This is a genomic window from Sandaracinomonas limnophila, from assembly GCF_004005965.1.
Classification (GTDB): Bacteria; Bacteroidota; Bacteroidia; order Cytophagales; family Spirosomataceae; genus Sandaracinomonas; species Sandaracinomonas limnophila.
The window spans coordinates 57,672-115,342 of record NZ_SACY01000003.1; the positions used below are offsets into that span (position 1 = coordinate 57,672).

47 protein-coding genes (2 of these 47 cut by a window edge) are annotated in these 57,671 nt (G+C 36.5%); 25 read left to right on the forward strand and 22 right to left on the reverse strand.

All coding sequences use genetic code 11. The annotated features are described in order from the left end of the window. The 3 genes in view from pdxA to EOJ36_RS06440 are tightly spaced (at most 1 nt apart) and all read left to right on the forward strand, a layout consistent with a single transcriptional unit that may run on beyond the window. Window positions 1-420, forward strand: partial view of a 4-hydroxythreonine-4-phosphate dehydrogenase PdxA gene (pdxA, locus tag EOJ36_RS06430; RefSeq protein WP_127803555.1) — the end only. It extends 582 nt beyond the left edge of the window; the window shows 420 of its 1,002 coding nt (coding positions 583-1,002); the start codon falls outside the window, past its left edge; it ends in the stop codon at window positions 418-420. 1 nt (window position 421) lies between these two features. Next, window positions 422-1,357 (forward strand): NAD(P)-dependent oxidoreductase, encoded by a 936-nt coding sequence (locus EOJ36_RS06435; RefSeq protein WP_127803557.1) that lies wholly within the window; start codon window positions 422-424, stop codon window positions 1,355-1,357. Beyond that, complete coding sequence (locus tag EOJ36_RS06440) at window positions 1,341-3,836, forward strand: endonuclease MutS2 (RefSeq protein WP_127803559.1); 2,496 nt, start codon at window positions 1,341-1,343, stop codon at window positions 3,834-3,836. The genes EOJ36_RS06435 and EOJ36_RS06440 overlap by 17 nt, the downstream gene beginning before the upstream one ends. Here EOJ36_RS06440 and leuS read toward each other — a convergent pair. Next, window positions 3,833-6,655, reverse strand: coding sequence for a leucine--tRNA ligase (gene leuS, locus EOJ36_RS06445; protein ID WP_127803561.1), 2,823 nt, complete (start codon window positions 6,653-6,655; stop codon window positions 3,833-3,835). The two genes, EOJ36_RS06440 and leuS, sit on opposite strands and share 4 nt — an antisense overlap. Window positions 6,656-6,828: 173 nt before the next feature. On the opposite strand from leuS, the gene EOJ36_RS06450 reads away from it, so the two are divergent. Continuing rightward, window positions 6,829-7,722, forward strand: a complete 894-nt coding sequence (locus tag EOJ36_RS06450; protein WP_238944445.1) for a sulfite exporter TauE/SafE family protein — start codon at window positions 6,829-6,831, stop codon at window positions 7,720-7,722. On the opposite strand, the gene EOJ36_RS06455 is transcribed toward EOJ36_RS06450, so the two are convergent. Then, a complete protein-coding gene (locus EOJ36_RS06455) occupies window positions 7,719-8,075 on the reverse strand; it encodes a helix-turn-helix domain-containing protein (RefSeq protein ID WP_127803563.1) in 357 nt (118 codons plus the stop codon). The two genes, EOJ36_RS06450 and EOJ36_RS06455, sit on opposite strands and share 4 nt — an antisense overlap. A 5-nt stretch (window positions 8,076-8,080) precedes the next feature. Continuing rightward, window positions 8,081-8,374 (reverse strand): type II toxin-antitoxin system HigB family toxin, encoded by a 294-nt coding sequence (locus EOJ36_RS06460; protein WP_127803565.1) that lies wholly within the window; start codon window positions 8,372-8,374, stop codon window positions 8,081-8,083. A gap of 168 nt (window positions 8,375-8,542) precedes the next feature. Between EOJ36_RS06460 and EOJ36_RS06465 the strand changes: the two genes are divergently transcribed. The 8 genes from EOJ36_RS06465 to EOJ36_RS06500 all read left to right on the forward strand — a co-directional run bounded on the left by EOJ36_RS06465 (window position 8,543) and on the right by EOJ36_RS06500 (window position 18,901). Then, window positions 8,543-9,829 carry a UDP-N-acetylmuramoyl-tripeptide--D-alanyl-D-alanine ligase gene (locus EOJ36_RS06465; protein WP_127803567.1) on the forward strand — a complete coding sequence of 429 codons (1,287 nt, stop codon included), beginning with the start codon at window positions 8,543-8,545 and terminating at the stop codon, window positions 9,827-9,829. A gap of 125 nt (window positions 9,830-9,954) precedes the next feature. Then, the gene (gene ahcY / locus EOJ36_RS06470; RefSeq protein WP_127803569.1) at window positions 9,955-11,271 is read left to right on the forward strand and encodes an adenosylhomocysteinase; all 1,317 of its coding nucleotides are present in this window, start codon (window positions 9,955-9,957) and stop codon (window positions 11,269-11,271) included. A 373-nt stretch (window positions 11,272-11,644) separates the two neighbouring features. After that, a complete protein-coding gene (locus tag EOJ36_RS06475; protein ID WP_127803571.1) occupies window positions 11,645-13,315 on the forward strand; it encodes a M1 family metallopeptidase in 1,671 nt (556 codons plus the stop codon). A gap of 56 nt (window positions 13,316-13,371) precedes the next feature. Further along, complete coding sequence (gene purQ, locus EOJ36_RS06480; RefSeq protein ID WP_127803573.1) at window positions 13,372-14,052, forward strand: phosphoribosylformylglycinamidine synthase I; 681 nt, start codon at window positions 13,372-13,374, stop codon at window positions 14,050-14,052. A 59-nt stretch (window positions 14,053-14,111) separates the two neighbouring features. Continuing rightward, on the forward strand, window positions 14,112-14,540 hold the full coding sequence (locus EOJ36_RS06485; protein WP_127803575.1) for an FKBP-type peptidyl-prolyl cis-trans isomerase: 429 nt from the start codon (window positions 14,112-14,114) through the stop codon (window positions 14,538-14,540). A gap of 13 nt (window positions 14,541-14,553) precedes the next feature. Further along, entirely contained in the window at window positions 14,554-16,977 is a 2,424-nt protein-coding gene (locus EOJ36_RS06490; protein ID WP_127803577.1) for a glycosyltransferase family protein, read from the forward strand. Further along, entirely contained in the window at window positions 16,974-17,870 is an 897-nt protein-coding gene (locus EOJ36_RS06495; RefSeq protein WP_127803579.1) for a YicC/YloC family endoribonuclease, read from the forward strand. Before EOJ36_RS06490 ends, EOJ36_RS06495 begins: the two co-directional genes overlap by 4 nt. Before the next feature lie 110 nt (window positions 17,871-17,980). Further along, window positions 17,981-18,901 (forward strand): SPFH domain-containing protein, encoded by a 921-nt coding sequence (locus EOJ36_RS06500; RefSeq protein ID WP_127803581.1) that lies wholly within the window; start codon window positions 17,981-17,983, stop codon window positions 18,899-18,901. A gap of 86 nt (window positions 18,902-18,987) precedes the next feature. On the opposite strand, the gene EOJ36_RS06505 is transcribed toward EOJ36_RS06500, so the two are convergent. Further along, window positions 18,988-19,851, reverse strand: a complete 864-nt coding sequence (locus EOJ36_RS06505) for an EamA family transporter (RefSeq protein WP_127803583.1) — start codon at window positions 19,849-19,851, stop codon at window positions 18,988-18,990. Window positions 19,852-20,027: 176 nt separating this feature from the next. Here EOJ36_RS06505 and EOJ36_RS06510 point away from each other — a divergent pair, with 176 nt between their 5' ends. Next, a complete protein-coding gene (locus EOJ36_RS06510; RefSeq protein ID WP_127803585.1) occupies window positions 20,028-20,774 on the forward strand; it encodes an acyl-CoA desaturase in 747 nt (248 codons plus the stop codon). Between the two features lie 42 nt (window positions 20,775-20,816). On the opposite strand, the gene hemH is transcribed toward EOJ36_RS06510, so the two are convergent. The 5 genes from hemH to EOJ36_RS06535 all read right to left on the reverse strand — a co-directional run bounded on the left by hemH (window position 20,817) and on the right by EOJ36_RS06535 (window position 27,734). Beyond that, the gene (gene hemH, locus EOJ36_RS06515) at window positions 20,817-21,824 is read right to left on the reverse strand and encodes a ferrochelatase (protein ID WP_127803587.1); all 1,008 of its coding nucleotides are present in this window, start codon (window positions 21,822-21,824) and stop codon (window positions 20,817-20,819) included. A 36-nt stretch (window positions 21,825-21,860) separates the two neighbouring features. After that, complete coding sequence (locus EOJ36_RS06520) at window positions 21,861-23,009, reverse strand: DUF4249 domain-containing protein (protein WP_127803588.1); 1,149 nt, start codon at window positions 23,007-23,009, stop codon at window positions 21,861-21,863. A gap of 1 nt (window position 23,010) precedes the next feature. Then, window positions 23,011-25,419, reverse strand: coding sequence for a TonB-dependent receptor (locus tag EOJ36_RS06525; RefSeq protein WP_127803590.1), 2,409 nt, complete (start codon window positions 25,417-25,419; stop codon window positions 23,011-23,013). Between the two features lie 64 nt (window positions 25,420-25,483). Next, window positions 25,484-26,569, reverse strand: a complete 1,086-nt coding sequence (locus EOJ36_RS06530) for a complex I subunit 1/NuoH family protein (RefSeq protein WP_127803592.1) — start codon at window positions 26,567-26,569, stop codon at window positions 25,484-25,486. Window position 26,570: 1 nt separating this feature from the next. Continuing rightward, on the reverse strand, window positions 26,571-27,734 hold the full coding sequence (locus tag EOJ36_RS06535) for a trans-sulfuration enzyme family protein (protein WP_127803594.1): 1,164 nt from the start codon (window positions 27,732-27,734) through the stop codon (window positions 26,571-26,573). Window positions 27,735-27,845: 111 nt separating this feature from the next. Between EOJ36_RS06535 and EOJ36_RS06540 the strand changes: the two genes are divergently transcribed. The 4 genes from EOJ36_RS06540 to EOJ36_RS06555 all read left to right on the forward strand — a co-directional run bounded on the left by EOJ36_RS06540 (window position 27,846) and on the right by EOJ36_RS06555 (window position 32,313). Then, a complete protein-coding gene (locus tag EOJ36_RS06540; protein WP_127803596.1) occupies window positions 27,846-29,207 on the forward strand; it encodes a 3-keto-disaccharide hydrolase in 1,362 nt (453 codons plus the stop codon). Window positions 29,208-29,227: 20 nt separating this feature from the next. Then, entirely contained in the window at window positions 29,228-30,565 is a 1,338-nt protein-coding gene (locus EOJ36_RS06545) for a Gfo/Idh/MocA family protein (protein WP_127803598.1), read from the forward strand. 552 nt (window positions 30,566-31,117) lie between these two features. Beyond that, window positions 31,118-31,885 carry a PASTA domain-containing protein gene (locus tag EOJ36_RS06550; protein WP_127803600.1) on the forward strand — a complete coding sequence of 256 codons (768 nt, stop codon included), beginning with the start codon at window positions 31,118-31,120 and terminating at the stop codon, window positions 31,883-31,885. 131 nt (window positions 31,886-32,016) lie between these two features. After that, complete coding sequence (locus tag EOJ36_RS06555) at window positions 32,017-32,313, forward strand: rhodanese-like domain-containing protein (RefSeq protein WP_127803602.1); 297 nt, start codon at window positions 32,017-32,019, stop codon at window positions 32,311-32,313. 33 nt (window positions 32,314-32,346) lie between these two features. Here the strand turns inward: EOJ36_RS06555 and EOJ36_RS06560 are convergent, their stop codons facing one another. Genes EOJ36_RS06560 through EOJ36_RS06570 form a run of 3 tightly spaced genes read right to left on the reverse strand, consistent with a single transcriptional unit; the run spans window position 32,347 to window position 34,806 of the window. After that, the gene (locus EOJ36_RS06560) at window positions 32,347-32,616 is read right to left on the reverse strand and encodes a rhodanese-like domain-containing protein (protein WP_164847860.1); all 270 of its coding nucleotides are present in this window, start codon (window positions 32,614-32,616) and stop codon (window positions 32,347-32,349) included. A 49-nt stretch (window positions 32,617-32,665) separates the two neighbouring features. Further along, window positions 32,666-33,535 carry a tRNA (adenosine(37)-N6)-dimethylallyltransferase MiaA gene (miaA, locus tag EOJ36_RS06565; RefSeq protein ID WP_127803606.1) on the reverse strand — a complete coding sequence of 290 codons (870 nt, stop codon included), beginning with the start codon at window positions 33,533-33,535 and terminating at the stop codon, window positions 32,666-32,668. After that, window positions 33,508-34,806 carry a DEAD/DEAH box helicase gene (locus EOJ36_RS06570; protein ID WP_127803608.1) on the reverse strand — a complete coding sequence of 433 codons (1,299 nt, stop codon included), beginning with the start codon at window positions 34,804-34,806 and terminating at the stop codon, window positions 33,508-33,510. Before EOJ36_RS06570 ends, miaA begins: the two co-directional genes overlap by 28 nt. Before the next feature lie 141 nt (window positions 34,807-34,947). Between EOJ36_RS06570 and EOJ36_RS06575 the strand changes: the two genes are divergently transcribed. The 3 genes from EOJ36_RS06575 to acs are packed head-to-tail and all read left to right on the forward strand — an operon-like array spanning window position 34,948 to window position 38,661. Continuing rightward, the gene (locus EOJ36_RS06575) at window positions 34,948-36,507 is read left to right on the forward strand and encodes an MFS transporter (protein ID WP_127803610.1); all 1,560 of its coding nucleotides are present in this window, start codon (window positions 34,948-34,950) and stop codon (window positions 36,505-36,507) included. A 20-nt stretch (window positions 36,508-36,527) separates the two neighbouring features. Then, window positions 36,528-36,752, forward strand: a complete 225-nt coding sequence (locus EOJ36_RS06580; protein WP_127803612.1) for a DUF6814 family protein — start codon at window positions 36,528-36,530, stop codon at window positions 36,750-36,752. A 16-nt stretch (window positions 36,753-36,768) separates the two neighbouring features. After that, window positions 36,769-38,661: an acetate--CoA ligase gene (acs, locus tag EOJ36_RS06585; protein WP_127803614.1), complete on the forward strand. Its 1,893-nt coding sequence runs from the start codon at window positions 36,769-36,771 to the stop codon at window positions 38,659-38,661. Window positions 38,662-38,736: 75 nt separating this feature from the next. On the opposite strand, the gene EOJ36_RS06590 is transcribed toward acs, so the two are convergent. Together EOJ36_RS06590 and EOJ36_RS06595 are read right to left on the reverse strand one after the other, a co-directional pair. Next, on the reverse strand, window positions 38,737-40,410 hold the full coding sequence (locus EOJ36_RS06590; RefSeq protein WP_127803616.1) for a sodium/sugar symporter: 1,674 nt from the start codon (window positions 40,408-40,410) through the stop codon (window positions 38,737-38,739). A gap of 68 nt (window positions 40,411-40,478) precedes the next feature. Beyond that, complete coding sequence (locus EOJ36_RS06595) at window positions 40,479-42,032, reverse strand: NFACT RNA binding domain-containing protein (protein WP_127803618.1); 1,554 nt, start codon at window positions 42,030-42,032, stop codon at window positions 40,479-40,481. Between the two features lie 17 nt (window positions 42,033-42,049). Between EOJ36_RS06595 and EOJ36_RS06600 the strand changes: the two genes are divergently transcribed. The 3 genes from EOJ36_RS06600 to EOJ36_RS06610 are packed head-to-tail and all read left to right on the forward strand — an operon-like array spanning window position 42,050 to window position 45,001. Next, entirely contained in the window at window positions 42,050-42,661 is a 612-nt protein-coding gene (locus EOJ36_RS06600; protein WP_127803620.1) for an IMPACT family protein, read from the forward strand. 25 nt (window positions 42,662-42,686) lie between these two features. Beyond that, the gene (locus EOJ36_RS06605; RefSeq protein ID WP_127803622.1) at window positions 42,687-43,532 is read left to right on the forward strand and encodes a fumarylacetoacetate hydrolase family protein; all 846 of its coding nucleotides are present in this window, start codon (window positions 42,687-42,689) and stop codon (window positions 43,530-43,532) included. Next, the gene (locus tag EOJ36_RS06610; protein WP_127803623.1) at window positions 43,529-45,001 is read left to right on the forward strand and encodes an aldehyde dehydrogenase (NADP(+)); all 1,473 of its coding nucleotides are present in this window, start codon (window positions 43,529-43,531) and stop codon (window positions 44,999-45,001) included. The genes EOJ36_RS06605 and EOJ36_RS06610 overlap by 4 nt, the downstream gene beginning before the upstream one ends. Here EOJ36_RS06610 and EOJ36_RS06615 read toward each other — a convergent pair. The 8 genes from EOJ36_RS06615 to EOJ36_RS06650 all read right to left on the reverse strand — a co-directional run bounded on the left by EOJ36_RS06615 (window position 44,998) and on the right by EOJ36_RS06650 (window position 56,026). Then, a complete protein-coding gene (locus tag EOJ36_RS06615) occupies window positions 44,998-45,321 on the reverse strand; it encodes a type II toxin-antitoxin system PemK/MazF family toxin (RefSeq protein ID WP_127804407.1) in 324 nt (107 codons plus the stop codon). The two genes, EOJ36_RS06610 and EOJ36_RS06615, sit on opposite strands and share 4 nt — an antisense overlap. 1 nt (window position 45,322) lies before the next feature. Next, window positions 45,323-45,559, reverse strand: coding sequence for an AbrB/MazE/SpoVT family DNA-binding domain-containing protein (locus tag EOJ36_RS06620; protein ID WP_127803625.1), 237 nt, complete (start codon window positions 45,557-45,559; stop codon window positions 45,323-45,325). A gap of 156 nt (window positions 45,560-45,715) precedes the next feature. Next, window positions 45,716-48,316 (reverse strand): ATP-dependent chaperone ClpB, encoded by a 2,601-nt coding sequence (gene clpB, locus EOJ36_RS06625; protein ID WP_127803627.1) that lies wholly within the window; start codon window positions 48,314-48,316, stop codon window positions 45,716-45,718. 117 nt (window positions 48,317-48,433) lie between these two features. Continuing rightward, complete coding sequence (locus EOJ36_RS06630; protein ID WP_127803629.1) at window positions 48,434-51,697, reverse strand: PAS domain S-box protein; 3,264 nt, start codon at window positions 51,695-51,697, stop codon at window positions 48,434-48,436. A 100-nt stretch (window positions 51,698-51,797) separates the two neighbouring features. After that, window positions 51,798-52,568 (reverse strand): 16S rRNA (adenine(1518)-N(6)/adenine(1519)-N(6))-dimethyltransferase RsmA, encoded by a 771-nt coding sequence (rsmA, locus tag EOJ36_RS06635; protein WP_127803631.1) that lies wholly within the window; start codon window positions 52,566-52,568, stop codon window positions 51,798-51,800. 132 nt (window positions 52,569-52,700) lie between these two features. Next, window positions 52,701-53,357: a thiamine diphosphokinase gene (locus EOJ36_RS06640; protein WP_127803633.1), complete on the reverse strand. Its 657-nt coding sequence runs from the start codon at window positions 53,355-53,357 to the stop codon at window positions 52,701-52,703. Next, the gene (moaC, locus tag EOJ36_RS06645; protein WP_127803635.1) at window positions 53,357-53,830 is read right to left on the reverse strand and encodes a cyclic pyranopterin monophosphate synthase MoaC; all 474 of its coding nucleotides are present in this window, start codon (window positions 53,828-53,830) and stop codon (window positions 53,357-53,359) included. Before moaC ends, EOJ36_RS06640 begins: the two co-directional genes overlap by 1 nt. After that, window positions 53,831-56,026: an efflux RND transporter permease subunit gene (locus EOJ36_RS06650; RefSeq protein ID WP_164847861.1), complete on the reverse strand. Its 2,196-nt coding sequence runs from the start codon at window positions 56,024-56,026 to the stop codon at window positions 53,831-53,833. On the opposite strand from EOJ36_RS06650, the gene EOJ36_RS06655 reads away from it, so the two are divergent. Both EOJ36_RS06655 and EOJ36_RS06660 read left to right on the forward strand, forming a co-directional pair. Then, a complete protein-coding gene (locus EOJ36_RS06655; protein ID WP_127803639.1) occupies window positions 56,025-57,290 on the forward strand; it encodes a molybdopterin molybdotransferase MoeA in 1,266 nt (421 codons plus the stop codon). The two genes, EOJ36_RS06650 and EOJ36_RS06655, sit on opposite strands and share 2 nt — an antisense overlap. 6 nt (window positions 57,291-57,296) lie before the next feature. Then, on the forward strand, window positions 57,297-57,671 hold the start of the coding sequence (locus EOJ36_RS06660; RefSeq protein ID WP_127803641.1) for a dipeptide epimerase. 639 nt of this gene lie beyond the right edge of the window; only the first 375 of its 1,014 coding nucleotides appear in the window; its start codon is at window positions 57,297-57,299; its stop codon lies off the right edge, out of view.

Consider the following 57,671-nt stretch of genomic DNA (forward strand, 5'->3'; position numbering starts at 1 on the left):
AAAGAAGATTTCAAAATCATCAAACCAAAGTTGGCTGTATTAGGACTAAATCCACATGCTGGAGAATCAGGTTTATTAGGAAAAGAAGAACTAGAAATCATACAACCTGTATTAGATGAATACCGTCAGAAAGGACAATTGGTTTTTGGCCCCTACCCGGCAGATGGTTTTTTTGGGAAAGCTCAATTCAAGGAATTTGATGGGGTTTTAGGAATGTACCACGACCAAGGATTAATTCCTTTCAAATATATCGCATTTGATTCTGGCGTCAATTACACAGCTGGTTTACCCATAATTCGCACCTCTCCCGACCATGGAACGGCTTATGATATTGCTGGTAAAAATGAGGCAGATCCAGGTTCATTTTTACATGCCTTTTATTTGGCACTCGACTTGGTAAAAAACCGAATGAACGACTAAAATGAAAACAGTTTTAGTGGTTGATGATGTTCATGAGGCAATTTTTGAACCTTTTCAAAAATTGAATTGGAAGGTTTTATATCAACCAGATGCTACTTTATCCTCTATTCAATCCTTGATTCCAAATATTTCAGGACTTATCATTAGAAGTAAATTCAAAATAGATGCTTCATTTTTAGAAGAAGCGAAAAATCTACAATTTATTGCCCGTGCAGGGGCTGGATTAGATTTAATTGATGTTCAAAAAGCAAAAGAATTAAACATTAAAGTGTTCGCGGCAAACGAAGGCAACTCTGCCGCAGTTGCAGAACATGTTATTGGACAATTATTAATACTCTCGGCTCAATTAAAAAAATCAGACCAGGAAGTAAGAAACCACATTTGGGACCGAGAAGGCAATAGAGGCTGGGAATTAGAAGGAAAAACCATTGGAATCATTGGCTATGGAAATATGGGTCAAGCTCTGGCCAAACGACTAAAACCTTTTGGATTAAACATTTTGGCATTTGACAAATACCATCCATCAACTGAATATCCAGCAACTATGGAAGATATTTTCATGCATGCAGATATTCTTAGTTTACATGTTCCATTAACTTCTGAAACCAAGAACATGATAGATGCTAAATTTTTGAACCAATTCAAAAAGCCAATTGTTTTAGTAAATAGTGCTAGAGGTGAAATTATGAGCTTGGAAAGTATGCACTATGGAATTCAAAAGGGAATTATACAAGGTTTAGCAATCGATGTGTTTCCAAATGAAAAATTAGCCACTTGGACGGAACGAGATTTCAATCTTTTTGAACACATCAAATCTTTTCCAAATACTGTTTTCAGTCCACATGTTGCTGGATGGACAGCAGAAAGTTATCAAAAAATAAGTCAGGTTTTAGCTGACAAAATTTACGCATTAATCCAGCATGAATTACCCAAATAATTTAGCAGATAAATTAGGTTTTGAAGCCGTTCAAGAACAAATAAAGGAGCATTGCATCTCTGTTCTTGGTCAGGAATATGCCGAAAAAATGAAATTTTCAAATAAATTTCATTTAGTTAAACAATGGGTAGAACAGGTAGCCGAGATGAAAGATTTGCTGGCTGCACGAGCTGGAGAATGGCCACAAACAGATTATATTGATTTACGACCTTGGTTGGGACCGCTTTCTTTGGAAGGTAATTATTTGAGTCCAGAAGCTTGGCGCGATTGGCAAAGAGCCTTAGATGTTTTGTATAAATGTATCCGATTTTTTGAAAATTTATCGGAGGAAACAAGCCCTAATTTAAGAAAACTAACCCAGCATTATTTAACAAAAAATCTTGAGATAAATCTAGATTACCGCGCCTTTTTACCTGTCATTCAGGCATTGGGCGACATCTTTGACCCCAGCGGACAAATCAAAGAATCTGCCTCCCCTGTTTTAGGTGAAATTAGAAGAAAGAAAATCACTGAAGAACTGGGATTACGAAAGAAATTAGATCAATTACTTTCAACAGCCCAAAAAGAAGGCTGGGTGAGTAAGGACTTTTCTTTGACGCTCAGAAATGGCCGAATGGTTATTCCCATAGCCGCAGAACATAAAAGAAAAATCAAAGGATTTGTTCAGGATGAATCTGACACAGGAAAAACGGTTTTCCTAGAACCTGCCGATGCATTAACGGCCAACAATGAAATCAAATCGCTAGAGTCGGCTGAAAGAAGAGAAATTCAAGCCATTTTGGCCAAATTATCAGAAAGAGTCAGACCATTAGTTCCTATGATTGAGCAATGGATGAATTGGTTGGGACTTATTGATTTTATCCGAGCAAAGGCTTTATGGGCAGTTGACCATAAGGCTATTATGCCAGAGATGGAGGAAAAACAAGAATTTTTATGGAAAGAGGCTCGACACCCATTATTAGAAATTTCCTTGCAAAAAATGGGTAAATCGATCAAGCCCTTAAATATTCAATTGAGTACTGAGCAAAGAATCATGGTGGTTTCAGGTCCCAATGCAGGGGGTAAATCAGTAACACTTTCAACCATTGGACTTTTACAATATATATTTCAAACGGGTTGCTTAGTGCCAGTAAAAGAGCAATCTAAAATGGGATTTTTTCACCAAATATTTTTGGATATGGGAGATGACCAAAACCTGGAAAATGAATTGAGTACCTATAGTTCGCATTTGTCGAACATGCGCTATTTTCTGGAAAATGCAAATCCCAAAACCTTACTACTAGTAGATGAATTTGGTACGGGTACCGAACCCGGATTAGGAGGAGCCATTGCGGAAGCAATTTTAGAGAAATTGGCAGATAAAGGATCCTACGGAGCCATCAATACCCATTATGGAAATTTGAAAAATTTGGCAGATCATAAGAAAGGACTTTTCAATGCAGCCATGAAATATGATACCGTTCATTTGGAACCCCTATATGAACTGGAAATTGGAAAACCCGGAAGTTCCTTTGCATTTGAAATTGCACATAAAATTGGTTTACCAGATGCAATTATTCAATCTGCACAGAAAAAAATCAATAAAAAACAGGTTGATTTTGATAAATTATTGGTAGAAACCTCTACGGAAAAACAATTGTGGGAAAGTAAAAATGCTGCCTTAGAAGAGCGAATCCGACAATCCAATTCGATTAAGGAACAATATGAAACCTTGAAAACCTATTTGGATGAGGAAAAGAAAAACATGCTGAATTTGGCAAAAATAGAGGCAAAGAAATTAGTTAAGGAAGCAAATCAAAAAATTGAGCAAACGATTAGAGTAATTAAGGAAAAAGAGGCAGAAAAAGAGAGTACAAAAAAAGTTCGACTAGAACTTGCAAACTTTGTTGAAACGAAATTAAAGAGTGAGCAAAGTGAAAAGTTGAAAGTGGAAAACTTTAACAAGTCCGAAGGACTTGACTTTAAAATAGCCCCTAGCGAAGCTGGAGGTAAAAGTGAAAAGTGGAAAGTGGAAAGTGGAAAGCTAATTGTGGGGGATTGGGTTTTGATCGAAAACGGCACCAATGAACCAACCTTAGCACAAATTTTAGAATTGAAATCAAAAGATGCTGTAGTAGCACTGGGTGGCATCAAAAGTACGGTCAAATTAAATCGATTGACTAAGGTAAAAGCACCCAAACAAGAAAAAAAGAAATATGCCGCGAGTACGGGACTTGACCTAACTTCTAAAATGGCTCATTTTTCTCACACATTAGATCTTCGAGGCAAAAGAGGTGAAGAAGTTTATGGAATGCTTGACCATTATTTAAACGATGCTATTCTAACGGGTGTCATAGAAGTCAAAATCTTACATGGAAAAGGTGATGGCATCTTACGCAATTTGGTGCGTGAACAACTCCGCCGCTACCCGCAAGTTCGTAAATTTGAAGACGAGCATGCAGATCGCGGCGGCGCTGGGGTTACTATTGTGAGTCTTTAAACCACTACATTCACAATTCTTTTCGGAACCACAATTACTTTCTTTGGGGTAGCGCCAGCAAGATATTTTTGTACCTGCTCATTGGCCAATACTGCTTCCTCAATTGCCTGTGGAGTTGCATCTGTTGGGAATGACAAAGTCAATTTCACTTTTCCATTAAATGAAATCGGGTAATTAAAGGAATCCTCCACCAAATATGAAGCATTAAATTCTGGGAAAGTAGCATAAGATAAAGATCCCTCCTGCTCACCTAGTACCGTCCATAATTCTTCTGAAATATGTGGGGCATAAGGAGAAAGCAATAAGACTAAATCTTTTAAAACCGCTTTTTTACTACATTTTAAAGACGACAAATCGTTCACACATATCATTAAAGTAGAAACAACTGTATTGAAAGAAAAACGATCTAAATCATCTTGCACCTTGCGAATAGCGGTGTGCAACACCTTTAATTCTTCTGGCGTGGCTGCCTCATCTGACACCTTACATTTTTGTGAAACCTCATCAAAAAACAAACGCCAAACCTTTTTTAAGAAGTTATGAGAACCTGATATACTGTTGGTATTCCAAGGCTTAAATTGTTCTAAAGGACCCAAGAACATTTCATACACACGCAAAGTATCTGCGCCATATTTGGCAATTAAATCATCAGGATTTACGACATTGAATTTCGACTTCGACATCTTTTCCACTTCCCAACCGCACACATATTTTCCATCTTCTAAAATAAATTCAGCATCCGCTGGCACATCATTTCTGCTCGATTTAAATGTCTCCACATCCAACACATCATTATCAACAATATTAACATCTACGTGTAGTGCAGCTACATCGTATTGATCTTTTAATCCATGAGAAACAAAAGTTACCTTCTCTGAATCTTTTACACGATAAACAAAGTTAGAACGACCTTGAATCATACCTTGGTTGATCAATTTTTTGGCAAATTCTTCCTCTTTCACATAACCTAAATCCTTCAGGAATTTATTCCAAAAACGAGAGTACAAAAGGTGTCCGGTTGCATGTTCTGAACCACCGATATACAAATCCACTGCCTGCCAATATTCGATAGATTCCTTACTAGCAAACGCATCCTTATTTTGAGCATCCATGTAACGATACCAATACCAAGACGATCCTGCCCAACCTGGCATGGTCGACCATTCGTAATCGTATTGTCCCTGGTACTTCCAAGCATCGGCAGCTCTACCTAATGGTGGCTCCCCTGTTTCAGTTGGAAGGTATTTATCGATTTTAGGTAATTCCAAAGGCAATTCACTTTCCTGAATTAAATAAGGCAATAATTTACCCGAAGCACTAGGTTTGAAATATACAGGAACTGGTTCTCCCCAGTAACGCTGACGAGAAAATACCGCATTACGCATTCGATATTGAACTTTACCATTTCCGATACCTTTTTCTTCTAACCAAGTAATTAATTTTTGTGTAGCTTCTTTATAGCTTAAACCATCAATCATTCCTGAATTGATGTATTTTCCTTCTTTTGTATTATCTGCCTGTTTTTCGATATCCTTTTGAACATCTAAAATAGGAATGATTGGTAAATTAAAATGTGTTGCAAAATTCCAGTCGCGTTGATCCCCACTTGGCACACCCATTACCGCACCCGTTCCATATCCAGCCAACACATAATCCGCCAAATAAATTGGCACTTTTTCTCCATTGAATGGATTGATCACAAATGATCCTGTGAATACACCAGAAACCTGTTTCACTTCCGACATACGATCTAACTCAGAGCGAGATTTTGCCCAATTGATATATTCCTCAACCGCATTTTTTTGAGCAGCTGTGGTTAAATCCATCGCCCATTCATGTTCAGGAGCAAGTACCATAAAAGATACTCCATAAATCGTATCCACGCGAGTGGTAAAAACCTTAATTTTTTTATCTTGAAGATTGGCAACCGGTTCAAATATATCGAAATCAACCTCTGCACCTACTGATTTCCCAATCCAGTTTCTTTGTTGTTCTTTCAAAGAATCTACCCAATCAACTTCTTCTAATCCACGCAATAAACGGTCAGCATAAGCAGTGATTCGCATCGACCATTGGCGCATTTTCTTTTGCTCTACTGGATATCCCCCACGCTCTGAAACACCATCTTTTACCTCATCATTGGCCAAAACTGTTCCCAATGCCGGACACCAGTTCACCACTGAATCATCTAAAAAGGCTAAACGGAAGTTTAATAGGTATTCATATTTTTCGTCTTCAGAAAGTGATTTCCATTCTTCTGCTGATATACGAATCGTTTCATCATCACAAACAACTTTTACACCAACACTTCCCTTTTCATTAAAAATGGCTATTAAAGTATCTATCGATTCTGCTTTGTCGGAATCTTGATTATACCAAGAGTTAAACAATTGCATGAAAATCCACTGAGTCCATTTATAATAAGATGGATCTGAGGTACGTACTTCTCTTGACCAATCGAATGAAAAACCAATATTTTTTAACTGCTCAATGTATCGAGTAATATTTTGTTCAGTGGTTATTGCAGGATGTTGACCCGTTTGAATCGCATATTGCTCAGCTGGTAAACCAAAAGAATCAAATCCCATCGGGTGCAAAACTTCATATCCTTTCAAACGCTTGTAGCGCGACATAATATCTGAAGCGATGTATCCAAGTGGGTGTCCAACGTGTAATCCAGCTCCCGAAGGATACGGAAACATATCCAACACATAATACTTAGGCTTGTTAGGGTTAATAGAAGATTTGAAAGTTTTATTTTCTTCCCAAAAGGCTTGCCATTGTTTTTCAATCTCCTGAAAACGATACTCAGTACGCATATTTTTTGTTTGATGTTAAAAAAGGACTGCAAATTACGCTTTTTTCTTCAAAAAATATTTACTCTACTATATTGGTAGATTTAATATATTTTTATACTTTTGCAAAAAACATTTTTAAAGTGAGTTCAGAATCCAGTAAAACCAACAATCAATTTCCGCATTTATTCCAAGCTATAAAGGTCATTTGGAATAGGCAAAGAAGCATTACGGAAGTAATCATACATATCAGTAATGCCCTGGCGCTGATGATTGTAGGACATTTATTATTCACTTATTTCACTCCGGAAAAAATTTCGGGTATGTGGACCGAGCTTACGCCAGATGTATTGTATTATGTTTTGGGCGGATTCATTGCTCAAATGATTGATGGAGCTTTAGGAATGGCTTACGGCGTAACAGCAACTACTTTTTTATTGTCGGTGGGCATCACTCCTGCTGCAGCATCGGCAAGTGTTCATGCCTCAGAGGTATTTACATCAGGTGTGTCTGGCTATATGCATTTAAAATTTGGCAATGTGAATTCCAAATTATTTAAAACCTTGGTCATTCCAGGTATCATTGGTGCCATATTAGGAGCTTATTTATTATCGAGTTTAGAAGAATATGCGGGTTACATTAAACCAATCGTTTCTATTTATACGTTAATCTTAGGTGGAATCATCATCAAAAAAGCCTTAGTAAAACGCATTCAAAAGAAGCCAACCAAACGTTTAGGCATCTTGGCACTATTTGGAGCATATTTAGATTCCATTGGTGGCGGAGGCTGGGGACCGATTGTTAGTTCAACACTAATTGCTTCAGGTCGACATCCAAAGTACACCATTGGATCGGTAAACCTTACAGAATTCTTTGTTTCCTTAGCAAGTTCAATTACTTTCTTTACAGTTATTGGATTAGGGTATTGGCAAGTAATTTTGGGTTTAATTCTAGGGGGTGTCATTGCAGCACCAATTGCTGCCAAATTAGCCAATAAAATCCCTGTAAAAACCATGATGATTTTGGTAGGATTAGTGGTTATTATTGTTTCGATTCGACAAATAGTTTTAGGGGCTCCGAAGTTTTTTTAATACGCCTTTATCAAAACCTCAGCTGAAATATTTAATTTTTCATGTAAATGACGAATCATTTCAATAGACAATTTGCGCTTTTTATTTAGTATTTCACTCGCTCTACTTTTCAAGCCAACTACCTTTGCAAGGTCTTTTTGAGAGTAACCCAATTGCTCCATTCTAAATTTGATCGCATCAATAGGATCAGGAAAGCCGATGGGCAAATGTTCATTTTCGTAGTGATCCACTAGGATACCTAAAATTTCTAACTCATCACCTTCAATGCTTCCTGGTTCAGAATCAAAGATTATTTCCAATCTATCTAAAGCTCTTTGGTAATCTTCTTCTGTTTTAATTGGCTTAATTTCCATATAATTTAAATTTCATTTGCATCTATTTTGTCATAATCCACATGAGTACCTATAAATCGAATCCAAATCATTTGATAATTAAAATTTATTCGAACAATCAATCGATATCTATTACCCTTAATATTAAATACAACACGATTATCTTTTAATATACTTGCACTTGGGTAGGCTAGTTTTATAGCTTGTATGCTATTCCAATTCGAATTAGTTGCTTCTAAATACCATGATTTCAATTGTTGTTCACAATCTGGATAATTTTCCCAAAATTCCCTTAAAGTTCTTTTAGATATGATTCTCAATCGTATTAATGGTTTAAAATTAGAAAATAATTCCCAAAACGGGAACTACCTATTAACGTATTTTTAAATATTTTTAAAATTAAATCCTATCCAATAGAATGCCAATCTAAAAATTGATAAAAAACTGATAATTTCTCCGATATTTGTATTGAAAAAATGCAAATATTAATGAAAACGAATTCCAATGAACTTCTATCGATATTCTTGAAATCCTCTGGAGTTTCTACAGATACGCGAAAAATTCAAACAGGAAATTTATTTTTTGCATTAAAAGGTCCCAATTTCAATGCCAATTCATTGGCAAAAGAAGCTTTAGAAAAAGGTGCTTCCTACGTAGTAATTGATGATGAAGCGTTTGATATAGGAGAAAAAACGCTGTTGGTTTCTGATGGACTTTTGGCTCTTCAAACCTTGGCCAGAGATTATCGTAAGACCCTAAAGATTCCGGTAATTGGACTTACAGGCTCCAATGGAAAAACGACTACCAAAGAATTGATTTTTTCAGTTCTTTCCCAAAAATATCATTGCTTTGCAACTGCTGGGAACTTAAATAATCATATTGGAGTACCTCTTAGCTTACTTTCAATAAAACCTTCACATGAAATTGCTGTCATTGAAATGGGTGCCAATAAAGTGGGCGACATCAAGGAATTAGCAGACATTGCACTTCCAACACACGGTTTAATTACAAATATTGGCAAAGCCCATTTAGAAGGTTTTGGTGGAATAGAAGGAATTAAAAAAGGCAAAGGAGAATTGTTTGATTTTATAGCTGAAAACAAAGGAACTGTATTTATTCCTTATCAGTCTAATGGTGTTAGAGAAGTATTTGAGTCGAGAAAATTTGAAAGGGTTATTGAAACGAATCAGGCTATTCCTACACATTTAGTAGAGGCAAAACCTACGGTGGTTTATGAGTCGAAAGGAAAAAACATAAAAACCCATTTACCAGGAATCTATAATTTTGAAAATATTCAAATGGCTTTGACAGTGGGAAGCTTTTTTGGACTAAACGAAGAACAATGTCATGAAGGGGTTGCTAGTTACGCTCCCAATAATCACAGAAGCCAATTTTTGAAAATTGGATCCAATCAAGTTTTAATGGATGCCTATAATGCGAATCCATCATCCATGTCGGCCGCTATTGAACATTTCAATGACACAGATCATTTTCCGAAAATTTTAATTTTGGGAGACATGTTCGAATTAGGAGATTCATCTGCCGAAGAGCATGAAGAAATCGGCAAATTAATTGCAAAATGTAAATTCGACAAGGTGCTTTTAGTTGGAAACCATTTCCAAAATGCCTTAATTCATCTACCAAATGCATTTTATTTCCCTGACAAATTTGGCCTTCACACCTGGCTACAAGATCATAAAATCGAAAATTCATTTTTATTGGTAAAGGGGTCGAGAGGGATACAGTTGGAGTCTGTTCTACAGTTTTTAGAGTGAGGTAATTAGCAAGAAAGTAAAGTAAAGTTTGTCAGTATTTTTCTCTAGCATTCCACTTTATCCTATGTACTAATCTCTTTTTTTACTAAATTTGCACTTTATTTAGAAATCAACACAAAAAAGCAATGTCAAATTCTTCAATTCATTACCTTCCTTACAAAGTAAAAGATATTAGTTTGGCTGAATGGGGCCGCAAAGAAATTAAATTGGCTGAGGCAGAAATGCCAGGATTGATGTCATTAAGAGCAGAATTTGGAAAATCTCAACCTTTAAAAGGTGCGAGAATTGCAGGTTGTTTGCACATGACAATCCAAACAGCTGTTTTAATTGAAACTTTAACTGCATTGGGAGCTGATGTTACTTGGTCTTCTTGCAATATTTTCTCAACACAAGATCACGCAGCAGCGGCAATAGCAGCAGCAGGCATTCCAGTTTATGCTTGGAAAGGTCAAAACGAAGAGGAATTCAATTGGTGTATTGAGCAAACTTTGTTCTTTGGAGAAGATCGCCAACCATTAAATATGATTTTGGACGATGGTGGTGATTTAACTAACATGGTATTTGATGAATATCCAGAGTTAATCGCAGGAATCAAAGGTTTATCTGAAGAAACAACAACGGGCGTTCACCGTTTGTACGAGCGTATGAAAAACGGAACATTGCATTTACCTGCAATTAACGTAAACGACTCCGTAACAAAATCAAAATTTGATAACAAATACGGCTGTAAGGAGTCATTGGTAGATGCGATTCGTCGTGCTACTGACTTAATGTTGGCTGGAAAGGTAGCTGTAGTAGCTGGTTATGGTGATGTAGGAAAAGGATCTGCAGATTCTTTACGTGGGGCAGGTTGTCGTGTTTTAGTTACAGAAATTGACCCAATTTGTGCTTTACAAGCTGCAATGGACGGTTATGAAGTAGTTACAATGGACGAAGCTGCTACTCGCGCTAACATTTTTGTAACGGCAACTGGAAACATTGGCATCATCAAAGATCGTCATTTCAAAGCAATGAAAGACAAGGCGATCGTTTGTAATATTGGTCACTTTGACAACGAGATAGACATGGCTTGGTTGAATGGCAACTTTGGTAACACAAAAGAGCAAATCAAACCACAAGTTGATATGTACAATGTAAATGGTAACAATATCATCGTTTTAGCAGAAGGTCGTTTGGTGAATTTAGGTTGCGCAATGGGTCACCCATCTTTCGTAATGTCGAATTCATTCTCAAACCAAACTTTGGCACAAATTGAATTGTGGACAAACTCGGCTAGCTACGAAAACCAAGTGTACATTCTTCCAAAACACCTAGATGAGAAAGTTGCCTTCTTGCACTTAGCTCACATTGGTGCTAAATTAGAAAAATTAGATTCAGCTCAAGCAGAATACATCGGCGTAAAAGTTGATGGACCGTTCAAGCCGGAGCATTACAGATACTAGGAATTGAGGAATTGAGGAATCGAAGAATTGAGGAATCGAAGAATTGAGGAATCGAAGAATCGAGGAATTGAGGAATCGGAGAATCGAAGAATCGGAGAATTGAGGAATCGGAGAATCGAAGAATCGGAGAATCGAAGAATCGGAGAATTGAGGAATCGGAGAATTGAGGAATCGGAGAATCAGAGAATCGAGGAATTGAGGAATTGAGGAAACAAAACCGGAGGTAGAGGCGAGCAAAGCGAGGAAACCCGAAGCCACAATTTGAGAATTTCTAAAACAGCTTTTATAAAACGGCCCCAATGGGGTCGTTTTGCTTTTAAGGCAATAAATATTTCGTATATTTATCACCAACAATTTCATCATTTCAATTTATATGTATTTATTTTCCAAAATCCCCCAATTCCCAAATTCTCAGATTCCCAGGTTCCCCAATTCCTCAATTCTTCGATTCCCAGATTCACATATTCTTTGCTTCTTCCTACTTCTTACCTCATATTTATCATTTGCCCAATCCTTCTCCCACACAGATACCCTTCGTGGAGGCTTGAGACCCGAAAGAACTTCTTTTGATGTAAAACATTACAATCTTTCTGTCAAAGTAGATATCACCAATAAATCCATTTCTGGAAGTAATGAAATCAGTTTTGGGGTTGTAGAAAAGACAAAAAAAATTCAAATTGATTTATTTGCCAATATGATTGTTGACAAAATTTCAATGAAAGGGAAAAGCTTAAGTTTTAAAAGAGATGGGAATGCCATTTTCATTCAATTTCCTAATGAATTAACAAAGGGAAGCAATGAAAAAATACTAATAGAATACCATGGGCAACCCAGGGCGGCAGTTCGTCCCCCATGGGATGGTGGATTTTCCTGGACCAAAGATCCCGAAGGAAATCCATGGGTAACGGTTTCTTGTGAAGGGCTTGGCGCTTCGGTTTGGTGGCCCTGCAAAGACCATCCGGCAGATGAACCAGAGTCGGCAGATATACATGTGGAAGTACCATCCGAGCTAACGGCTGTTTCCAATGGCAATTTGATTTCAAAGGTTGCAAAAGGATCAACTACCCAATGGAATTGGCATGTGAGCTACCCTATTAACACCTACAACATATCTCTAAATATAGCTAAATACGCACATTGGTCAGAGCAACTTACCCAGTTAAATGGCAAAACACTTGATTTAGATTATTATGTATTGGAAAAAAATCTAGATAAGGCGAGAGCCCATTTCCAACAAAGTAGAGAAATGCTATTAATTTTTGAAAAGTATTTTGGCCCCTACCCTTTTCCAAAAGACGGTTACTGCTTAGTAGAAACAGATTATTGGGGCATGGAGCATCAATCGGCAGTTGCCTACGGCAATCATTACAAAAATAATCCTTTTGGCTTCGACTTCATCATCATTCATGAGTCGGCACATGAATGGTTTGGCAATTCAATTTCTTGTTCGGATCATGCCGATTTATGGATCCATGAAGCAACAGGTACTTACGCTGAGGCTGTTTATTTGGAAGAAAAAATGGGCAAAGATATGACCCAAAAATATCTGAATGGCCAAAAGGAACGCATTAAAGGAAAATATCCAATCGTGGGACCATATGGAGTGAATTACCAAAGTCCCGACTCCGACATGTACTTCAAAGGCACCTGGATGTTCCACACCATACGAAGCATTGTGAACGATGATTTGCTTTGGTTTAAAACTATAAAAGATTTTTGCTTAGATTTTTACCACAAAAATACCAGTACAGAGGAAGTAGTTAGATATTTTGACAACAAACTAAATAAAAACATTAAACCGTTGATGGATTTTTATTTATTTATGACAGAATACCCAACCTTGGAATATAAATATTTAGGGGGCACCTTGACTTACCGTTGGAAAAACTTACCTGACAACATTCACATGCCAGTAGATTTGTTAAAAGGCAAGTCAGATAAGATACGATTGACCCCAACTCAAAATTGGCAAGAATTAAAAATTGAAAACGGATTTCAGTTTGATACGGAACATTTTTTGATGAATGTAGAAAAGCTAAATTAATTGCCAAAAATCCATAAAAAAGCCGTATTTTTGCAAAAATTTTTAAAACAAAATCAATGAAATTCGGAGTAGTAGTTTTCCCAGGATCCAATTGTGATGACGATACGGTTGGTGTAATTGAATCATTAGGACATCAAGCCGTAAAATTATGGCATAAACAAACAAGTTTAGAGAATTGTGATTTCATCATCGTTCCGGGTGGATTTTCCTATGGAGATTACCTACGTTCTGGTGCCATTGCACGTTTTTCACCCATCATGGAAAATGTGATCAAACATGCCAATGAGGGAGGCTATTTGATGGGTATTTGTAACGGATTTCAAGTGTTAGTGGAAGCTCATTTATTGCCTGGCGTTTTACTTCGCAATAATTCACAAAAATTCATCTCAAAAAATATTTACCTAAAAACTGGAACTCAAAATAGTTTATTAACGCAAGCTTTAGATGCGAATAAGGCTTACAAAGTACCTATTGCACACGCAGAGGGAAGATATTTCGCAGATGAAAAAACCATTCAAACCTTGAAAGACAATGATCAAATCTTGTTTTATTATTGTGATGAAAACGGAAATATCAATGAAAATTCTAATCCAAATGGTAGCCTAGAAAACATTGCAGGTATTTGTAATGCACAAAGAAATGTATTTGGCATGATGCCCCACCCAGAAAGAGCTGCGGATATTGCACTTAATAATGTGGATGGCTTGGAAATCTTAAAATCAATTGTTAATTGTTAATTGTTAATTGTTAAAGGTTTTTAACAATTCATAACTCATAACTCATAATTCATAATTCAATCATGGCTGCAAAATCAGGAGACAAAGTATCAGTACATTATACAGGAAAACATACCACTGGAGAAATTTTTGATTCATCAGTAGGTCGTACACCTTTAGAATTTCAAATTGGTTCAGGAATGGTCATCAAAGGATTTGATGATGGTGTTACTGGAATGCAAATTGGAGAGAAAAAAACAATCGTTATTCCTGCAAAAGAGGCTTACGGTGAGCATTCTCCAGAAAACACATTGACCATAGAAAGAACGCAGATTCCAGCAAATATCGAATTAGAAATTGGCATGGGATTAAATATGCACCAAGATGGTGGACACGTAATGGAAGTGATGGTTACGGATTTAACAGAAACGCATGTAACTTTAGATGCAAATCACCCATTGGCAGGAAAAGATTTAACATTTGATTTGGAATTAGTAGCCATCAACTAAAATGAAATTTAACTTGCGCAGCTGCTTGCCACATCTTGGATCGATTGGCATCTTACTTATTTTAGCATTTATCTATTGCAGCCCTGTTTTATCAGGAAAAGTTTTAATGCAGCACGACATCCAACAAGCACAATCTGCTGCGCAAGAATTAAATAAATACAAAGAGGAAACAGGGATTACCGCATGGTGGACCAATTCCATGTTTTCTGGCATGCCAAGTTTTCAAATTGCTGGCTCGTACCCTTACAGCATTTCGAGTAAAATTGGTGGATTCATTTCGAACATTTTACCCAATCCAGTCAATTTAATATTCCTGCAAATGTTGGGAATGTACGTTTTATTGATTGCTTTCGGCACCAGAAATTGGATTGGCTTATTAGGAGCAGCCTTATATGCGCTTGGGACCTACAATATGGTCATCATTCCCGCAGGACATATATCAAAAGTTCTAGCCCTTGCCTATGTGCCCATGCTATTGGCTGGAGTTCACATGGCTTGGTCAAACACCAAAAAATGGCTTGGACTAGCCTTTATTTGCCTTGCCATGGGATTAGAACTGTATGCCAACCACGTTCAAATCACCTATTACAGCTTCTTTATCATTGGAGCTTATAAAATTTACACTTTAATTAATGCCATTCAAACCAAGCAATTTGCCAATTGGTTTAAAACGGGCTTATTAATTGCTGTAGCTATGGGAATTGCACTTGGAACGCACACGATGCGACTTTGGGGAGCTTATGATTATGCAAAAGAAACTATTAGAGGAAAATCTGAATTAAAAGCAAAAGCAGCGCAAGGGTCTGGATTAGATAAAAATTATGCTTTTGATTGGTCCTATGGAATCGGTGAAACAGGTACACTTTTGATACCAAATTTTTATGGTGGCGCATCTCAAGGAAATTTAGGCGGAGAAAAATCGAAAACCTACCAAATGATGACAGACGCTGGAATTCCTGGCGAACAAGCGCTTCCATTTGTAGAAAAAGGACCAAGTTATTGGGGGGAACAAAGTTATACCGCAGGTCCGGCCTACGCAGGTGCAATTGTTGTTTTCTTATTTCTTTTTGCTGCCTTTTATGTAAAATCAAAAGAAAAATACTGGATTATCGCCACTACCTTGTTTTTTATTTCAATGTCTTGGGGTAAAAATTTCTTTTTCAATTCCATATTATTCGATTACTTCCCAATGTTCAATAAATTTAGAGCCATCACAATGATTCTAAATTTAGTTCAATTATTGATGGTATTATTAGCTATGCTGGGAATCAAACAATTATTGGAGGAAAAACCAAGTTTATCAGCTATCAAAAAAAAGCTAATGATTTCCGTAGGATTAACAGCAGGCTTATCACTTATTTTAGCACTTATTCCTACCCTATTTTTAGATTTCAAAGGAGCACAAGATGGTGCCACCCTATTAGAGGATGCACAAATGAATTCCTCACTTTGGAATGCAATCCGAGAAGATAGAATTTCAATCTTCCAATCGGATGCAATTCGAACTGCCATTTTTATTTTATTGGCAGCTGGATTATTAGTTTGGTCGAGCGTGAAAAATGCAAATCAAAAATTGGTGTTGGGACTTCTTATTGCCCTTTCTGTTTTTGATGTATTTTCTGTTTCCAAAAGATATTTTACCAATGAAGCTTTTGTTTCAAAAAGCACATTGGAGGAAGAGAGAACTCCAAGTCCAGCAGATGAACAAATTCTTCAAGACAAAACCCAATTTAGGGTTTTGAATTCGACTACGAATTTCATGAGTGATGCGAGTACATCCTATTATCACCACTCATTGGGAGGTTATCATGGGGCAAAATTGAGAAGATACCAAGAATTAATAGAAAAGTATTTCAATGGTTCACCGGCCCAAATGAATATTTTAAACATGCTCAATACAAAATATGTTATTGGTGCAGATTCAACAGGAAGACCAATTGCTCAGACTAATCCAAATGCATTTGGAAATGCGTGGTTTGTAAAATCTTTAGAAATCAAAAATTCTGCTGATGAGGCATTGAATAGCTTAGAAAAGATTAATCCCAAAGAAACTGCCATATTAGAGCAAAATGATTTTAAAGAAAAAGTTGAAACAAATTCAGTAGGAACAATTTCCCTAACGCAATACAAACCAGACCAATTAACTTACCAAAGTTCTAATATGGGGTCAGGTTTTGCGGTTTTCTCTGAGATTTATTACAAAGGAAATAAGGACTGGAAGTCATATATTGACGGAAAAGAAGTGCCACATTTTAAAACGGATTATGTGTTACGTGGAATGCTTATTCCTTCTGGAAACCACAAAATAGAATTCAAATTTGAACCAACATCCGTTAGCCAAGGTAAAAATATAGATGCCATAGCTTCGGTGGCCATGATTATTTTCATTTTGCTAATGTTGGGATTACAATTTAAAGAGGAGAAAAAAGCAATATGATTTATTCAATGACCGGCTTTGGAAAAGCCACAAAAGAAACCAGTGAATATGTAATACGAATTGAGCTGAAAAGCTTAAATTCAAAATTTACTGACATCTTTTGTCGCATACCAAAGAACATCTCTTCCAAAGAAATTGAAATTAGAAATTTCTTAACTCAACAACTTGAAAGAGGAAAAATTGAATTGAACATACAATTGCATAAAAATCCAAATCAAGAGGTAGTTAATTCAAATCTGTTTCATTCTCCAACTATTGGTTCCTATTTCAAAGAATTAAAAGAAATAGCATTGCAAAATAATATTGCTCAATTGAATGAAACAGAATTATTTTTGCACACTTTGAGTTTGCCAAATTCGACTATAACTGACAATTCAAATGAATCAGAAGAAGATTTTGAGAACTTATTTAATACTATTTTTGAAGCATTAAAGGAGGCAGTTGAAGAATGTAAATCTTTTAGAAGAAGAGAAGGAATTGTAGTAGAAAATAAATTCAAAGAATACATTTCAAACATTTCTGAGCGTCTTCAAAAAATCATAGCGCAAGACAAACTCCGCATTCCAAATTTGAGAGAAAGATTGCATAAATCAGTCGCGGAATTACACTTATCAGAAGGTTTTGACAAAAACCGCTTTGAACAAGAACTCATTTATTACATCGAAAAAATAGATATTTCTGAAGAAAAAGTACGTTTGCAAACACATTTAAATTACTTCGATGATGTTATCAAAGAAGGAAATGGCAAAAAATTAAATTTTCTTTCTCAGGAAATTGGACGTGAAATTAACACCATTGGCTCCAAAGCAAATGATTCCATCATTCAGCAATTGGTAGTGAATATGAAAGATGAATTGGAAAAGATTAAGGAGCAAACGGCGAATGTATTATAATTATTAATTGTTAATTATAAATTGTAAATTAAGGACAAAATAACAATTAACAATTAACAATTAACAATTAACAATTAACAATTAACAATTAACAATTACCAATTACCACTATGGTCCTCTTCGGAATAATCATCGCTCTAATTATCGCCATTATTTTTTCTGGCTTGGTGACTGTGCAACAAGGAAATGTTGCAGTCATTTCTATGTTTGGAAAGTATCAACGAATTTTGCCACCTGGTTTAAATTTTAAGATTCCATTTTTCGAACAAATTTTCAAAGTAATTTCAGTCCAAAATCGTTCCATTGAATTAGAATTTCAAGCGATTACACAAGATCAGGCAAATGTATATTTTAAATCCATGTTGCTTTACAGTGTGATAAATCAGGATGAGGAAACGATTAAAAATGTTGCCTATAAATTTATAGACGAAAAAAGTTTGATGCAAACAATTGTTCGAACTGTTGAAGGTTCTATTCGTTCGTTTGTAGCAACAAAAAAACAAAGTGAAATTTTAGGCTTACGAAAAGAAATTGTAGAATATGTAAAGGACCAAATCGACCAAATCATGGAAGAATGGGGATATCATTTACAAGACCTTCAATTAAACGATATTACTTTCGACGAAGCTATCCTAAAATCCATGAGTCAGGTAGTTGCATCAAATAATCTAAAAGCTGCGGCTGAAAACGAAGGACAAGCTTTATTAATTACCAAAACCAAGGCTGCTGAAGCAGAAGGTAATGCAATCAAAATTGCTGCCAATGCTGAGAGAGAGGCTGCCCAATTACGTGGACAAGGAGTTGCCCTTTTTCGTCAGGAAGTTGCAAAAGGGATGACAGACGCTGCCTTAGAAATGCAACAAGCAAATTTGGACACTTCTGTTATTTTGTTTTCTATGTGGACAGAGGCAATCAAACAATTCGGAGAACAATCAAATGGCAATGTAATTTTCCTTGATGGGTCTGCCGACAATATGCAAAAGACCCTTCAGCAGATGATGAGCATCAATAAGTTGAAAGTGAAAAGTTAAAAGTGGCAACCCTTGTGGTTGCCACATCTTGTGATTGCCAAATTTTGTAGTTGCCTACAATTATATTTCAAAAATATATTTAGCAATTATAACCCTAATAAAATCACAGAAGCAGTTCCAATGGCTAGGCCAGCAATTTGCAATTTACTTAGTCGCTCTTTGAAGAAAATTAGACCAACTAATGCAGTACCAGCAATAACGCCTATGTTGTAAATGGGCATGACCAAAGCACCATTATTACCTGCTTGGTCAAGGGCTTTCAATAAATAATAAAAAGACAAAAAATTCGGAATTCCGAGCGGAATTGAGGCTAAAACAGATTTAGGGTCTAAGGTAATTTGCTTGTTTACCATTTGAAATATCAAAACCAATAATCCAGCGACAATTGAACCTATTAAGGCCAATAACATAAATGGAATGGTACCTCCAAGCAGTGGAGCCGTTTCTTTATTCAAATAATTAAAGGTTGAATTAGTTATTCCATAACATAAAAAGGCTGCAATCAACAACATAGGAGAAACAATTGAATTGTTCTCAGAATTGATTTTCGGACTAAAAAAATAAATGGCTACAAATGCCAATGCAAGTCCCAAATAAGTATTCCATTGGGCACCTTGCCAAGCTCCTAAAAACAATAAACTAAAGACAACTGGCAAGACTAATGACATATTATTTGCCAAGGAAGTAACCGCCATACCATTCTTGACGGTAGATTTTCCAGAAAACAAAAAGGTGACTATAAATCCTATACCTAATAAAAACACAGGAATATTATTAGCCATAGACAAATCAAATAAATGATTCACGGCCTCAGGTTGCATCAAATACCCTACTAAAAAACAAATAGGATAATTTAATAAAATAGCAATGCTAGTATTAATTCCCCATTTGGCATGTAAACGAAAATTAACCAATAAAAGAACAGAAAAGAGAATAGCGAGTAGAAGCACTTGTTAATTGTTAATTGTTAATTGTTAATTGTTAATTGTTAATTGTTAATTGTTAATTGTTAATTAAAGTTATTCATTTTTAAAAGCTTTGCCAAAAACCATCAGAATCATTCTTTAAAATGATTATGGTCAGGATATGATGATAAGAGTCTGTCTAATTTTGCAAAAAATTATTTATGACAATATTACTATTCTTTTTAGCTCATTGGTATTTATCCTTATTTTCTCAAACATTTTTTTTACATAGATATGCAGCACATCAAATGTTTACGATGTCGAAAGGTTGGGAAAAATTCTTTTACTGGGTGACATTTATTACCCAAGGTTCTTCTTTTTTAAGTCCAAAGGCTTATGGAATCATGCACCGACTTCATCACGCCTATGCCGATACCGAAAAAGATCCACATTCCCCGAGCTATTCTACGGGATTATTTGACATGATGTTTAAAACAAAAGATTATTACAATAATGTGTTAAATGATCGGGCAAATATTGACCCAAAGTTTTTAAAGGGTGTTCCCTATTACAAAACGGTAGAAAAATTAGGAGATTATTGGCCTGTTAGAATTTTATGGGGTACTTTATACACTTTATTTTACATGAAATTTGCCACTAACAATTGGGAATATCTTTTATTACCTATCCATTATCTAATGGGACCTGTTCACGGAGTTGTCATCAATTGGTTTGCACATAAATATGGATATGTAAATTTCAAAGTAAATGATACAGCCAAAAACTTATTACCCTTTGATTTCTTAATGATGGGTGAATCCTATCACAACAACCACCATAAATTAGGAGGTAGAGCAAATTTTGGGGTTAAATGGCATGAATTTGATCCTACCTATCCGGTGATATTGCTATTGAATGCTTTTCATATCATCAAGCTCAAGCGAAATAATGATTTGAATTATATGTGATAAATTGAAAATTGAAAGTTGATAGTTGATAGTTAACAATTTTCAATTTTCAACTAACAATTTAAGTATTTCCACCCATTCCTTAGAATTATTCAAACTTTCAACCAATTGCCAATGCTGACCTCCATTTTCTTCAAATAATTCTTTATACTCCTCACCTACCTCAATAGTGGTTTCCAGGCAATCGGCAACAAAAGCTGGCGAAAATGCTAGTACATTTTTCTTGCCTTCTTTGGTAAGCTTTTTAATCGTTTCATCAGTATATGGCTGCAACCAAGGATCTCGACCTAAACGACTTTGAAATGCGGTAGTATATTCTTCTGGCTTCAATCCCATTTCTTTAGCAATCAGTCGAGAAGTTTCAAAGCATTGGGCACGATAACAAAGATGATTTTTGTCTGTGATTTTATCACAACAAGTGCCAAAAGAACAAGTTTGTTTAGTGATATCCCCTTTCTTGATGTGTCGCTCAGGAACCCCATGATACGAAAACACATAATGATCAAAAGAGTGTTTTTTTCTGTAATTTTCTGCTTTTTCAGCAAAATATTTGGCAATACCCGGGTGATTGTAGAAATAATTAACAATTTTCAATTCAGGCATTACTTGCCAAGATTTCATTAAATCCATTACCTTCTCAAAGACTGAACCTGTAGTAGCTGAGGCATATTGAGGAAATAATGGAATAATGATTAATTTTTTCAAATTAAGCAGTTGCATTTCATGCATAACCGATTCCATAGAAGGATTTTGGTAACGCATGGCCAGGCGAACAGCATATTGATCTCCTAATTTTTTTTGTAAATCATGTACATTATCTTCTCCGTAAAACTTCAAAGGAGAACCACGATGCTCCCATAATTGCTGATAAACTTTAGCCGATTTAGGAGCTCGGAAAGGGGCAATAATTCCATTAACCAGAAGAGAACGAAAAATATATGGAATATCAATCACTCGACCATCCATTAAGAATTCTCGCAAGTATCTTCTAACCGAACTTGTATCCGGAGCATCCGGAGTACCTAAATTAACTAATAATACACCTATCATAAGCAAAAAATGAAGCACAAAGATGCTTCATTTTTTTTACAAATTCCAACCTTCTGGTGTAATCTTTGTTCGAGTAGGCCCTTCAAAACAAGGAACTCTTTCCTGACAACCCACTGCTCCAGGAGGACAGGTATAAACATCACCTATTAAAGGTGAAATATTTGCACGCTCACCTTCAGGAATATTTTTGGAACGATCAATAAAGAATATCTTTTTATCTGCCGAATAAACATTAAATACTCCTAAAATTCTTTCTGTCGGATTCGTCTTTGACTTGATGTTTAAGCTAAACTTCGTTTCTGCAGGCACATCAAACATAGATCCATTCGATTGTACAGAACTAATGATGGATTGATTGTAATTAAATACAGATTTCGTAATTGCGCGTTGTTCTAATCGGAAATAATACATTCCATATCCATCAAAGGGAACACGTGCTACTTGTCGACCTACGATACGCTGACCGTTCGTCAAAACATCTGAAAATACGTTGATTTCATTATTCCATGAAATATCCCAACAGTTTCCATCACATTGAAAATTCCAAATTTGATCATTAGGAAACTTTAATACATTGCAATCATTTTTGGTAAAGTTCCACAAACCCCCACCGGTACAAGTAGCACAAATTTGAATTTTCTCATAGTGCTTCCAATTCCATTGGTAGAAATCACCTTCGGTTGCATTATCCTTGAAATCCAAATAAACAGACCAACCACCACGTCGAGGATCACCTTTTATATATTGATCATAAATTTCAAAATTTGAAATCATATTTTCAATTACTGGAACAGGTTTCATTGTCTCCACATCTGAAAGATATTCAGATCCCATCAAAGTTTTAATATATAATTGATAGGAGGAACCTACTTTTCCAACAAATCCAGAAGGAGGCAAATAAGTACCGGAGACGGTACCTTCCTTGAAAAACGTTTGTACACCTTTTTCATCTGTAACATAAACAGTAGCCTTTGTAACAGGCAACATCAATACAGATTGTAAACGATTAGCAGAATTTGTTATACGAACTTTACAAGTTGTAGGATCGTTTGTGATATCTGCTTCTACAACTAAATAAGAAGTAGCATCTTTTTGCACAAAATCTGTGACTGGAAAAACACAAGCTATTACCAAAAAGCTTAAGATTCCGCAAAGTAAAATGGATTGAAATATTCTCTTAAGCATCTTATAAAAATTTAAAATTATAGGTCAATGATACAAATGGAGAAGCAAATACACTCAATTCATAAGGTTGAATTCCGTATTTGGTTGATTTAAAAAATAATGAATAGGGATTCTTTCTTCCATATAAATTATAGACGGTAAACACCCAACTTCCCTCCCAACGAACGTGTTTCATGGAAGGATTACTGATGGTCCAAGAGAAATCTAAACGATGGTAATCGCGAATTCTATCATTATTTCTTTCTGAAAACACAGGATATCTTTTTCCGCCAATTTCATACAAACCAGATGGTGAAGAGAATGGACGACCCGTATTGTAGGCAAAGGTAAATGAGAAACTATGATGCGGCGTAGGCGTCATATTAATCATCGCATTAAATGTATGAGGTTTGTCGTAATTTGTTGGGAACCAATTTCCTCCATTAATAGACTGCACTTCTGGAAAATCTCCAACCATTTGAGAGAAAGCTCTCGCATAGGTATAAGAAATCCAACCCGTCATTTCACCTTTTTTCTTTTGCAACATTAATTCAAAACCATAAGCCTTACCTTTTCCTGTTACTAATTGGGTTTCAATATTTGGATTTAATTGAAGATTTGCCCCAGAAACAAAATCTAATGTATTTTGAACATCTCTGTAATAGGTTTCTAAACTTGTTTCATACACATTTTCATTAAATGTCTTAAACAATCCTAAAGAAACAAAATCAGATTTTTGAGGCTTTATATAAGCTGATGCTGTTTTCCAACGAGAAGTTGGTAAGGGGGTCGTATTATTCGAAAGCAATTGAAAAAACTGTTGCATTCTATTATAACCAAACTTAACTGTTGCATCTTTACCGATAGAATATTTCATCGTTAACCTTGGTTCAAAGCCACCATAAGAGGCCATCACTTCGCCAGGTGCATAATTTATTTTTCGTGTTATGGTACCTAGGGATGGCATTTGATTCGATGCATACTCATTTACGGTACCTGCTCCTATTTGCCAATATTGTGAATATCGAAGTCCAGCTTGAAAGGTAAACTTCTCGCTCACTTTAAATTCCTCATCGGCATAAATTCCTGCTTCAAATGATTGCTCATCTGGAATAATAACAGTTGAAACACGTGAGGCAACTCCTTCATTCAATCGACCTGGCATAATTTTATAACTTGTCCCTGAAACCCCAAAATTCAATTTATGCTTGTCATTTGGAATATAATCGAAACTAGCATGGATGTTATTATACTTAATTGAACTCAATAAATTAATCGTATTGACAGTATCTGGGGCATAGGTTTTAGTATTGTAAAAAGTGGTCGTTCCACTTAACATCATACTCAACTTTGGAGAGAAATAATGATTCCAATGTACTGCAAAATTTTGGTGGCCGTAATCAAAATTGGTTCTTTTTGCCACAACGTTTTCCAAACTAAATAAGGAATCTACTCGGTAATAATCGTAACTAAAATAATTACTAAAAGAAATCGTGTTTTTATTATTTGGTCGATAGTAAATCTTTGTTGCAATATCCATAAAATTGGCACGAATATTCTTCAAATTATCTGGAGCAACCATTTTAAACAAGAAGTCGTTGAATGATCCGCGTGCTGCAACTAATACAGATAATTTCTCTTTTATAACTGGAATTTCTGCCATTACACGATTAGAAACCAAACCAATACCCCCTTGCATTTTAAAATGATCTGTGTTGGGTTCAATCATTTTAATATCTAAAACAGCTGCAGAACGACCACCAAAACGAGCAGGAACACCACCTTTATATAATTCTAAATCGCGGATCGCATCAGAAGCAAATACAGAGAATAATCCGAACATGTGGGTTGGATTGAAAATCGGGGTATCATCAATGTAAATCAAGTTTTGATCCACATTAGAACCACGAATATTCAAACCATTGGAACCTTCTCCTACCGATGAAACTCCAGGAAGGGTTTGTAGAGAACGTATTACGTCCACCTCTCCCATCATAGTTGGCAACTTTTTGATTCCTTTTAAGCTCAAAATAGTTACACCCAAAGAAGGCGTTTGAATATCTTTTTTAGTAGAGGAAGATGAAACGATAACCTCCTCTAATTGCTTGGTTACGTCATTTAATTCAACATTTAGCAGTTCATCTTTTTTCAATAGAACACGAGATCTAAATGAATTGTAACCAACATGTGAAATTTTTATCACATATTCACCGTAAGGCAAATGAATTTTATAATTACCTAAACTATCCGTTTTTGTTCCAGATTTTTTAAAATCCAAGGCAATAACAGCTCCTTTCAACGGTTCACCCGTTTGGGCATCAATCACTCGACCATAAACTGCAGGAAGTGTTGTTGTTTGAGAAAAAGCAGAAAATGCTAAAACGATTAAAAGAAAAAATAAAATTTTACCCTTTGTAAAAAATTGGGCCATAGGCTAAAGAGGTTTATACAAATAATATAAACATCAATAATACAAAAAATTCTACAGATTATCCCTAAAACAATATCCAAATACTTGTAATTGCGACGAAAAGCAGGGCAATGGGGGTCAAAACCTTCCAACATAGGTACATAAGCTGGTCAACTCGTAAGCGTGGGAGTGTCCAACGAACCCACATTTGAACGGCAATCAATAAATAAGATTTTATCATTAACCAAAAGAATCCCAAAAAGTAACCAGATAATTCGCCCTGAACACCATTTGTCCAATCAGCTAATTTAATACTTGCAATATTTGGCAATGGAGAATACCAGCCTCCAAAAAACAGAATAGCTCCTAAAATGGAAACTAACAACATCATTCCGTATTCCGACAAGAACAACAAGGCCCAGCGCATACCTGAATATTCGGTATGAAATCCACCAACCAATTCGGATTCGGCTTCTGGTATATCAAAGGGTGCACGATTTGCCTCCGCCAAGCTGGCAATGAAATAAACAATAAAAACAACAAAGAATAAAGGCATGCGAACGATATTCCAGGTCAAAAATCCACCGACTTTTGAAACATTGATACCTAAGTTATTTAATCCAAATAAATTATTTTCAGTAGTTGAAAAAATCCCTTGTTGTAGCACAATTTCCTGCAAATTCAAACTGGAAGAAAAGATAACTACAGATAAAATACAAAGTCCTAGGGGAATTTCGTAGGATATCAATTGTGCAGCTGAACGAATGGCACCTAGAAGGGAATATTTGTTATTTGAGGTCCAACCTGCCAATAAAATTCCAATACTATCCAATGAAACAATTCCCATCAAAAGCATCACACCCATTTCGGTTGAACTTCCCTGCAACCAAGTGCCTGAACTCAAAGGAATCACCGCAAATGCACCAAAAACTGAAATAAAAATAATCCAAGGTGCTAACAAAAACAAGCGTTTTTGTGCGTTTAATGGGACTATATCTTCTTTTTGAAAAAGCTTCAATAAATCGGCAAAAACTTGCAACAAACCCCATTTACCTACCTCCATGGGACCCAATCGATCCTGAAAAAATGCAGATAATTTACGTTCAACATACACACCTATCACCACATTAGTGGCAAGTATTGCTAAACATAAAATTAGAGCTATCCACATATTACAAACTTGCTAATGCATTTAAAAAGTCAGCTTTCAAATCTTCAATATCTTCTAAACCGACAGCGATACGTACCAAACCTTCTGTAATTCCAACCGCAGTTTTATCTTCTGCAGATATTTTGGAATGAGTTGTTGAAGCTGGGTGGGTCAAAATAGTTCGGGTATCTCCTAAATTGGGTGAAACGGAAACAATATTTAGCGCTTTACTAAATGCAACGACTTTATCGTATCCACCCTTTAAATCCAAGGTTAAAATTCCTCCACCAAATTTCATTTGTTTTTTAGCCAACTCATATTGGGGATGCGATTTCAAAAAGGGGTATTTAACTGCATTCAATTTAGGATGATTTTCAAGTGCTTCGGCTAAAGCCATGGCATTGGCAGAATGCTTTTCCATGCGTAATTCTAACAATTCCAAGCTTTTCGACATTACCCATGCATTAAATGGCGACAAGGACGGGCCTGTATGTCGAGCAAAAAATCTGATTTCTTGAATATATTCTTTCTTCCCACAAACTACTCCCCCTAAAACGCGACCCTGACCATCAATATATTTCGTAGCCGAATGTATCACCAAATCAGCACCTAAATCGATTGGGTTTTGTAAAATTGGTGTTGCAAAACAATTATCAACCGCTAAAATGATATTTTTCCCTTCCTTAACTTTCGCTAAAGCTTCCAAATCGATTAATTCCAAACCAGGATTACTTGGGCTCTCGCAAAAGAAAAAACGTGTATTTTCTTGTACTGCATTCGCCCATGCTTGAATATCTTTTCCATCCACAAATGTGCAAGTAATACCCCATTTGCTGGTAATTTTTGTTAAAATTTGAATGGCTGAACCAAATAAAGCACTTGAGGCTACAACGTGGTCTCCTGATTTAAGTACTCCCGCCATGGCTCCAAAAATTGCTGCCATACCAGTTGAAAAAGCCAATCCATCCTCCGCATTTTCAAACATACACATCTTCTCAACAAACTCATCCACATTGGGATTCATGTAACGAGAATAAATATTTCCACTCTGTTCTTCTGCAAAAATGGCTCTTCCTTGTTCTGCATCTTCAAAAGTAAAGCTGGATGTTAAATATAAGGGAACAGCATGTTCTCTGTTTTGAGATCTTTCTGCTTGGATACGAATAGCTTGTGTCTGTCTTTTCATTTCAAAAGGATTATCCTACAAAATTAATAGAACAATATGATAATTTGCCCTATAAATCAGTAAATAGTTTATAAATTATACTTTATATATTTGATTTAAAACTTATAATATATGAAAAAACTAATATTACCTCTTTTAATTGCCGGAATTTGCACTCCATTCTTGGGCAATTCACAAAAGTGGACCAATTTATTTGATGGAAAAACTTTAAATGGTTGGAAACAATTAGGTGGAAAAGCCACTTATGAGGTTAAAGATGGGGCTATTGTTGGTACGACTGTAGCAAAAACTCCGAACTCATTTTTAGCAACTGAAAAAATTTACGGAGATTTTATTTTAGAACTTGAATTAAAAGTAGATAGCAAAATGAACTCAGGAGTTCAATTTCGTTCTAACTCCAATCCCGAATACTTAAATGGCACGGTTTATGGGTACCAATGTGAAATCGATCCATCAGACAGAGGATGGTCGGGTGGTATCTATGATGAATCCAGAAGAGGTTGGTTATATACAACTGAAATTCATCCCGAAGCTAAAAAAGCTTTCAAGCGTGATGAGTGGAATAAATACCGTATTGAAGCGATTGGTAATATCATCCGTACATGGATAAACGGTCAGCCCGTTTCTTATTTAGTGGACGACATGACGGCGACTGGTTTTATAGCCCTTCAAGTACATGCGATCTATGCGAGCATGACTCCAGGTATGCAAGTAATGTGGAAAAACATTCGTATTCAAACTGGAAAAGACATCAAACCAAGTCCAGTAGATGGAACAACTCCTGTAGAAAACTATACGCAGAACACACTTTCTCCAGAAGAAGAGGCTATGGGATACAAATTGCTTTTCAACGGAAAAGATTTAAACAATTGGAGATCTGCCTTCAAAGAAACTGCTCCTCCAAGTGTTTGGACAGTGGAAAACGGCGTATTGCACGTAAATTCTTCTGGTGGCGCTGAGTCGACAAATGGAGGTGATATCCTTTCTAGAGAAACTTTCAAAGCTTTCGAATTGGATTTTGATTTCAAATTAACCGAAGGAGCAAATTCCGGTGTTAAGTATTTTGTAAATGAAACGTATCAATCAGGTAAATCTGCAATAGGTTTAGAGTACCAAGTATTGGACGATGAAAAACACCCAGATGCTAAATTGGGAACAGAAGGTAACAGAACTATGGCGAGTTTATATGATTTAATTCCATCCATCAAAATCGAAAAAAGATTTCAAAAGAAAATTGGCGAATGGAATAAGGGTCGTGTAATTGTTTATCCAAACAACCATGTAGAACATTGGTTAAATGGCTTTAAAGTATTGGAATATGAAAGAGGTGGACCAGCATACAAAGTATTGGTGGCCCATTCGAAGCACCATGTTTGGCCAGGATTTGGAATGATGGAAAGAGGCCCAATCTTATTGCAAGAACATGGAGATTCCGTATATTACCAAAATATTAAGATTAGAGAAATAAAATAGTCCTCAAACATATTTAACAAATGAATAGAAGAGAATTTATTGAAAAAACGAGCATTGCTTCTTTAGGAACATTTGCTTTTAGTCCCAAATCTTACAGCAAGATTTTAGGTGCTAACGATCGCGTACGCGTTGCTTGCGTTGGTTTTTCTGACCGCCACAGAGCTTCTCACGTACCTCCATTCAAAGCCTTAGCCAAAGGAATGAACTTTGAAATGGTTGCCTTATCTGATCTTTGGAACAGAAGAAGAGAAGAAGGAAAAGCATTTTTAGAGAAAGAATTAGGTGGCAATATTACTACTTACAGAAACAATGAAGAGTTGTATTCTGCAAAAGGAATTGATGCTGTTTTCATTTCAACAGCAGATTTTCAACATGCTTTACATACGATCGAAGCTGTAAAAGCAGGTTGTGATACCTACACAGAAAAGCCCTTAGCAGAAACAATGGAGGATGCTAGAGCAGTATTAAAAGCGGTAAAAGATTCTGGTAAAATTGTTCAAATTGGTTCACAAAGACGTTCTGGTGCAAATTATTGGGCAGCAGATGAATTTATCAAATCGGGTAAATTTGGAGATATCAAAATGGTGGAATTAGTTTGGAACGTAAATCAACCAGGCAGATGGAGAAGACCAGCTTTAACCAAAGATTTAAAAGAATCTGATATCGACTGGAAACGCTTCTTAATGAATCGCCCGGCTGACACCTTTGATCCGAGAAAATATTTAGAATATCGTTTATTCTGGCCTTATTCTTCGGGAATTCCAGGACAATGGATGTCGCACCAAATTGATACCGTACACTGGTTCTCTGGATTAGCACACCCACGTTCTGCGGTTGCCAACGGTGGAATTTACCAGTGGCAAGATGGTCGTAAAAATGCAGATACCATGACAGTAGTATTTGATTACGGTCCATTAAATGACATGAGCAAAGGATTCCAAGTGCAATTTACTTCCCGTTTCTCAAACGGTGCTGGAGGTACAAAGGAGATTTATTACTCAAATGGTGGAGAATTAAATTTGGATACCAATACAATTTCACCAAACGGTGGTCTATCAGAAAGAGAAGCAAGATCAATGGGAATGCAAGCGAATTTATTGCCAACCATGAAAATTGAAGGTGCCTCACAAGTTGCTACAGATGCTAACACTGGCGGAGATGAATTAACATTCAACCACATTAAAAACTGGATGGAATGTGTTCGTTCTCGTAAAACTCCAAATGCACCGATTGAAGCTGGATATCAACATTCCATTGCAACAATTATGTCGAACGCCGCATACCGCACAGGTCAGCGAGTTACTTTCAATGAGAAAACTCAGGAAGTAATGGCGGGCGATAAGATTTTTAAGTACTAAGAATCGGAGAATTGAAGAATCGAAGAATCGGAGAATTGAGGAATTGAGGAAACGAAGAATCGGAGAATTGAGGATTCTAAGAAAAAAAGGTGGAGGTTTATTCCTTCACCTTTTAATTTTTTAGGGTCTTGGCCCGATTAAATTAGCACAGAAATTTTAATCAAATAACTTTTAAATAAAAACCTTAGATTGCAGGGGGAAAGGGGCGCCATTGTCCCCTAAAATAAAATACAATTATTTCCTATCAACTTCTTGATAAACTAATTTTCCAATATTATTATATTCCAATATTCTTATATTCCAATATTCTTATATTCCAATATTCTTATATTCCAATATTCTTATATTCCAATATTCTTATATTCCAATATTCTTATATTCCAATATTCTTATATTCCAATATTCTTATATTCCAAAATTCTTATATTCCAAAATTCTTATATTCCAATATTCTTATATTCCAATATTCTTATATTCCAATATTCTTATATTCTAATATTCTTATTATTCTCAATTTCTTAGTAATATTGCAGAAACAAATCTGCATCGCTGATGTCTCAAATTTCAACCAATTCAAAAAAGGATTTATACACGCACATTGGAATTTTAATTTCCTTGGCACTGGTCTTCTTTTTTGGTTTCTTTTTCTTGTATTTACCTTGGAGTACACATCATGGAGAAAGTATTAAAGTCCCAAATTTGAAAGGTATGAATATGACTCAAATGGAAGATTTGTTAGATGAAAATAATCTTACCTACGAAATAACGGATTGCACATTTACTGCAGATAAGCCCCCATTAACTATTCTTTCACAATATCCATTACCCAATTCTTTAGTAAAATCGGGAAGAAAGGTCTATATCACCATAAATTCTGAAACTCCACCAATGATAAAGATGCCTGGCATTATTGGATTGTCAGTTAGAAGTGCAGAACAACAATTGGTAATTGCTGGACTAAAAAAGGGATTAGTGCATGAAATCAATGATCCTCGTGTTAAAGAAGTTATTGAAATTCAAGTGAATGGTAAAAAAATAGAACCGGGAGCTGCCATTCCCAAAGGTACCATGGTTGATTTATTTATTGGTAATGGAACCGCTGACGTGGAAGTCGAACTACCAGACCTTACCGGAAAACCATTAGATGAAGTAAATATTATCCTAGCCGGAATGAATTTACAAGTTGGCAAAGTAAATTACGAAACAAACTCCGAGGCAACTCCGGGAACAGTATTCAAACAGGCTTGTGCAACATGTACCGGACTCACCGTAAAACCTGGTGATATCATTGATTTGTGGGTAGCAGGAAGTGGGGAATAATTGTTAATTGTTAATTGTTAATTGTTAATGGTTAATGGTTAATGGTCGCAATTATATTTATTATTTCCAACTTCAAATAACCTATATTTTCTATAATTTATAATTAACAATTTACAATTAACAATTAAACAATGGAAGATATTACAGTACAAGAATTAAAACAACGCATAGATGCTCAAGAGAAATTAAACATCTTTGACGTGCGTGAGGAGCATGAATTTGATGAGTTTAACATAGGCGCAACCCTAATTCCCTTGGGAGAACTTCCAGACCGTTTAGACGAAATCGAACAATTCAAAGACGAGGAATTAATCATCCATTGTCGCTCAGGCGCTCGTTCGGGAAGAGCAAAAGATTTTCTTGAAATGCAAGGATTTACTAAGGTTAGGAATTTGTTGGGAGGAATGATTGAGTGGCAGAATCAGTGAGCAGAGTGAGCCAGTGAGCAAAGTGAGTTGTGTTTATAAACTCAAAAAGGCTTCTAGGCCTCCTTCTAGATTTTCAACTTTAAATCCTTTGGAACGTAATAATTTGCTAGCAATTAAACTTTGAGTTCCATTGTAACAAATAACTACATATTTTTTCTCTTTGGATAACTCGCTGATTCTTTCAAGTAAATAATCCAATGGAATATGTATTCCACCCAAATTAAAATCATCCCATTCCTGATTTGTTCGAATATCTAATATAGATATATTCGCAAGTTCAATTTTAAATTCTTCAGGTTTCATAATTGACATTTTTACTTTGCTCACTGGCTAACTGGCTCACTCTGCTCACTCATAACTCTCTAAACTCATACTCCCCCTGATGCCTAAACCAAGTCAATTGCTTTTTGGCATAGTGGCGACTATTTCGCTTCAATAAGCGAATCATTTCAGCCTCATCATATTCTCCACGAAGGTGGCCATAAACCTCCTTGTAGCCTAATGTTTTGAGGGCATATAGATCCTGAAATTGCTCAAATTTTTTAGCTTCTGCAACAAGGCCATTTTTCAGCATTTCATTCATTCGCTGGTCAATACGTTGGTACAAGATTTCTCTTGGACGATCTAAACAAATCTTTTGTATTTGAAAAGGTCTTTCTGCTTGTTTAGCTTTTCTTAAACTTGAATAGGGCTTGCCAGTAGTTAAACAAACTTCTAAAGCACGAACAATGCGTTGTGGATTTTGAATATCCACCTTTTCAGCATAATCGGGATCTAATTGACGTAATTCATTTGCTAAAACCTCAATCCCTTCTAAATCTAATCGTTCATTCAAGGTTTGACGCAATGCTAAATCGACTTCTGGCATTTCATCTAGTCCATCGGTTAAGGCCTTAAGATATAAACCCGAACCACCTGTGGCAATGACCACTTCATGTGTTTGAAAAAGCTTATCCAAGACTTTGAGCGCTTCGCGCTCAAAGTCACCTGGAGAAAAATACTCATGTATAGAATGTGAATCAATGAAATGATGCACCACACCACCTTGTTCTTCTTTGCTTGGTTTAGCAGTACCGATAGAAAGTTCTTTGTAAAATTGTCGTGAATCGGCAGAAATAATTTCTGTGCCATATTTCTTTGCCAATTCCACACAATAGGCTGTTTTACCTACAGCCGTGGGACCCGCAACAACTATTAATAAGCGTTTTTCTTTTTGAACCATGTCTTTCCAGATTTTGGCTTATCTACCGAATTTTTATTTGAAAAATTGGCTTCATTGCGTTTGGCAGAATCATTATTTTTCGGAGATCTTGACTTATAATTATTTCCTTTTGCTTCCTTTTTCTCAACATGAAAAATCTTCATCGGATATTTATGCTCTTCAAAAACCGGAATTTTCTTACCAATCAATTTCTCAATTTCCTTCAAATCCGCCTTTTCTTCAATATCACAGAATGAAATGGCCGTTCCTTTGGCTCCTGCCCTACCCGTTCTTCCTATTCGATGTACGTACGTTTCAGGTATATTGGGCAATTCAAAATTGATAACATATTCCAATTCATCTACATCAATACCTCGTGCAGCAATATCAGTTGCAACTAAAACTCGAGTTTTTTGAGATTTAAAATTATTCAATGCCGTTTGTCGAGCATTTTGTGATTTATTTCCATGGATCGCCTCCGCAGTAATTCCAGCTTTTAACAGCACTTTAACTACTTTATCAGCACCATGCTTGGTTCGTGTAAAAACCAAAACCGTTTTAATATTGGTATCTTCCAAAAAGCTCAACAACAAATTGTATTTATTGTTTTTATCCACAAAACAAACCGACTGGTTAATGATTTCAACAGTAGATGAAACGGGAGTAACAGTTACACGACTTGGATTGTGCAATATAGTATTTGCTAAGGCAACAATATCGGGGGGCATAGTTGCAGAAAAGAACAAAGACTGTCTCTTCTTTGGCAAAACGGCCAACAACCTTTTCACATCGTGAATAAATCCCATGTCTAACATGCGATCTGCCTCATCTAAGACAAAATATTCTACATCAGCAATGCTTAATAATCGCTGATTCATAAGGTCCAATAATCGACCAGGTGTGGCAACCAATAAATCTACTCCTGATTTTAATGCATTTACCTGCGGAGTTTGACCAACACCACCAAAAATAACTGTTGATTTGAGAGGTAGATGTCGAGCATAGGCCTCAAAACTCTCTCCAATTTGTATAGCTAATTCCCTGGTTGGGGTAACAATTAATCCTCTAATACTTCTTTTTTTATTGAAATTCTTAGTGGCATCCATCAATTGAATGATGGGTAATAAAAACGCTGCTGTTTTACCGGTACCGGTTTGGGCGCAACCCAACAAATCATTTCCTTTCAAGACTTCCGGAATGGATTGTTCTTGAATAGGAGTTAAATGTTCATATCCCTCCTCTCCTAATGCTTTTAGGATCGGTTCAATGAGGTGTAATTCTTGAAATTTCATGAATGAATTTTGAAACAGAATAATGGGAAACGAATTTTCCCCAAAGCTGATACACAAAGGTACGGATTTTCTAAAAAAAATGCTATTTTTGAAATACATAAGGTATTCAGCATACCTTGAACCTATTTAATAAAAGATTACATGACACATAAAAAGCAAAGTCTTGCTTACATCATTAGCGCTTCCTCAGTAGGAACACTTATTGAATGGTACGACTTCTATATTTTTGGAAGTTTAGCAACGGTCTTATCCACTAAATTTTTTCCAACGGATAATCCCACAGCAGCCTTTTTAAACACCCTTGCCACCTTTGCAGCGGGATTTGTAGTTAGACCTTTCGGTGCATTGGTTTTCGGACGATTGGGCGATTTAATTGGTCGAAAATACACCTTCATGGTCACTTTAATGTTGATGGGAGGTGCAACATTTGCTATCGGTTTAGTGCCTTCTTATACAACTATTGGCGCATTTGCCCCTATTTTGGTTTTAACCTTACGCCTATTACAAGGCTTAGCCCTTGGCGGTGAATATGGTGGCGCAGCAACCTATGTAGCAGAACATTCCCCAGATGAAAAAAGAGGATTTTATACCTCTTGGATTCAAACTACAGCGACAGTTGGATTAGTCATTTCTTTGGGAGTTATTATGCTTACCAAAGCTTCGATGTCAAAAGAAGCATTTGACGATTTCGGTTGGAGAATTCCTTTTTTATTATCCGCTTTAATGGTCTTGGTTTCTTTCATTATTCGCAGAAATATGTCGGAGTCGCCCTTATTTGAAAAAGCAAAAGCCGAAGGAAAGATGGCTAAAAATCCGTTAAAAGAATCTTTTGGACATAAATTAAATCTTAAATATGTGTTATTAGCACTTTTTGGTGCCACCATGGGACAAGGATTAGTTTGGTACACGGGACAGTTTTATGCACAAACCTTTCTTATTAAAATTTGCAACATAGATGATACCCAAGCCAATACCATCATGGTAATTGGTTTACTTATTGGAACACCACTATTCATCTTTTTCGGTGGATTGTCAGACAAAATTGGTCGCAAAGGAATCATGCTAGCTGGCATGTTGCTTGGAGTTATTTTCTATCGCCCGATTTTCGAAAAAATGTACCAAACGGTTAATTTAAGTAATAAGGAAAAAGTAGTAAATTCAGAAAAAATAGATCGTAAAATTACGTCTATTGATGGCACTTCTGATTCCTTGTTGACCACAACTATTTCGGCTTCCTACACGGATGGCACACAGTTTAAGAAAGTTATTAAAGTAACCAAATTGGCAGATGCATCTAAAGAAGCCCCAAAAGCAGACGAAAAAACCACTTTGCTCATCAATTCAAGTGATCGCTGGACGCTCATCCTGATGGTTTTCTTTTTAATTTCATTCGTTACCATGGCTTATGGGCCAATTGCTGCCTTTTTAGTGGAATTATTTCCCACTAAAATTCGTTATACATCTATGTCCTTACCATACCATATTGGTAACGGAATTTTTGGTGGATTAATGCCTGCCATTGCGACATTCTTGGTGACACAAGCAAAAGATGCAAATAAGGCAGCAGAAGAAGCGGGTCAAGCAGTTGTATATGCGAAACCTTATTTAGAAGGCTTAAATTATCCTTTGGCCTTAATAGGAGTTTGTGTGGTTATTGGTTTAATATACATCAAGGGAACTGGTCGCCACATGGCTGAATAGTTTCATGAAATACAAAAGAGATGAATGCATTAAAAAAAATTTTAGGGATTGTTTGGATAGGCTTGGGATTATTTGCAGGGTATTACCTCATTATTTCTCAGGCCTTACCACTTTGGAAAACAGGTGGAAACGATTTAGTACCTGCCATCATTTACACCTTTATCTTGGCACCTCTTATCACCTTGGGGATGTCCATTTTTGGTTACTATGCAGTAACTGGAGAATTTAACAATGAAATAAAATAAAGATTATACGACAACCATGAGAATTACAAACATTGCTGCCTATCAACAAGCCTATAAAAAAAGTGTGGAAAATCCAGAACAATTTTGGGCAAAAATTGCCTCCGAAAATTTCGTCTGGGACAAACCATTTACAAAAATTTTAGATTGGAATTTCAACGATTACAAAGTGAATTGGTTCGAAGATGGTCAATTGAACATCACCACTAATGCTTTGGATCGCCATGCTGCAAACCAACCGAATACGGTTGCTTTAATTTACGAACCAAACGAACCCGGAGACGACTCCGTTTCCATCACCTATAAAGAATTATTAGAAAAAGTTTCTCGATTTGCCAATGTTTTAAAAGCAAATGGCGTTCAAAAAGGCGACCGTGTGTGTATCTACATGCCGATGATTCCTGAATTGGCCATTGCCGTATTGGCAACCGCACGTATTGGAGCCATTCACTCGGTAGTTTTCGGCGGATTTTCAGCACAATCTATTGCCGACCGTATCAATGATTCGGAATGTAAAGTAGTAATTACAACTGATGGGGCTGTTCGTGGTAACAAGAAAATACCCATGAAAGAAACAGTGGATGAGGCTTTAGTGACTTGTCCATGCGTAGAAAAAGTAATTGTGGCTTCTCGAACCCACACTCCTGTTTCTATGATCAAGGGAAGAGATATTTGGTGGAAAGAGGCAGAACAAGAGGTAAGTGCGACCTGTCCAGCTGAAATAATGAATGCCGAAGACCCGCTATTTATTTTATATACTTCTGGTTCAACCGGTAAACCCAAAGGTGTGGTGCATACTTGCGGTGGTTACATGGTCTACGCAGCCTATACATTTGCAAACGTCTTTCAATACAATCCGGGTGATGTATATTTCTGTACGGCAGATATTGGTTGGATTACGGGTCACTCCTACTTGGTTTATGGTCCGCTCTTAAATGGTGCGACTTCTTTGATGTTTGAGGGCATACCAACCTATCCAGATGCAGGACGTTTCTGGGATATCATTGCTCGACACAAAGTAAATATTTTCTATACTGCACCAACAGCCATTCGTTCGCTGATGGGCTTTGGGGATTCGTTTTTGGAAAATAAAGATTTAAGTACGCTCCGCGTACTTGGTTCGGTGGGTGAACCATTAAACGAAGAAGCTTGGCATTGGTACAATGATAAAATTGGCAAAGGTAATTGTCCAATCGTGGATACTTGGTGGCAAACAGAAACGGCTGGTATCATGATTTCCCCGTTGGCGGGCATTACTGAAACTAAACCTGCTTTTGCAACCCTTCCTTTACCAGGAGTTCAGCCGATATTGGTGGACGAAAACGGTAAAGAAATTGAAGGAAACGGAGTAAATGGCAATTTATGTATCAAATACCCTTGGCCATCTATCATCCGAACCACCTGGGGAGATCATGAGCGATGTAAATCGACTTATTTCTCTACCTATCCAGGACTTTATTTTACTGGCGATGGCTGTATGAGAGATGAAGATGGTTATTACCGAATTACAGGACGAGTGGATGATGTGATGAACATTTCTGGTCACCGAATTGGCACCGCCGAGGTAGAAAATGCGATCAATTCCCATACGGGCATTGTAGAATCAGCTGTGGTAGGTTATCCACACGATATCAAAGGACAGGGCATCTACGCGTATGTAATCTGTGAACATACGCCAGAGCATCCTGATTTATTGAAAAAAGATATCTTAATGACCGTTTCAAAAATCATTGGCCCTATTGCCAAACCCGATAAAATTCAATTTGTTTCTGGCTTACCTAAAACCCGCTCAGGAAAAATCATGCGTCGTATTTTACGCAAAGTAGCTGAAGGAGATGTTTCTAATTTAGGTGATACTTCTACGCTTTTAGATCCAAGCGTGGTGGAGGAGATTATTGAGGGTGCTTTATAAATTATGAGTTATGGGTTATGAGTTATGGAAAATATTTTTTAGCCATAACTCATAACCCATAACTCATAACTCATTTTACCAAAAATACGTATACAAGAACAACAACATCACACAAACAACCACAGTTCCGACTAAGAAACTTGGGGTAAGTTTGAACATGGATGGGTCGATTTCAAGACCTTTTGGATTGTTTTTACTTTCTGGATCTGCTAATGTGATGATCACCATGGAGGTTACACAGAAAATAAATACCCAACCCATACGATCCATAAAAGGAATCATCATTGTTCCTGTTTCATCGGCGTAAGCTGTATAGAATAAACAATCGTTTACACCTGTCCAAGTTGGAATATACTTACTTAAGATAGAGAAAGTTACACCTCCGATTAAAGCGAAAAGAGCTGCTTTTGAGGTAGTACGCTTCCAGAAGAATCCTAAAGAGAATAAAGCAAAAATACCTGGAGAAACATAACCAGTGTATTCCTGAATGAATTGGAAACCACCTTTTTTATCGATGCCCATTAATGGAGTCACAATGATTGCCAACACCAAAGATGCAATTACTGCAATTTTACCAACTCTAACCAAGTTCTTTTCTGAAGCACCTGGATTTAAATAGTTCTTGTAAATATCCAAAGTAAAGATGGTAGAGATGGAATTTGCTTTACCCGCCATGGAAGCAACAACAGCTGCTGTCAAGGCCGCAAAAGAAAGCCCTTTCAAACCATTTGGCAATAAGTTCAACAAAATTGGATAGGCATTGTCCTTATTCACAACGCCGTTTGTCAACATTTCTTGTTGGAACATACCTTCTTTATGCAATAAATATGCCGCAATACCCGGTAAAACAACAATAATTGGCATCATCATTTTCAAGAAAGCTGCAAACAAAATACCATTTCTTGCCGTTGGAAGATCAGCCCCTAAAGCACGTTGTGTGATGTATTGGTTGCATCCCCAATAGTTCAAATTGATAATCCACATACCACCTATAAGTACGGTTAGTCCTGGAAGAGAAGGATAATTTTCATTTCCTTTTTGTAAAATCATGTGGAAATGCTCAGGCGCTTTGGTCATTAAATGATTCAAACCATTTAAGAAACCAGTATCTCCATAATGCTCAGAAACCATATTAAGGGCCAAATAAGCAGTAACTAATCCGCCCAAAACCAAGAAAATTACTTGGATTACATCGGTATATCCAATAACCTTCATTCCACCTAAGGTGATAATACCTGCGAAAATCGACATCCCAATCATACAGACGGTGATGGAGATTCCCGAAATAGCTGAAACAGCTAAAGCACCAAGGTATAAAATAGAAGTTAAGTTAACAGTGATGTATAACATTAACCAGAAAACGGCCATGATTAATGACACGGTTGGACTGTAGCGCTGACTCAAAAACTGAGGCATGGTGAAGATTTTGTTCTTCAAGTAAATTGGCATGAAGAAAATAGCAACAATTAATAAAGTGGCAGCTGCCATCCATTCATAGGTTGCAATGGCTAATCCCATTTTGAAACCATCTCCAGAAGTACCAATAAATTGCTCAGCAGAAATATTAGAAGCGATTAAGGAAGCTCCAATAGCCCACCAAGTTAAAGAACCTTCCGCTAAAAAGAAGTCGTTTGAAGATTCTAATTTGGCTTTTTTGCGGTTGTACACCCAATATCCATAAGAGGCAACAACAACGAAATAGAATAAAAATACGAGATAATCAAGTGTTTGTAAACCTTGTGATTGCATAGAGTTTAATTTTTTGAGGTAATAAATTTTACTAAAATAGTATATTATGGCAATAATATAAAATTTTTTTAAGGTAAAGGTTCCACCATCACCACTTCCTCCCTTTCCACAATCACTTGTCCAGCCGCTAAATCCTTGGTTTTGCGAATGTATTTTCTGGATGCCATTTGCACCGGAACGAGCTTTTCGTGCTGGCGTTTGGAGTAATAGGCTGCCAAGGAAGCAGCGCGTTCAATGACGGGTTTGGGAATGGGTTTGTTTTGAGGATTACGAATGATGACATGTGAACCGGGTACATCACGGGCATGCAACCAAAAATCAGTTTTCTTGGCATGTTTAAAGGTTAGTAGGTCGTTGGTCTTGGCGGATTTCCCTACCCAAATGTCCCAACCCATGCACTCATATTCGGCATACGGTAAGTCTTCAGCTATCTCTTTGCTGGTATTTTCTACTTTCAAATACGTTGCAAAGGGTTTTAATCCTTTTTTAGTAGAAACTTCTTGAACATCTAGCAAGGCACGTTGGTAGATCAATAATTCGCTTTGCTTTCGGTCCCAATTTTGTTGCCAAATCTCTACTTCTCTGTTGAAATTCTTAGCCTTTCGATAATAATTTTCGGCGTTTTGAATGGGACTCATTTTCGCATTCAACTTGATTTGAATGGGTTGATTGCGGTAAAAATCATCCAAAGTCACACTCGTAACTCCTTCCTGAATAGCATGTAAATTTGCCATTAAAATATGTCCGATTTCCTCCAAAGAAATACTGTTTTCTCGTTTGACTTGCTGTTTTTCTAAATCTTGGAGATACAAACTTGTCTTGGCTATTCGTTTTTCTAGATTGGAAATAATCAGATTTTTCTCCCGCTCAAATTCACCAATCGACCAATGGAAATAAAAAAGCTGATTCAAGGCCTCTATGGCTGTGGTACCCTCCCACAATAATTCAAGGGTCATAGGCACTAAACTCAATACCACACCTTTGGGTCCGAGATAAATCTTAAATTCTCCTTTTTCCTGTAAATCAAGTACTTCTTCAATCAATCCCCAGCGACCATGAATATCTTTCGATTCAAAATCTAGGTCTTGCAAATAGGCCAAGACCTCTTTTGCAAAAGTTGGGAAAACAGATTTTATTTCTCCTTGATTGGCCAAAAATGCCTCAAAAGATTGATCGATGGGTCGAGAAAGTTGCGAAATCACAATTTCTTGATCTTTCTTTAATTTCTTCTGAAATTGTCCTTGATAGTCATCATCTCTAAACAACAAGACATTTCCCCTATTGCCAAACAATTTAAAAAGCATTTTATAGCCACCTAAAAAATGAATGGAAAAGGCACGTTCATTTTCATAAAGCTCAACCTCCTGCACTTCGGCAAGTAATACTTCAGAAAATAAATCGACCGAATTTCGACCCGCTCTTCTGAAATCGTCTAAAAAAACGAGGGAGGAAAATTGTCCACCCAAATAACATTTGATCCAAAAATCCTCTCCATTTTGTCGTTCAAATCCCAACATCAACTCATCTTTTTCTTGGGAAAAAGATTGCTTCAAGCGAGCATAGCACAATTTTTGACGCAATTCTGCGACTAAAAATTTCAGGAAATAATAATTATTGTGCATTTTGCTTAAAATTTACCATGAGTACTCCAACTTCCTACCTGACACTTATTGGCAATTCTGAAGGACTTTACAAAGATAAAGGAAGTAAATTTATTGCCTATGCCTATCCGGTGAAAGATTTGGAGGAAATCAAAACGTACATCCAATTACTAAAAGAGGAACATCCGAAGTCACGACACGTGTGCTACGCTTACCGCTTGGGTTTCACCCCCGAAGAAGCTCGCTCCAACGACGACGGTGAACCCTCAGGATCAGCAGGAAAACCTATTTTAAATACCATTTTATCAAATAACTTATACTATACCTTAGTGGCAGTTGTTCGATATTTTGGGGGCACCCTATTGGGCGTTCCCGGACTCATCCATGCCTACAAGGAAGCTAGTCTGGATGCGCTGAAAGAAGAAAATATCTATATAAAAGAACCGGAGAAAATCATTCAAATTGAAATTGGTTATGCCGAATTAAATGATTTAATGAAAATTATTAAAAAATATCCGGTCAGAATAGTAAAACAAGAAATCAATAACCTTTGTACCTTTGAGTTAGCATTTAAGCTGAGTGACGAGGAAATGGTAATGAAGAAGCTTGAAGATTTTAATAAGTTAGGACTCACATCTCATAACTCATAACCCATAACCCATAACTCATAACTAAATGACCTATTTCAAACTATTCCACACCCCACACGGCACCTTGATTCAATCTTCTGAATCTGAGGTAACAAACTTTTCACAGGCAATACATTGGGATGATTTGATTAATCAAGAAAACCTTTTTGAAGCTTGTAAACACCTTTTTGAGAAAGGGACTTCCACCGATTTTAATAATCATGAAATCCTTCCTCCGGTTGGTCAACAAGAAATTTGGGCAGCGGGCGTCACCTATTTACGCAGCAAGGTGGCCCGAATGGAAGAGTCGAAAGAGTCGGGTGGTGATACGTTTTATGACAAGGTTTACTCGGCCGAACGACCAGAAATATTTTACAAGGGAAATTTATCCAGAGCCGTTGGAAATGGCGGAAAAGTTCGAATTAGAAAAGATGCGGTTTGGAATGTTCCCGAGCCAGAATTGACCCTTTTCATCAATAAAAATAAACAAATCACAGCTTATACTATTGGCAACGACATGAGCTCAAGGGATATTGAAGGCGAAAATCCTTTGTATTTACCGCAGGCAAAAGTATATGATGGCAGTGCTGGAATTGGACCTTGTTTATTGGTTCCAGAAAAACCATTGGCTTCAGAAACTGTCATCGATATGAAGATTTTCAGAGAGAAGGAATTAGTGTTTCAAGGAGACACACAAATTTCTCAGATGAAAAGAACGCACATTGAATTGGCAGAATATTTAACCAGAGAATTGAGTTTTTCGAAAGGTGTATTTTTGATGACGGGTACCTGTATTGTTCCAGACCCGCCATTTACCCTTCAAGCAAACGATCGAATTGAAATACAAATTGAACCAATAGGAACGCTCACACAAATAGTAGCAGAAAAATGACAACAGGTGAACATTTAATTGGATTTGGAACTTCCAAATCTGGTAACGATACTTTTTACGGCAAATTTGCCTCCACTGGAAATCTTTTACCCACTTCTTTTCACGAATGTACTTCGGAAGAATTAGAAGCAGCTGTGCAATTGGCCAAAGAAGCTTTCCCAATTTATCGGAAGAAAACAGATGCAGAAAGAGCTACTTTTTTACGTGCCATAGCCCAGGAAATCGTCAATATTGGTGACGAATTAATCGAAACTGCCTGTGCCGAAACAGCTCTTCCAACCGCCCGAATTCAAGGAGAAAGAGGAAGAACTACTGGACAAATTGAAGCATTTGCAACATTCATTTCTGATCCGGCCTGGACAAAAACCATAATTGATCCTGCACAGCCGAATCGCGAGCCTTTACCAAAACCCCATTTAGTCCAAAAACAAATTGCTTTAGGACCTGTGGCAGTGTTTGGGGCAAGTAATTTCCCATTGGCTTTTTCAGTAGCCGGTGGAGATTGTATTTCAGCGCTTGCTGCGGGTTGTCCTGTCGTTTTTAAAGCCCATCCCGGACATCCAAATACCTGTGAATTAGTTGGTCGCGCGATTTTAAAAGCGGCTCAATCAACTGGCATGCCGGAAGGAACTTTTTCCATGGTACATGGAAGAAAACATACAGTGGGAACCCATTTAGTTCAACATCCAAGTATCAAAGCGGTTGGATTTACAGGAAGTTACCAAGGCGGAAAAGCCTTGTTCGATTTGGCCGTTCGTCGACCGGAACCGATTCCAGTATATGCCGAAATGGGTAGTATTAACCCAGTGGTTTTACTTTCTGATCGAATTAAAACCCAGGGAGAAAGTTTAGCAGAAGGACTCTCAGGGTCCATCTGTTTAGGCGTTGGTCAGTTTTGCACCAATCCGGGATTGGTTTTACTATTAAAGCAAGATATTGATTTTCTACAAAAAGTAGCAGATAAATTGAATCAGATGCCACTTGGTACCTTCTTAAATGAAGGCATTGCTTCTGCCTTTCAAATCGGAGTAGAACAATTTACGAAGCATCCAAAAGTAAAGAAATGGACAAAAAATGAAGTTGGTCCTAATTTATTCTCTGTTGATTCAGCAGCAATTGCTCAGCATCCTGAATTATTGGAAGAAGTATTTGGTCCAAGCACCATTGCCATTGTTTGTGAAAACAAAGCTGATCTAATTCAGGTAGTAGAAAATCTACCCGGACAATTAACAGGAACCATTCAGGCAGAGAAAGAAGAACTAGAAGCAAATATGGACATTGTAGAAGCCCTCGAACAACGTGTCGGAAGAATTCTTTTGAACGGATTCCCAACAGGTGTGGAAGTTTCTGCTGCCATGGTGCACGGCGGACCTTTTCCCGCAACGACCGACTCGAGAAGTACTTCTGTTGGCACGCAGGCTATTTACAGGTTTACGCGACCTCTGTGTTGGCAGGGGTTTGAATTTTAGTCCACAAAGGTTTCCCTAATTACTTGTTTAATTTGCTTAACTTGGGAAAAATTCAAATTTCCCAAGTTTTCTACTATTCGTAGTTTATCGATAGTTTGAATTTGATCTATTGCCACCCAACCTTGAACAGTCTCTTGCTGAACCCGAACTCTTGTGGGGTATTTTTTATCCGAATGAGTAAATGGAGCAATTATTATCGTTCTCAAATTATCATTCATTTCATCAGGAGAAATAATCACACAAGGCCTTGTTTTTGCAATTTCGCTCCCCTGAGTAGGATTCAAGTTTACCAAAACAATATCATATTGTTTATATTCCAAACTATTCAAATTCTTCATCTTCAAATACGTCTGGAATCAATAATTCATCATCCTTTTGGGCATTCATCTTTTTAAATGCCTCATCCCACCCCAATCTCGGAGTTTTCAAAGGTTTTAATACAATACAATCATCTTTCATTTCTAATTCCAATTTATCGTCTAAATTATATTTTTCTAAAATTGTTTTTGGCAATCGAATCCCTTTTGAATTACCAATTGATATAATTTGAACCTCCATAGTGTAATTACATTGTAATTACAAATATAACTTAAAATTAATGAAATTAAATAGATGATTTGAAAAATTAATTGATAAATATTATCTGAGAATTGATAAAAAAAATGGCAACCACAAAAATGGCAACCACAAGGGTTGCCACTTTTCACTTTTCACTTAAATCTCCACCTCTACATTCTCAAAAACCAACCCTCCTTCTTTATCCACATCCATCATTACGGCGGAATCTTTTTGAACTTTTCCAGACAAAATCAATTTTGACAACTCATTCAAAACGGCTCTTTGCAACAAACGCTTCATTGGTCTACCTCCGAAATTTGGATCATGTCCTTCTTTGGCTAATTTCGCCAAAGCCTCCTCAGACGCCTCCAAAGTTATATTTTGCTCCGCCAATCGCTTTTGAACTTCTTTGAATTGAATACCTAAAATTTGTCGTGCATGCTCTTCTGTTAATGGTTCAAACAAAACAACCTCGTCCACACGATTTAAAAACTCTGGTCGAACTTGTTGTTTCAAAAGCGCCATCACCTCTTCTTTGGTTTCATCCAAAATAATTTGGTTGTTCCAACCTTCCATTTGTCCCATTTTTTCTTGAATCAAATGCGAACCCATATTGGAAGTCATGATGATAATCGTGTTCTTGAAATTGGCCGTTCTACCTTTATTATCGGTTAATCGACCTTCGTCTAAGACCTGCAACATGATGTTCCACACATCTGGATGCGCTTTTTCGATTTCGTCTAACAAAACAACTGAATAAGGTTTTCTACGGACTGCCTCAGTTAATTGTCCACCTTCATCATAACCAACATATCCCGGAGGCGCACCGATTAGTCGAGAAACGGTATGCTTTTCTTGGTATTCCGACATATCGATTCGCACAATTGCATTTTCATCATTGAACAAATAAGATGCCAAGGCTTTTGCCAATTCAGTTTTACCAACCCCTGTAGTTCCCAAGAAAATGAATGAGCCGATTGGACGTTTCGGATCTTGTAAACCTGCTCTACTTCTACGGACCGCATCCGAAACCAATTCAATAGCTTGGTCTTGTCCTGCGACACGTTTGTGCAATTCATCCTCCAAATGAAGCAATTTATCAATTTCAGTTTGCAACATCTTGCTCACCGGAATTCCCGTCCACTTGGCAACAACCTCAGCCACATTTTCAGCGGTCACCTCTTCCTGAAGCATATTTTCATCGCCTTTAGAAGAAGCCTGTAGATCTTTTAATTTTTGTTCAGATTCTAACAAACGACCATAACGAATCTCTGCAACCTTTCCATAATCTCCTTGTCGCTCTGCTTGCTCTGCCTCTAACTTCAACTTTTCTATTTGTTCTTTTTCAGCACGAACTGAATCTAAAACTGATTTTTCTGATTGCCATTTTGCTTTCAACACATCTCTTTTTTCAGTCAAATCAGCCAAATCATGTGTTAAAATTGTTTCTTTTTCTTTATTATTTTCCCTACGAATTGCCTCTCGTTCAATTTCCAATTGCATGATTTTTCGTTGAATGTCATCAATTTCTTCAGGAACTGAGTCAATCTCCAAACGCATTTTTGCGGCAGCTTCGTCCATTAAGTCGATTGCCTTATCTGGTAAAAAACGATCAGAAATATATCGATTTGATAATTCCACAGCTGCAATTACGGCATCATCTTGAATGCGCACTCCATGGTGTAATTCATATTTATCCTTGATACCACGCAAAATAGAAATGGCATCTGTCACATCTGGTTCTTCAACATAAACTGCCTGGAAACGACGCTCTAAGGCTTTATCTTTTTCAATATATTTTTGGTATTCTTTCAAAGTTGTAGCACCAATTGCATGCAATTCTCCACGGGCCAAAGCAGGTTTCAATAAATTGGCTGCATCCATTGCACCCTCTCCGCCTCCACCTGCACCAATTAGGGTGTGAATTTCATCGATGAATAAAACTATTTCTCCATCAGAATCCGTAACCTCTTTAATTACTGCTTTCAATCGCTCCTCAAACTCTCCTTTGTATTTGGCACCTGCAACCAATAATCCCATATCCAATGACATGATTGTTTTGGATTTCAAGTTTTCTGGCACATCACCAGAAACAATACGTTGAGCCAAACCTTCTACAATGGCTGTTTTACCAACACCTGGCTCACCCAAGAGAATCGGATTGTTTTTTGTACGACGCGATAATATCTGTAACACACGACGAATCTCCTCATCGCGACCTATCACTGGGTCAATTTTTCCAGCTTTTGCTAATTCATTTAAATTCTTACCATATTTTTCCAAAGATTGGTAAGTACCTTCTGCGTGCTGATCGTTCACTTTTCTATTTCCTCTAAGTTCTTTAATTGAATTTTTTACCTGCTCTAATTGAATGCCAAAACCTTTTAAAATTTCAGCCACCTTATCATTTCCAGCAACCAATGCCAAAAACAATAATTCCACGCTAACATACGTATCTCCAAAATCTGCTTTTAAGGTTTCTGCTTTTTGAAGAGTTGTATTCAATGAATTTCCTAAAAAAGGCTGCCCACCAGAAACCTTTGGGTATGCCTCCACCAAACTTTGAACTTTCGCTTGAATATTAGGAGTCTGAATCCCCATTTTCTTCAACAAAAAATGAATAGTCTTGGTATCCTCTTGCAAGATTGCCTGCAACAAATGCCCATTTTCAATTGCCTGCTGACCTAATCCAGAGGCAATATCCACCGCCTGCTGTATCACCAATCCTGCCTGACTTGTGTAGTTATTTGGATTCATCTTGATTTTTTTTGGAAACTATTCCGCAAATTAAAAACCAATTGAAATTTTATGATTTTTTGTCGGATTCGACGATTAAATTATTTCTAAAAATATGCCAATATGTCGCAAAATCGGCTATTTTGTCCCGAATTTCACATTTACCGCCTCCTCAAAGTTGGTCAAAGATTCTTTCAATTGAAGGATTTCAGTTTCAAAGGAATCAAAATCGCAAACCTTCGCCTTCACTTCAATGATTTCACAAATTCGATGAACTTCCAAGGCACCAAGGGTACCAGAATTTCCTTTTAAAGTATGTAATTCAGACTGAACACCTTTGCAATTGTTTTTTAAATAGGCTGTTTCAGCTGCATCAATTTGGTCCTTAGCTTCTTGAATAAACTCTTCCAACATGCCCAACACAAAACTCACCTCGCCCCCAACGGCATCTTGGAGAGATTGCAAAATTTCATGGTCAATAACAGTTGTTTCAGGAACCTCAGCCACCAAATCACTTTGCTCACTTTGCTCACTATTTTCTTGCAACCACAAGGGTTGCAACTTTTTTTCTTGCAACCACAAGGGTTGCAACTTACTTTCCACTTTGGAAAGAACCATCTCAATCAATGCACCTGCCCGAATCGGTTTTGCCAAATAATCGTCCATTCCTGCAGTCAAAAAGCGCTCTCTGTCCTCTTTCATGGCATAGGCCGTCATGGCAACTATCGGTGGTAAGCTAATCTTAGGCGTAGATTTTAGAATTTGTGTGGTTTCCATACCATCTAAACCAGGCATTTGAATATCCATCAAAACCAACTGATATGTATGTTTTTTAGATAAAATTGCAATTGCCTCCTGTCCCGAGGTTGCTGTATCAACTGTGCATCCTGCTTTTTTCAATATTTCAGATGCGACCTTCCGATTGGTCGCATTATCGTCAACCAATAATATATGTGGATTTAAATCTTTTAGAGAATTTTTGATTTCCGTAGAACTTTCCAATACTTTTTTGGCTTGAACTAAACTTGCATCACCCTCTTGCAATACGATTGTAAACCAAAAAGTACTCCCCTTGCCTTCCTCTGATTCAACTCCAATTTCTCCATCCATCATTCGGCTCAATTCCTTGGAAATTGCCAATCCAAGTCCAGTACCTCCATGCACCTTTTTGGTAGAGTTATCCAGTTGTTGAAATGAATTAAACAATTTCTGAATATTTTCTTTGCTAATTCCAACACCTGTATCGGTTACATTTACGCGAATACCAACTTTGTTGCCTTTAATTGAAACTCTTTTGGCCTCAACTGAAACCTTTCCATTTTCAGTAAATTTCAAGGCATTGGACGTTAAATTCGACAAAATCTGAAGTAAACGAGTTTCATCCGCCACTAAAACCTTTGGAATTTTTCCATCAATTTGGTATTCTAATTTATTGTTTTTCAAGGCAGCAACCTGAGAAAACAAGGCCATCAATCGATCAAAAACATCCTCAAAAACGACATCGTTGGGGTGTAAAGTCATTTTTCCTGCTTCTATTTTAGCCAAATCTAAAATATCATTTAGGATGGTCAAAAGTGTTTCAGAAGACTTTTTAATGGTCTGTACGTAATCTTTTTGCTCCGATTTCAATGGAGTTTCTGACAATAAGTCGATCATTCCAATGACCCCATTCATTGGCGTACGAATTTCATGACTCATATTGGCCAAAAACTGCTCTTTTACTTTTAAAGAATGTTCAGCTTGCTCGCGGGCCTCCACCAAATCTTTTTGATTTTTCTTCAAATCGGAAATATCACGAGCAATACCAGAAACCTCTTCAATATTTCCATTTTCCAAGAAAATCGGATTCAAATAAACTTCCATCCAGGCCTCTTCCTCTTCGCTACCTTGCAATCGAATCTCAAAATGTTGTTTAAAACCCCTAAAAGCTTGTTTGTAATGTTCTTCCAAATTTCTTTTTTCAGAAACATCTACCAATTTAAAACCCAATTTTTCAGGACTAAAATTGATTTGGGGCTCAATGTTCAATCTTTTTCGCAGTAAATCTGCATAATCGTGATTAAAGCTTGTTAAGAACATGCGTTTATTCACCGACCACATTAAGTGGGCAGAACCTTCAAAAATAGCATTCAAACGAGCCGTTTCTCTGGCCAATGCCGCCTCCGATTGTTTTCTGGCAATGGCCAAGGCCACTTGTCCAGAAATAAAGTCGAGCAATTCTAAATCTCGCTTTTCGTATTTATTGGTACGCTCGTAAGATTTCACCCCAATAATACCTGTTACTCTATCGCCAATACGCAAAGGAACACAAAGCATTACTTTGGGAACCACACCGTATAAATATATTTTCTTTTCTTTTGCCAATTGGTGAATATCCTCATCGTGTAAAATGAGGGGTTTATTGGCCATAATTGCGTATTCCGTTAGGCCATTCCCCAATTTTCTTTTAGTAAAATGTACCCGAGAATTGAAATATTCATCAATATAATAAGGGAAATACAAGAAGCTTTTTCCAGGATCATATTGGGCAATGAAGAAATTTTTCACATCAATCACCTCACCCAATTGCTTATGAATATTACTGTACAATTCATCCAAACTGGTGGCATTCACCATCACTTGGGCAATGGAAGAATACAATTTCGATGCCCTCTCTGCTCGAATTTTAGCAGTTGAGTCATGTAAAATACAACGAAAGGCTGTTGGAACTCCTTTTTCAAATCGACAAGAAACCGAACCACTGAGGTATAAACGTCTGCCATCTTTTCTGCGGACAACCCCGGTGTATTCTTCTAAAATCTCTCCTCTAATTATTTTATCAAACTGCTCTTGCGTTTGGTGAGCAAATTCAGGGTGCAAAATATCCTGCCATTTTAAATCTTTCGCCTCTTCCTGAGAATAACCCATAGTATCGCACCAGGCCTTATTCACAAACAAAAATCGACCAGATGCACCTATAATTTGTATTAAATCGGTAGTATTATCAATCAACTCCTGCAATTGGGCATTCGAACGATTCAAGGCGTCTGTCACCTTTTTACGCTCAGAAATATCTTCCCCAATGACACTTAAATATTTTTGATTTTCAACTTCAGAAACAATTGTGGATTTCACTTCCACCCATTTTATTTGTCCCGATTTAGTCACATAATCCCTTTCTCTTTCTGCAAATAATCCACCTGAATCTATGGCATTTGCAAATGAAGATCTCCGAAATTCTTGGTCATAACCTGGCACAAGTGTTGTAAAAAAATCTTTGCCATTTAATTCTTTGTCATTATAGCCCAACAACTGATGGGTATAGGTATTGGCGAAAACAATTTTCCCATCCAATGCCATGATAATCCCAAATATTTTGAGACTTTCTACGGTTTGTATGACGCTTGAGAGGGAGAGGGACATTGTTAATTGTTAATTGTTAATTGTTAATTGTTAATTGTTAATTGTTAATTGTTAATTGATAATTGATAATTGATAATTGTTAATTGTTAATTGATAATTGTTAATTGTTAATTGTTAACTGAACGAGTGTTACAAAATCTTCAACGGATAATTGTTCAGCGCGTTTATTTAAAAGGGGATGTTCAGGTAATTGCATGGATTTCAAGGCATTTCTCAAAGTTTTACGTCTTTGATTAAAGGCCAATTTTACTAAATTTTTGAATTTTTTGGGATCACAATCCAATTTTTTATCAAAATTTCTTCGCAAACGTATCACTCCTGAATTTACTTTCGGAGGGGGAGTAAATACCTCTGGCCCCAGGGAAAACATGTATTCAATATCGTAATAAGCCTGCAAAAGAACACTTAAAATTCCATAATCCTTATTTCCAGGTTTGGCTGCCAACCGAACTGCCACTTCTTTTTGTAACATTCCAACCACTTCAATGCATTGATCTTTATACTCTAAAATTCGAAAGAAAATTTGGGTGGATATGAAGTAGGGAAAATTGCCAACTATGGCAAAAGGTTTATCACCAAATATATTTTCTAGGGGATATGTCAAAAAATCTCCTTCAATCAATCGAGGACCCGTAAATTCTAGGTAATGCGTACGTAAATAGGCAACAGATTCGCGGTCAATTTCAATCAAATAAGGTGTATATTCTGTTTTTTTAACCAAAAACTGTGTTAAAACACCCATACCTGGCCCAATTTCCAACACTTGATCGTAGGCACCTTCTGGTTTTAAACCATCTACAATGGCTTCTGCCGCTTGTAAATCATTTAAAAAATGTTGCCCTAAATTCTTTTTTGCTCTTACTTGTTTCATTTTTTATCCCTGGGTTTCACTCCATTATTCCCGGAGCTTCCGCATATCCTATTTTATTCCCGGAGCTTCCGCTCCGGGCTAAGCAAGTAAAGTCCTTCGGACTTTGATGCACTTTTCACTTTTCCCTTTTCACTAATTTGATTCCATCATTAATAGAAATCCTCCCTCGTATTCAATTTCCACAAAACCATCTTCGGCGGCTTCATTTGAAGAACTTGTTCGATCTCCTAATTCTAAGGACCTATGATCAATTTCCCATTTCAAGCCTTTACTCTTTATGGTTGTAGCTTTTCCCAAAGGCATGATAGAAAGCATTGTTCCTTTAGCGTACCATTTAATAAATTTTTTAGGTAAAGGATAAATAACCGAATAGTCGTCCATCATGACCATTTTTATTTGGTCTGAAAACTTTTTTAAGGAGTGCAAATTATTAAGCGTGTGATCCATTCGCATTCCTGTCCCCCAAACGATATTTACAGCAGGATATCCTTTTTCAATCAAATACATGATTCCTTTTTCCAAATCGGTATATAACTGGTCGGGCGTGTGTACCTTTTCAAATGGGTAATCGATCACCGCTTCATCAAAATCTCTGGAAGAATCAAAATCACCTAACCAGACATCCACTTTAATTCCTAATGGCAAAACGCGTTTTAATGCCCCATCTAAAACCATCACAGTTGGTGACCATTCCAACAATTGTCCCAACAATTCCGTAGAACATGCCTCCCCATCTGCTATGATTAAAGCGGGTTCTTGTTTTTCTCGAATGATATGATGTGATGACATTAGGCTTTAAAATCTGATTTTCCGCCCGACTTCCGAATCAATTTTGTTTCTTGTATAACAATCCCTTTCGAAACAGATTTGCACATATCGTAAATAGTTAAAGCTGCCACAGAAGCTCCAACCATAGCCTCCATTTCAACTCCTGTTTTAGCTTCTAATCTACAAATACAAGTAATTTTCAAACTTTCTTCAAGAACATCAATGTTAATTTTACAAGATTCTAATCCTAGTGGGTGACACATCGGAATTAAATCGCCCGTCTTTTTAGCAGCCATGGTTCCAGCAATAATAGCAGTTTGCAGAATACCTCCTTTCTTGTTTTCCCAACCTGCTTTTTCAAATAATTCAATATTTTCTTTACCCAACCAAACGATTGATTGCGCTTCTGCTTCTCGCACTGTTATTTTCTTGGCTCCAACATCAACCATTCCTGGCTGATCATTGTCTGCAACATGACTAAATTCAATATTCATTTAAATTGGATCAAATAAATCTAATAAAATGGGTGTAATTAAAAATTCTGTTAAAGTTGCAAAAATTATAGTTATCATTCCAAATAAACCTAAATTTGATATTGCCTCAAAATCCGAAAAATAAGTAATTCCTAAACCAGCCATTAGTAAAAAAGATACAAATAACATGGCTTTACCGCAGGTTAGCAAAGTAGACCGAATGGCCTGAGAATCCTCTTTTCGAATCAACAAATAATGTGTTAAAAAGTGAATGGTATCATCAATACTTATTCCGAAAATAACTACTAAAATTAAGGCATTCGCTGGACTAAATGGAATTCCCAATAAAGCAATTATTCCTAATAAAAGGCATAATGGAATCAAATTAGGCAACAAACTTATAAGGATAAATTTTGACTTCTTGAACAAAAAGGCCATCATTAAAGAAACCACAATCAAGTCACCCAACAATCCCCAGAAAATATCAGTACGTGAACTTTTATTGGATTGGTCTAGAACATGCCCAAATCCAGTAAATTTTACTTGAACGGGCAAGCTAGATTCAATTTTATGCTTCAATTGTATTTCTTTTTTTTCCATCACTTCACTTCCTTCATCCCTAATTTTACTTGCAAAATAAAACTCTTTTTTCCCATTTAAATTAAATAATGGTTCATCTGCTCGATTGCTTATTTCTTTCAATAAATAGCGTAATTTATCTTCTGAATTTGGTATAGTAAAATACTCCATTTTACCTTGATGCAATAAATAATTAGCATATTTTAATTGAAAAATCATTGAATAAATCGCCCCAAAATTCGAATCATTACTTAATTCTTTTTCAATTTTCTCTATACCTTTCACAAAAGCCAAATTGATTGGTTGCGATTCAGCTTTGGTCCTTATTACAAATTCAAATGGCTTTAAATAACCTATATTTTTTTCAAAATAAGAAAATTCCTGTGCTAGTGCATCCTTTGATTTTACATCATTTGTAAAAAACAAAGATGTTTTTATTTGAGGAATTAGAAGTATGGAAATCAAAACAAAAAAACTAAATATTAGTAATACCTTTTTTTTCTGCTCATGGGCTAATGAATAAATCCCTGAAAAAACCTTCGTCCAAATTCCTTGATTTAAAACACTGGTTTGTTTGTAAAAAAAATTTTCATCCAAGACCAATAACAAACTTGGAACAATTACGATTGACAAAAAATAAGTGATAATAATACCTGTAAAGCCAAACAATCCAAAAAACTTTATAGCTTCAGCAGATGTAAACGATAAGGATAAAAATCCTGTTGAGGAAACCAAGGCTGTTAGAAAAGTTGCTTTCCCAACTTCCTTCAATGACTCAATAATGGCGTCTTCTTTTTTTAATCCGTGTTGAATTTTTTCATAAAAGACAGATATTAAATGAATAGAATCTGAAATACCAACCACGAAAAGGATTGGCACCAATAAATTTGATATCATATTGATTGAAAAACCAAACAGGCTCATCAAACCAAAATTCCAAAGAATTCCCATCACAACCGTTAAACAGGGAATTAGAATAAGCAAAAAATGCCGAAATAAATAATATAAAACCAATACCAATAAGGCAATGGAAACGATTGAAAAGACCAAAAAATCATTCCAAATTTTCTCCGAATAAATTGAGCGCATAACAGGTATTCCAAATAAATGAAACTTAACTTTAGAGGAGGTTACTATTTGGCGAATAGAATGAATTAATGTATCTCTACCTGGCAGGTTAAATAGTTCTTTTTCAATAGTAAAGTAACCCACAACTGATTTTTGATCCTTTGAAAAAAAGCTTTGATAAATTTTGGATCGACTTTTAAAATACTGCATAGATTCCTGAAACGAACTTTCGGATTTAAAATCGACCAATTTTTTCTCCCCACCATTTAAATTACTTGGATTGAACTCTGAAATTTTAGAAAAATAATTGGCTTTTTTAATCCCTTTTAACTGTTCAATTTCCGCAAAAACAGCATTAGCTTTGCTCCCAAAGCTACTATCAATGCCAACTTGAGATTCTAATGTAACTACAATTTGATGATTTTGACCTAAAGGAAATTTACTTTGGTACTTTTCAAAATCTTGATAAAACGATTCATTCTTTGCAAAATAACTATCGAAATCATAGGATATTTTCAATTGAGAAATCTCAAAAACCATAAATATCGAAAGAAACGAAATTGCCCACATGAAAAACTTTCGTTTACTGATGATAAATTTGAAGAATTGTTGCATTGATTCAACTCAAAATGATTATTTTAGAAAGTATTATGTAATGAGTAGTAAAATGATAAATCCAACTAAAGCTATTGAAATTATTAATCAAAACATTTTTTTACCAAAAATTGTTTCAATTCCATTAGAAAAAAGCATTGATTTTCAATTAGCAGAGGATTTGTTTGCTGACCGCGACTTCCCTCCTTTCGACCGCGTGATGATGGATGGAATTGCCACCCAGAACACAGAATCCAAAGAATGGATTCTTGAAAAAACCGTATTCGCTGGCCAAGAACAAACAAAATTACATGACCCAAATGCCTGTATTGAAATCATGACAGGTAGTCCATTGCCAGTAGGTTGCACTGCTGTAATTCCTAAAGAAGAAATTGAATTTATAAAATCTGGAGATCAAATTATTGCCAAATTCATCGGCCAAAATATTGCAAAATCACAATTTATTCATCAAAAAGGGGCCGATTTAAAAGAAAAAAGTTTACTTATTGCAAAAAATACAAAAATTACTACCTTAGAAATTGCTCTTGCTGCAACTATCGGAAAAAGTAAGCTTCCTGTATTTCAAAAACCGACAATAGCCTTAATTTCCACAGGAGATGAATTGGTTCCTGTAGACCAAGTTCCACTTCCACATCAAATAAGAAGCTCAAACATTCCAATGTTGTCGGCAACATTAGAAGCAAAAGGATTTCAAACCGAGCAAAAACATATCCCCGATTCAAAAGAATTGTTACAAACCGAAATTGAAAAAAGTTTACATTCCAATGATGTTTTAATTTTATCAGGCGGAGTTTCAGCAGGGAAAAAAGATTTCATTCCTGACGTTTTAAAAGACCTAGGTTTCGACTGTCATTTTCATAAAATTGCCCAAAAACCTGGAAAACCGCTTTGGTTTGGTACCCGAAAAAAGGATCAAAAAACTATTTTTGCCCTGCCTGGTAATCCAATTTCTACATTCATCTGTTTCAATGTGTATGTCTTACCCTTTCTTCAACAAAAAGATTTAGACTTTTTTGAAACAAAAATTTTGAACGCAAAACCCAATAATAAAGATTTAGATTTTTGGTTGCCAGCAAAATGGATTCAAAAAGGAATTGAAGCTGAAATTTTGCCAAACAATGGTTCGGGGGATTTGGTAAACTGGAAAGAAGCAGAAATTTTAGTTTGGCAAAAAGCAGGACAAAATTCTGTATATTTACCTTACATCCCCGTAAAATAAAAGGCTATGGAATTAATACTTCATCAGTTCGATCTTCCATTAAAACATACGTTCACCATAACACATGAGTCGAGGGACATACAACCTACCCTCATTGTGGAACTAACTTATAAGGGAATAAGTGGATTTGGTGAAGCAACAGAAACACCTTATTATGGTGTGACCATGCAAAAAATGATTAGCCAATTAGAGGAAATAAAACCTTTATTAGCAAAAGAGTTTCTTCCGCATCCTTCAGATTTTTGGAAAAGTGTTTCCAACAAACTTTTAGACGACCATCCTTTTGCCTTATGTGCCTTAGACGTGGCCTATTGGGATCTTTGGGGAAAATTTCATCAAAAAAAACTAGTCGATTTATGGGGATTAGATACCTCCAAAAAT

Coding starts and splice junctions, on each gene's coding strand:
- rsmA (WP_127803631.1), bottom strand. CDS start 52,568: ATGAAACAAGTAAGAGCAAAAAAGAATTTAGGGCAACATTTTTTAAAT.
- EOJ36_RS06540 (WP_127803596.1), top strand. CDS start 27,846: ATGAAAAAACTAATATTACCTCTTTTAATTGCCGGAATTTGCACTCCA.
- EOJ36_RS06555 (WP_127803602.1), top strand. CDS start 32,017: ATGGAAGATATTACAGTACAAGAATTAAAACAACGCATAGATGCTCAA.
- EOJ36_RS06530 (WP_127803592.1), bottom strand. CDS start 26,569: ATGTGGATAGCTCTAATTTTATGTTTAGCAATACTTGCCACTAATGTG.
- EOJ36_RS06575 (WP_127803610.1), top strand. CDS start 34,948: ATGACACATAAAAAGCAAAGTCTTGCTTACATCATTAGCGCTTCCTCA.
- EOJ36_RS06610 (WP_127803623.1), top strand. CDS start 43,529: ATGACAACAGGTGAACATTTAATTGGATTTGGAACTTCCAAATCTGGT.
- EOJ36_RS06465 (WP_127803567.1), top strand. CDS start 8,543: ATGAAAACGAATTCCAATGAACTTCTATCGATATTCTTGAAATCCTCT.
- EOJ36_RS06580 (WP_127803612.1), top strand. CDS start 36,528: ATGAATGCATTAAAAAAAATTTTAGGGATTGTTTGGATAGGCTTGGGA.
- EOJ36_RS06545 (WP_127803598.1), top strand. CDS start 29,228: ATGAATAGAAGAGAATTTATTGAAAAAACGAGCATTGCTTCTTTAGGA.
- EOJ36_RS06605 (WP_127803622.1), top strand. CDS start 42,687: ATGACCTATTTCAAACTATTCCACACCCCACACGGCACCTTGATTCAA.
- purQ (WP_127803573.1), top strand. CDS start 13,372: ATGAAATTCGGAGTAGTAGTTTTCCCAGGATCCAATTGTGATGACGAT.
- EOJ36_RS06590 (WP_127803616.1), bottom strand. CDS start 40,410: ATGCAATCACAAGGTTTACAAACACTTGATTATCTCGTATTTTTATTC.
- EOJ36_RS06620 (WP_127803625.1), bottom strand. CDS start 45,559: ATGGAGGTTCAAATTATATCAATTGGTAATTCAAAAGGGATTCGATTG.
- EOJ36_RS06495 (WP_127803579.1), top strand. CDS start 16,974: ATGATTTATTCAATGACCGGCTTTGGAAAAGCCACAAAAGAAACCAGT.
- EOJ36_RS06440 (WP_127803559.1), top strand. CDS start 1,341: ATGAATTACCCAAATAATTTAGCAGATAAATTAGGTTTTGAAGCCGTT.
- EOJ36_RS06550 (WP_127803600.1), top strand. CDS start 31,118: ATGTCTCAAATTTCAACCAATTCAAAAAAGGATTTATACACGCACATT.
- EOJ36_RS06520 (WP_127803588.1), bottom strand. CDS start 23,009: ATGCTTAAGAGAATATTTCAATCCATTTTACTTTGCGGAATCTTAAGC.
- EOJ36_RS06435 (WP_127803557.1), top strand. CDS start 422: ATGAAAACAGTTTTAGTGGTTGATGATGTTCATGAGGCAATTTTTGAA.
- EOJ36_RS06630 (WP_127803629.1), bottom strand. CDS start 51,697: ATGTCCCTCTCCCTCTCAAGCGTCATACAAACCGTAGAAAGTCTCAAA.
- EOJ36_RS06640 (WP_127803633.1), bottom strand. CDS start 53,357: ATGTCATCACATCATATCATTCGAGAAAAACAAGAACCCGCTTTAATC.
- ahcY (WP_127803569.1), top strand. CDS start 9,955: ATGTCAAATTCTTCAATTCATTACCTTCCTTACAAAGTAAAAGATATT.
- EOJ36_RS06525 (WP_127803590.1), bottom strand. CDS start 25,419: ATGGCCCAATTTTTTACAAAGGGTAAAATTTTATTTTTTCTTTTAATC.
- EOJ36_RS06595 (WP_127803618.1), bottom strand. CDS start 42,032: ATGCACAATAATTATTATTTCCTGAAATTTTTAGTCGCAGAATTGCGT.
- hemH (WP_127803587.1), bottom strand. CDS start 21,824: ATGATAGGTGTATTATTAGTTAATTTAGGTACTCCGGATGCTCCGGAT.
- leuS (WP_127803561.1), bottom strand. CDS start 6,655: ATGCGTACTGAGTATCGTTTTCAGGAGATTGAAAAACAATGGCAAGCC.
- EOJ36_RS06500 (WP_127803581.1), top strand. CDS start 17,981: ATGGTCCTCTTCGGAATAATCATCGCTCTAATTATCGCCATTATTTTT.
- EOJ36_RS06655 (WP_127803639.1), top strand. CDS start 56,025: ATGAAAAACTTTCGTTTACTGATGATAAATTTGAAGAATTGTTGCATT.
- EOJ36_RS06650 (WP_164847861.1), bottom strand. CDS start 56,026: ATGTGGGCAATTTCGTTTCTTTCGATATTTATGGTTTTTGAGATTTCT.
- EOJ36_RS06535 (WP_127803594.1), bottom strand. CDS start 27,734: ATGAAAAGACAGACACAAGCTATTCGTATCCAAGCAGAAAGATCTCAA.
- EOJ36_RS06510 (WP_127803585.1), top strand. CDS start 20,028: ATGACAATATTACTATTCTTTTTAGCTCATTGGTATTTATCCTTATTT.
- EOJ36_RS06560 (WP_164847860.1), bottom strand. CDS start 32,616: ATGAAACCTGAAGAATTTAAAATTGAACTTGCGAATATATCTATATTA.
- EOJ36_RS06600 (WP_127803620.1), top strand. CDS start 42,050: ATGAGTACTCCAACTTCCTACCTGACACTTATTGGCAATTCTGAAGGA.
- acs (WP_127803614.1), top strand. CDS start 36,769: ATGAGAATTACAAACATTGCTGCCTATCAACAAGCCTATAAAAAAAGT.
- miaA (WP_127803606.1), bottom strand. CDS start 33,535: ATGGTTCAAAAAGAAAAACGCTTATTAATAGTTGTTGCGGGTCCCACG.
- clpB (WP_127803627.1), bottom strand. CDS start 48,316: ATGAATCCAAATAACTACACAAGTCAGGCAGGATTGGTGATACAGCAG.
- EOJ36_RS06475 (WP_127803571.1), top strand. CDS start 11,645: ATGTATTTATTTTCCAAAATCCCCCAATTCCCAAATTCTCAGATTCCC.
- moaC (WP_127803635.1), bottom strand. CDS start 53,830: ATGAATATTGAATTTAGTCATGTTGCAGACAATGATCAGCCAGGAATG.
- EOJ36_RS06570 (WP_127803608.1), bottom strand. CDS start 34,806: ATGAAATTTCAAGAATTACACCTCATTGAACCGATCCTAAAAGCATTA.
- EOJ36_RS06455 (WP_127803563.1), bottom strand. CDS start 8,075: ATGGAAATTAAGCCAATTAAAACAGAAGAAGATTACCAAAGAGCTTTA.